General features: G+C 68.8%; 54 protein-coding genes, 1 pseudogene and 1 riboswitch (2 of these 56 cut by a window edge). Of the genes and pseudogenes, 25 read left to right on the top strand and 30 right to left on the bottom strand.

Annotated features, from left to right (window positions below):
- The 3 genes in view from ACQ5DX_RS16545 to ACQ5DX_RS16555 are tightly spaced (at most 48 nt apart) and all read left to right on the top strand, a layout consistent with a single transcriptional unit that may run on beyond the window.
- Nucleotides 1–270 carry the 3' portion of a hypothetical protein gene (locus tag ACQ5DX_RS16545; protein ID WP_430333620.1) on the top strand. Its footprint begins 75 nt before the window's first position, so 270 of the gene's 345 nt are visible here — the last part of the coding sequence; the start codon falls outside the window, past its left edge; it ends in the stop codon at nucleotides 268–270.
- The gene (locus ACQ5DX_RS16550; protein WP_430333621.1) at nucleotides 267–572 is read left to right on the top strand and encodes a YbaB/EbfC family nucleoid-associated protein; all 306 of its coding nucleotides are present in this window, start codon (nucleotides 267–269) and stop codon (nucleotides 570–572) included. The genes ACQ5DX_RS16545 and ACQ5DX_RS16550 overlap by 4 nt, the downstream gene beginning before the upstream one ends.
- A gap of 48 nt (nucleotides 573–620) precedes the next feature.
- On the top strand, nucleotides 621–1859 hold the full coding sequence (locus ACQ5DX_RS16555; protein ID WP_430333622.1) for a primosomal protein: 1239 nt from the start codon (nucleotides 621–623) through the stop codon (nucleotides 1857–1859).
- A gap of 1 nt (nucleotide 1860) precedes the next feature.
- Here the strand turns inward: ACQ5DX_RS16555 and ACQ5DX_RS16560 are convergent.
- Both ACQ5DX_RS16560 and ACQ5DX_RS16565 read right to left on the bottom strand, forming a co-directional pair.
- Nucleotides 1861–2948 (bottom strand): annotated as a pseudogene (locus ACQ5DX_RS16560) (adenosine deaminase).
- A 92-nt stretch (nucleotides 2949–3040) separates the two neighbouring features.
- Nucleotides 3041–3457 carry a cytidine deaminase gene (locus ACQ5DX_RS16565; protein ID WP_430333623.1) on the bottom strand — a complete coding sequence of 139 codons (417 nt, stop codon included), beginning with the start codon at nucleotides 3455–3457 and terminating at the stop codon, nucleotides 3041–3043.
- A gap of 253 nt (nucleotides 3458–3710) precedes the next feature.
- On the opposite strand from ACQ5DX_RS16565, the gene sdhC reads away from it, so the two are divergent.
- The 5 genes from sdhC to ACQ5DX_RS16590 all read left to right on the top strand — a co-directional run bounded on the left by sdhC (nucleotide 3711) and on the right by ACQ5DX_RS16590 (nucleotide 8620).
- Nucleotides 3711–4115, top strand: coding sequence for a succinate dehydrogenase, cytochrome b556 subunit (sdhC, locus tag ACQ5DX_RS16570; RefSeq protein WP_127914577.1), 405 nt, complete (start codon nucleotides 3711–3713; stop codon nucleotides 4113–4115).
- Between the two features lies 1 nt (nucleotide 4116).
- Nucleotides 4117–4560, top strand: coding sequence for a succinate dehydrogenase hydrophobic membrane anchor subunit (locus ACQ5DX_RS16575; RefSeq protein WP_430333624.1), 444 nt, complete (start codon nucleotides 4117–4119; stop codon nucleotides 4558–4560).
- Between the two features lie 15 nt (nucleotides 4561–4575).
- Nucleotides 4576–6327, top strand: a complete 1752-nt coding sequence (sdhA, locus tag ACQ5DX_RS16580) for a succinate dehydrogenase flavoprotein subunit (protein ID WP_430333625.1) — start codon at nucleotides 4576–4578, stop codon at nucleotides 6325–6327.
- Nucleotides 6327–7103, top strand: coding sequence for a succinate dehydrogenase iron-sulfur subunit (locus ACQ5DX_RS16585; RefSeq protein ID WP_127914580.1), 777 nt, complete (start codon nucleotides 6327–6329; stop codon nucleotides 7101–7103). Before sdhA ends, ACQ5DX_RS16585 begins: the two co-directional genes overlap by 1 nt.
- A 179-nt stretch (nucleotides 7104–7282) precedes the next feature.
- Entirely contained in the window at nucleotides 7283–8620 is a 1338-nt protein-coding gene (locus tag ACQ5DX_RS16590; protein ID WP_430333626.1) for a D-alanyl-D-alanine carboxypeptidase family protein, read from the top strand.
- A 15-nt stretch (nucleotides 8621–8635) separates the two neighbouring features.
- Here the strand turns inward: ACQ5DX_RS16590 and yhjD are convergent, their stop codons facing one another.
- From yhjD to ACQ5DX_RS16635, 9 genes are all read right to left on the bottom strand, one after another.
- Nucleotides 8636–9661 (bottom strand): inner membrane protein YhjD, encoded by a 1026-nt coding sequence (gene yhjD, locus ACQ5DX_RS16595; protein ID WP_430333627.1) that lies wholly within the window; start codon nucleotides 9659–9661, stop codon nucleotides 8636–8638.
- A gap of 7 nt (nucleotides 9662–9668) precedes the next feature.
- A complete protein-coding gene (gene trpS / locus ACQ5DX_RS16600; RefSeq protein ID WP_430333628.1) occupies nucleotides 9669–10724 on the bottom strand; it encodes a tryptophan--tRNA ligase in 1056 nt (351 codons plus the stop codon).
- 14 nt (nucleotides 10725–10738) lie between these two features.
- Nucleotides 10739–11179 carry a barstar family protein gene (locus ACQ5DX_RS16605; protein ID WP_430333629.1) on the bottom strand — a complete coding sequence of 147 codons (441 nt, stop codon included), beginning with the start codon at nucleotides 11177–11179 and terminating at the stop codon, nucleotides 10739–10741.
- Nucleotides 11179–11673, bottom strand: coding sequence for a ribonuclease domain-containing protein (locus ACQ5DX_RS16610; RefSeq protein ID WP_430333630.1), 495 nt, complete (start codon nucleotides 11671–11673; stop codon nucleotides 11179–11181). The genes ACQ5DX_RS16605 and ACQ5DX_RS16610 overlap by 1 nt, the downstream gene beginning before the upstream one ends.
- Nucleotides 11673–12476, bottom strand: coding sequence for an exodeoxyribonuclease III (locus ACQ5DX_RS16615; RefSeq protein ID WP_430333631.1), 804 nt, complete (start codon nucleotides 12474–12476; stop codon nucleotides 11673–11675). The genes ACQ5DX_RS16610 and ACQ5DX_RS16615 overlap by 1 nt, the downstream gene beginning before the upstream one ends.
- A 37-nt stretch (nucleotides 12477–12513) precedes the next feature.
- On the bottom strand, nucleotides 12514–13713 hold the full coding sequence (locus ACQ5DX_RS16620) for an MFS transporter (RefSeq protein WP_430333632.1): 1200 nt from the start codon (nucleotides 13711–13713) through the stop codon (nucleotides 12514–12516).
- 112 nt (nucleotides 13714–13825) lie between these two features.
- A complete protein-coding gene (locus ACQ5DX_RS16625) occupies nucleotides 13826–15043 on the bottom strand; it encodes an NADP-dependent isocitrate dehydrogenase (protein ID WP_430333633.1) in 1218 nt (405 codons plus the stop codon).
- A gap of 272 nt (nucleotides 15044–15315) precedes the next feature.
- Nucleotides 15316–16902 (bottom strand): histidine ammonia-lyase, encoded by a 1587-nt coding sequence (gene hutH, locus ACQ5DX_RS16630; RefSeq protein ID WP_430333634.1) that lies wholly within the window; start codon nucleotides 16900–16902, stop codon nucleotides 15316–15318.
- Nucleotides 16903–16956: 54 nt separating this feature from the next.
- Complete coding sequence (locus tag ACQ5DX_RS16635; RefSeq protein WP_430333635.1) at nucleotides 16957–18351, bottom strand: amino acid permease; 1395 nt, start codon at nucleotides 18349–18351, stop codon at nucleotides 16957–16959.
- Nucleotides 18352–18590: 239 nt separating this feature from the next.
- Nucleotides 18591–18706: riboswitch (SAM riboswitch) on the top strand.
- 148 nt (nucleotides 18707–18854) lie between these two features.
- Between ACQ5DX_RS16635 and ACQ5DX_RS16640 the strand changes: the two genes are divergently transcribed.
- The gene (locus ACQ5DX_RS16640) at nucleotides 18855–20156 is read left to right on the top strand and encodes a bifunctional o-acetylhomoserine/o-acetylserine sulfhydrylase (protein WP_430333636.1); all 1302 of its coding nucleotides are present in this window, start codon (nucleotides 18855–18857) and stop codon (nucleotides 20154–20156) included.
- A complete protein-coding gene (gene metX, locus ACQ5DX_RS16645; RefSeq protein WP_430333637.1) occupies nucleotides 20153–21301 on the top strand; it encodes a homoserine O-acetyltransferase MetX in 1149 nt (382 codons plus the stop codon). Before ACQ5DX_RS16640 ends, metX begins: the two co-directional genes overlap by 4 nt.
- A 45-nt stretch (nucleotides 21302–21346) precedes the next feature.
- Here metX and ACQ5DX_RS16650 read toward each other — a convergent pair whose 3' ends face one another.
- Both ACQ5DX_RS16650 and ACQ5DX_RS16655 read right to left on the bottom strand, forming a co-directional pair.
- A complete protein-coding gene (locus ACQ5DX_RS16650; protein ID WP_430335712.1) occupies nucleotides 21347–21592 on the bottom strand; it encodes a DUF3017 domain-containing protein in 246 nt (81 codons plus the stop codon).
- A 51-nt stretch (nucleotides 21593–21643) separates the two neighbouring features.
- Complete coding sequence (locus tag ACQ5DX_RS16655) at nucleotides 21644–22516, bottom strand: bifunctional methylenetetrahydrofolate dehydrogenase/methenyltetrahydrofolate cyclohydrolase (protein WP_430333638.1); 873 nt, start codon at nucleotides 22514–22516, stop codon at nucleotides 21644–21646.
- Nucleotides 22517–22547: 31 nt separating this feature from the next.
- Between ACQ5DX_RS16655 and ACQ5DX_RS16660 the strand changes: the two genes are divergently transcribed.
- Entirely contained in the window at nucleotides 22548–23054 is a 507-nt protein-coding gene (locus ACQ5DX_RS16660) for a GNAT family N-acetyltransferase (RefSeq protein ID WP_430333639.1), read from the top strand.
- A gap of 10 nt (nucleotides 23055–23064) precedes the next feature.
- Here ACQ5DX_RS16660 and ACQ5DX_RS16665 read toward each other — a convergent pair whose 3' ends face one another.
- Nucleotides 23065–23670 (bottom strand): pentapeptide repeat-containing protein, encoded by a 606-nt coding sequence (locus tag ACQ5DX_RS16665; protein WP_430333640.1) that lies wholly within the window; start codon nucleotides 23668–23670, stop codon nucleotides 23065–23067.
- 62 nt (nucleotides 23671–23732) lie between these two features.
- Between ACQ5DX_RS16665 and ACQ5DX_RS16670 the strand changes: the two genes are divergently transcribed.
- A complete protein-coding gene (locus tag ACQ5DX_RS16670) occupies nucleotides 23733–24197 on the top strand; it encodes a tRNA (cytidine(34)-2'-O)-methyltransferase (protein WP_430333641.1) in 465 nt (154 codons plus the stop codon).
- Between the two features lie 154 nt (nucleotides 24198–24351).
- Nucleotides 24352–25371, top strand: a complete 1020-nt coding sequence (locus ACQ5DX_RS16675; RefSeq protein ID WP_430333642.1) for an alpha/beta hydrolase — start codon at nucleotides 24352–24354, stop codon at nucleotides 25369–25371.
- A gap of 18 nt (nucleotides 25372–25389) precedes the next feature.
- On the opposite strand, the gene ACQ5DX_RS16680 is transcribed toward ACQ5DX_RS16675, so the two are convergent.
- A complete protein-coding gene (locus ACQ5DX_RS16680) occupies nucleotides 25390–26283 on the bottom strand; it encodes a LysR family transcriptional regulator (RefSeq protein WP_430333643.1) in 894 nt (297 codons plus the stop codon).
- Nucleotides 26284–26374: 91 nt separating this feature from the next.
- On the opposite strand from ACQ5DX_RS16680, the gene ACQ5DX_RS16685 reads away from it, so the two are divergent.
- Nucleotides 26375–27439, top strand: coding sequence for a TDT family transporter (locus ACQ5DX_RS16685; RefSeq protein WP_430333644.1), 1065 nt, complete (start codon nucleotides 26375–26377; stop codon nucleotides 27437–27439).
- A gap of 18 nt (nucleotides 27440–27457) precedes the next feature.
- Here ACQ5DX_RS16685 and ACQ5DX_RS16690 read toward each other — a convergent pair whose 3' ends face one another.
- The 9 genes from ACQ5DX_RS16690 to ACQ5DX_RS16730 form a co-directional block, all read right to left on the bottom strand.
- Entirely contained in the window at nucleotides 27458–27844 is a 387-nt protein-coding gene (locus ACQ5DX_RS16690) for a DUF302 domain-containing protein (RefSeq protein WP_430333645.1), read from the bottom strand.
- A 47-nt stretch (nucleotides 27845–27891) separates the two neighbouring features.
- Nucleotides 27892–28158, bottom strand: coding sequence for a metal-sensitive transcriptional regulator (locus ACQ5DX_RS16695; protein WP_081182665.1), 267 nt, complete (start codon nucleotides 28156–28158; stop codon nucleotides 27892–27894).
- Nucleotides 28159–28259: 101 nt separating this feature from the next.
- A complete protein-coding gene (locus ACQ5DX_RS16700) occupies nucleotides 28260–30425 on the bottom strand; it encodes an MMPL family transporter (protein ID WP_430333646.1) in 2166 nt (721 codons plus the stop codon).
- A gap of 121 nt (nucleotides 30426–30546) precedes the next feature.
- Nucleotides 30547–30855, bottom strand: a complete 309-nt coding sequence (locus ACQ5DX_RS16705; RefSeq protein WP_430333647.1) for a rhodanese-like domain-containing protein — start codon at nucleotides 30853–30855, stop codon at nucleotides 30547–30549.
- 26 nt (nucleotides 30856–30881) lie between these two features.
- Nucleotides 30882–32546 carry an FAD-dependent oxidoreductase gene (locus tag ACQ5DX_RS16710; RefSeq protein WP_430335713.1) on the bottom strand — a complete coding sequence of 555 codons (1665 nt, stop codon included), beginning with the start codon at nucleotides 32544–32546 and terminating at the stop codon, nucleotides 30882–30884.
- Nucleotides 32547–32610: 64 nt separating this feature from the next.
- On the bottom strand, nucleotides 32611–35895 hold the full coding sequence (locus ACQ5DX_RS16715; RefSeq protein WP_430335714.1) for an error-prone DNA polymerase: 3285 nt from the start codon (nucleotides 35893–35895) through the stop codon (nucleotides 32611–32613).
- A 106-nt stretch (nucleotides 35896–36001) separates the two neighbouring features.
- Nucleotides 36002–36595: a GDSL-type esterase/lipase family protein gene (locus ACQ5DX_RS16720; protein ID WP_430333648.1), complete on the bottom strand. Its 594-nt coding sequence runs from the start codon at nucleotides 36593–36595 to the stop codon at nucleotides 36002–36004.
- A 28-nt stretch (nucleotides 36596–36623) separates the two neighbouring features.
- Complete coding sequence (locus ACQ5DX_RS16725) at nucleotides 36624–37445, bottom strand: DUF4261 domain-containing protein (protein ID WP_430333649.1); 822 nt, start codon at nucleotides 37443–37445, stop codon at nucleotides 36624–36626.
- A gap of 108 nt (nucleotides 37446–37553) precedes the next feature.
- Nucleotides 37554–37982 carry a hypothetical protein gene (locus ACQ5DX_RS16730; RefSeq protein WP_430333650.1) on the bottom strand — a complete coding sequence of 143 codons (429 nt, stop codon included), beginning with the start codon at nucleotides 37980–37982 and terminating at the stop codon, nucleotides 37554–37556.
- 164 nt (nucleotides 37983–38146) lie between these two features.
- Between ACQ5DX_RS16730 and wrbA the strand changes: the two genes are divergently transcribed.
- The 11 genes from wrbA (at nucleotide 38147) to ACQ5DX_RS16785 (ending at nucleotide 51786) form a co-directional block, all read left to right on the top strand.
- Complete coding sequence (gene wrbA / locus ACQ5DX_RS16735) at nucleotides 38147–38761, top strand: NAD(P)H:quinone oxidoreductase (protein WP_430333651.1); 615 nt, start codon at nucleotides 38147–38149, stop codon at nucleotides 38759–38761.
- Nucleotides 38762–38801: 40 nt separating this feature from the next.
- Nucleotides 38802–39701 (top strand): MurR/RpiR family transcriptional regulator, encoded by a 900-nt coding sequence (locus tag ACQ5DX_RS16740; RefSeq protein ID WP_430333652.1) that lies wholly within the window; start codon nucleotides 38802–38804, stop codon nucleotides 39699–39701.
- A 128-nt stretch (nucleotides 39702–39829) separates the two neighbouring features.
- Nucleotides 39830–40963 (top strand): ABC transporter ATP-binding protein, encoded by a 1134-nt coding sequence (locus ACQ5DX_RS16745; RefSeq protein ID WP_430333653.1) that lies wholly within the window; start codon nucleotides 39830–39832, stop codon nucleotides 40961–40963.
- Nucleotides 40956–42314: an ABC transporter substrate-binding protein gene (locus ACQ5DX_RS16750; RefSeq protein ID WP_430333654.1), complete on the top strand. Its 1359-nt coding sequence runs from the start codon at nucleotides 40956–40958 to the stop codon at nucleotides 42312–42314. The genes ACQ5DX_RS16745 and ACQ5DX_RS16750 overlap by 8 nt, the downstream gene beginning before the upstream one ends.
- 20 nt (nucleotides 42315–42334) lie before the next feature.
- Nucleotides 42335–43090, top strand: coding sequence for a tyrosine-protein phosphatase (locus ACQ5DX_RS16755; protein ID WP_430333655.1), 756 nt, complete (start codon nucleotides 42335–42337; stop codon nucleotides 43088–43090).
- A 39-nt stretch (nucleotides 43091–43129) separates the two neighbouring features.
- Nucleotides 43130–44020 (top strand): phosphodiesterase, encoded by an 891-nt coding sequence (locus tag ACQ5DX_RS16760; RefSeq protein ID WP_430333656.1) that lies wholly within the window; start codon nucleotides 43130–43132, stop codon nucleotides 44018–44020.
- 30 nt (nucleotides 44021–44050) lie between these two features.
- The gene (locus tag ACQ5DX_RS16765; protein WP_430333657.1) at nucleotides 44051–45016 is read left to right on the top strand and encodes a carbohydrate ABC transporter permease; all 966 of its coding nucleotides are present in this window, start codon (nucleotides 44051–44053) and stop codon (nucleotides 45014–45016) included.
- 9 nt (nucleotides 45017–45025) lie between these two features.
- Nucleotides 45026–45910: a carbohydrate ABC transporter permease gene (locus ACQ5DX_RS16770; RefSeq protein ID WP_430333658.1), complete on the top strand. Its 885-nt coding sequence runs from the start codon at nucleotides 45026–45028 to the stop codon at nucleotides 45908–45910.
- 97 nt (nucleotides 45911–46007) lie between these two features.
- The gene (locus tag ACQ5DX_RS16775; protein WP_430333659.1) at nucleotides 46008–48128 is read left to right on the top strand and encodes an MMPL family transporter; all 2121 of its coding nucleotides are present in this window, start codon (nucleotides 46008–46010) and stop codon (nucleotides 48126–48128) included.
- A gap of 59 nt (nucleotides 48129–48187) precedes the next feature.
- Nucleotides 48188–50182, top strand: a complete 1995-nt coding sequence (locus tag ACQ5DX_RS16780) for an SDR family oxidoreductase (RefSeq protein WP_430333660.1) — start codon at nucleotides 48188–48190, stop codon at nucleotides 50180–50182.
- A gap of 128 nt (nucleotides 50183–50310) precedes the next feature.
- Nucleotides 50311–51786, top strand: coding sequence for a flavin-containing monooxygenase (locus ACQ5DX_RS16785; RefSeq protein ID WP_430333661.1), 1476 nt, complete (start codon nucleotides 50311–50313; stop codon nucleotides 51784–51786).
- 25 nt (nucleotides 51787–51811) lie between these two features.
- On the opposite strand, the gene ACQ5DX_RS16790 is transcribed toward ACQ5DX_RS16785, so the two are convergent.
- The 6 genes in view from ACQ5DX_RS16790 to ACQ5DX_RS16815 are tightly spaced (at most 36 nt apart) and all read right to left on the bottom strand, a layout consistent with a single transcriptional unit that may run on beyond the window.
- Nucleotides 51812–52729, bottom strand: coding sequence for a sucrase ferredoxin (locus ACQ5DX_RS16790; RefSeq protein WP_430333662.1), 918 nt, complete (start codon nucleotides 52727–52729; stop codon nucleotides 51812–51814).
- A 21-nt stretch (nucleotides 52730–52750) separates the two neighbouring features.
- Entirely contained in the window at nucleotides 52751–53326 is a 576-nt protein-coding gene (locus ACQ5DX_RS16795) for a YdeI/OmpD-associated family protein (protein ID WP_430333663.1), read from the bottom strand.
- A gap of 1 nt (nucleotide 53327) precedes the next feature.
- A complete protein-coding gene (locus tag ACQ5DX_RS16800; protein WP_430333664.1) occupies nucleotides 53328–53849 on the bottom strand; it encodes a hypothetical protein in 522 nt (173 codons plus the stop codon).
- Nucleotides 53850–53870: 21 nt separating this feature from the next.
- Nucleotides 53871–54638: an alpha/beta fold hydrolase gene (locus ACQ5DX_RS16805; RefSeq protein WP_430333665.1), complete on the bottom strand. Its 768-nt coding sequence runs from the start codon at nucleotides 54636–54638 to the stop codon at nucleotides 53871–53873.
- A gap of 2 nt (nucleotides 54639–54640) precedes the next feature.
- Nucleotides 54641–56785, bottom strand: a complete 2145-nt coding sequence (locus tag ACQ5DX_RS16810; protein WP_430333666.1) for a heavy metal translocating P-type ATPase — start codon at nucleotides 56783–56785, stop codon at nucleotides 54641–54643.
- Between the two features lie 36 nt (nucleotides 56786–56821).
- Nucleotides 56822–57184, bottom strand: partial view of a DNA polymerase Y family protein gene (locus ACQ5DX_RS16815; RefSeq protein WP_430333667.1) — the final stretch only. It continues 1194 nt past the right edge of the window; the window shows 363 of its 1557 coding nt (coding positions 1195–1557); the start codon falls outside the window, past its right edge; its stop codon occupies nucleotides 56822–56824.

Raw genomic sequence — 57184 nt, forward strand, 5'->3', positions numbered from 1 at the left:
GCCACCGAGACCGGGCTGCCGATGGACATCCACATCGACCGCGGCGAGCTGCGTTACGGCGGCGAACACCTGGCCCGGGAAATCCTGCGGCTGTGCCGCGAGGCAGGCCGCGAAGCCGGCGCGCGACGACGCGAGGACCTGGCGCGCGAGGGCATGCCGGGCCACGTGCTCGACCGGCTCGGGCTGCCGACCCGCGACGACGTCGCCGCGGCCGAACAGGCCGCGGCCGAGGACGTCGACGCACCTACGAGCTGGATGCGTCTCGTATGAGCGCGAATCCGATGGACGCGCTCGTGCAGCGCGCGACGACACAGCTGAACCGACTCGACGACGCCTTGGCGTCGCTGCACGCGATCCGCGCCGAAGCCGTGAGCCGGGACGGGCGGGTGCGGGTGGAGGTCGACGGCAACGGCAGCCCGACCGGACTGTGGCTCAGCGAATCGCTCCACGATCTCGACGCCCGGGTGCTGGCACGCACGATCACCGAGACCGCGCACCACGCCGCAGCGGCGGCAGCCGAGGAGCGAAACCGGATCACGACCGCGTTGTTCGACACATACGACGAGAGTTGACCGGTGTACGGCTATAACTTTGGCCCCGACGTGGCTAGGCTTCCGGCCATGGCTGGAGACATCGTCCCGATCGAACTCGGTCTGACCCGAGGAGACCTCGTCACGCTGTGGGCGCCGCGGTGGCGCGAAGGCGATGACGAGTGGGAGGCGTTCCTCGGCCACGAAGAGGACCTCTACGGCTTCCCCTCGGTCGCGGCGCTCGCCGCGTTCATCCGCACGGACGACGACAACGACCTGGTCGAGCACCCGGCCTGGCCCGTCTTCTCCAAGCTGGCCGCCCCGGAACTCGAGCCGGAGGAGAACTTCACGTTCGATCTGATCGGGGTCCCCGAACTCGTCGCCGGCGACCCGGAGGCGCTCACCCTCTCGGAGCTCGAGAGCACCTTCGAGATCGTGCGCAACATCGGTGAGGTCTGCGACCTCGAACCGGTGGTGAAGTTCTTCGAGAACCATCCCGAGATCGCCTACCTCCGCAGTGGCGTCGACGAGTTCGTCGGACGCGACGGCGAGGCGCTGTGGGACCGAATCGGCGGCGCCGTCGCCGAGGACTGGGACGCCGTCATCGACGCGATCGACTCCATCGTCGCGACGCCGGACGTCGACGCCGATGCGCTCTCGGTCGCCGAGGCCGAGATCCTCGCGGCCGAGGAGAACGTCGTCGATGCCGACGACGACGCCGAGGCCGACGAGGACTTCGAGGAGTACGACACCGAATCGGGCGAGGACGAGGACCAGGAGGAGACCTTCTGGACCGGCGTCGGGATCGACCCGATCAAGATCATCACGTCGGGCACCACGTACTACTCGCTGCGCTGCTACCTCGACGAGCACGCGGTGTTCCTCGGTCGCGGCGGAAAGATCTCGGTCTTCGGCTCCGAACGCGCACTCGCGCGCTACCTCGCCGACAACCACGACCACGACCTCGCCCGGGTCAGCACGTACGAGGAGGTGCAGAACGCGGCCGTCGACGGCTCCCTCGAGGTCGAGGTCACCGACGAGAACGTGTACGTCCTCCCCGGCCTGGCCGACGATCTCGCCGAGGGACCCGACGCCGTCGACGCCGACCAGCTGGAGTTGGCTGTCGAGTTGTTCACCGACGCAGCCGACTTCGCGAAGGACGATGCCACCGACGCCGCGCTGTCGTCGTCGACTCCCCTGGGCTGGTACGTCTCGTACATCCTCGAGCCCGACCCGGGCCGGATGACGCCGAGCCCGCCGTTCCAGGCGGAGGCCGAGACCTGGCGCGCGCTCGAGGCCGAGTTCGAGTCCCGCCTGCGTCCCGAGTAGATCAGCCGATCAACACCGCGTAGCCGGGCTTGATGACGTCGTCGATCAGCGCGAGTCGCTGATCGAAGGGGATGAACGCCGACTTCATCGCATTGATGGTGAAGCGTTCGAGGTCGCTCCAGCCGTATCCGAAGGTGTTGACGAGCGCCAGCATCTCGCGGCTCATCGAGGTGTCGCTCATCAGACGGTTGTCGGTGTTGACCGTCACCCGGAACCGCTCGCGGGCGAGCAGGTCGAAGGGATGCTCCTCGAGGTTCGCGACCGCACCGGTCTGCACGTTCGAACTCGGACACAGCTCGAGCGGAATCCGCTTGTCTCGTACGTAGTTCGCGAGCAGGCCCAAGGTGACGTCGCCGTCGGGTCCTACGGTGATGTCGTCGGTGATGCGCACCCCGTGGCCCAATCGGTCGGTGCCGCAGAAGGCGATGGCCTCGTGGATCGACGGCAACCCGAACGCCTCACCCGCATGGATCGTGAAATGCGCGTTGCAGTTCCGCATGTACTCGAACGCGTCGAGGTGCCGACTCGGCGGGTAGCCCGCCTCGGCGCCGGCGATGTCGAACCCGACGACGCCGCGCTCGCGGAACCGCACGGCGAGTTCGGCGATCTCGCGGGAACGGGCCGCGTGCCGCATCGCGGTGAGCAGACAGCCGACTCGGATCTCGTGACCGGCCCGGCGCGCCGCGTCCTCCCCCTCCCGGAACCCCTCGAGAACGTATTCGACTACCTCGTCGAGACTGAGTCCCCCTCGAGGTGCTGCTCGGGAGCGAAGCGCACCTCCGCGTAGACGACGCCGTCGGCCGCGAGGTCCTCGGCGCACTCGCGCGCGACCCGGCGCAGACCGGCGGGGGTCTGCATCACCGCGACCGTGTGCGCGAACGTCTCCAGATACCGCTCGAGGGATCCGCTGTCGGCGGCGTCACGGAACCAGCGGGCCAGCGCGTCGGGTTCCTCGGCGGGCAGGCCGGTGTACCCGCAGTCGGCAGCCAGTTCGGCGACGGTGGCCGGGCGGAGTCCCCCGTCGAGGTGATCGTGCAGCAGAACCTTCGGTGCCCGGCGGAGGTACTCGAGATCCAACGGCGCTGTCATGGGTCGACGGTAGCCGCGGAATCTGTCGAATGCGTGTCAGACGGGTTCCGGGTGTCGGAATCCGGAACGACGACCCGGTGTACGGACGGGCGTCATCTCCCGCCCTGGCCCCGGCGCAAACCGGCCGCCTCGTCGGGCCCGAAGGCGTCCGGCAACAACTCCCCCAGCGCCCGCACTCCGGTCCGCGTGTCGACGAGCAGATCGACGCCTCCGTGTTCGAGCAGCAACTGCCGGCAGCGCCCGCACGGCATCAGGATCTCGCCACTCGCGTCACAGCAGGTGAACGCCGTCAATCGGCCACCACCACCGGAAACGAAGTTACCGACGAGTACGCACTCGGCACACAGACTCAAACCGTATGAGACATTTTCCACATTGCATCCGGCCACGATTTGACCATGGTCTGTGAGTGCGGCCGCCCCCACGGGGTACCCGGAGTATGGCGCATAAGCCTGCCCCATGGCCCGACGAGCATTGTCGCGCAACAACTTCCAGTCGACCAGAGTCATAGGTCCCGATCCAACCACGCCACCTGAATTGATGCAGAGGATCGACATCGACGAACCCTGACAATATGGGAAGGCAAACCTAACAACCATTTTCGGGCGCGTACGAACCATCGAGGGAATTAGTTCCCGGATTCGCTTGGGTTTAGAGTTCACAGAAGTCGGTTTAGGTTCTCGTCGAGCCCGAGCTGCGGTATACCCGAAAAGCTGTGCAGGCTCGACGCACCCACCAAAGACGTTGGAGGCACAGCACTCGATGAGCAGCACGACTGAAGCCGCTCCCGCAAAGGAGCGCACCCGGTCGCTTTACCGGGGCGACCCCGGCATGTGGTCCTGGGTTCTACACCGGATCACCGGCGTCGCAACATTCTTCTTCCTTTTCGTCCACGTCCTGGACACCGCGCTGGTGCGCGTCAACCCGGACACCTACGACCGGGTCATCGAGACCTACAAGAACCCGGTCGTCGGACTCATGGAACTCGCGCTCGTGGCCATGGTGCTGTACCACGCACTCAACGGCCTGCGCGTGATGCTGGTCGACTTCTGGTCGAAGGGCCCGCAGTACCAGCGCCTCATGCTCTGGATCATCATTGCGATCTGGTTCGTGGTCATGATCCCGGGCGCCGGTCGCATCTTCTACAACATGTTTGCGGGGCACTGACATGACGACAGAAGCCAAGTCCCTCGGCAAGGCGTACGACCGCCCCGCCAGCCTGGACAACCCGCGCTCGCCGCGTCGTGCGGCGAAGAACAACTTCGAGCTCTACGCATGGCTGTTCATGCGTTTCTCGGGCCTGGCGCTGATCATCCTGGTCCTGGGCCACCTGTTCATCATGCTGATGCTCGACGACGGCGTGCACCGCATCAACTTCGCGTTCGTCGCGGGTCGCTGGTCCAGCCCGTTCTGGCAGTTCTGGGACCTCTCGATGCTCTGGCTCGCCCAGCTGCACGGCGGTAACGGTCTGCGCACGGTCATCGCGGACTACTCGCGTAAGGACTCCACCCGGTTCTGGCTCAACACGATCCTGGTCGTGTCGATGATCCTGATCATGGGTCTGGGCACCTACGTCATCTTCACCTTCGACCCCAACATCTCGGCGAGCTAGGGGAGCAGAGACTTCATGCAGGAACATCGTTATGACGTCGTCATCGTCGGTGCCGGCGGCGCCGGCATGCGCGCGGCCATCGAGGCCGGCCCCCGCGCCCGCACCGCGGTCCTGACCAAGCTGTACCCCACTCGTAGCCACACCGGTGCCGCCCAGGGCGGTATGTGCGCGGCTCTCGCCAACGTCGAGGAAGACAACTGGGAGTGGCACACCTTCGACACCGTCAAGGGCGGCGACTACCTCGCCGACCAGGACGCCGTCGAGATCATGGCCAAGGAAGCCATCGACGCGGTGCTCGACCTCGAGAAGATGGGTCTTCCGTTCAACCGCACCCCCGAGGGCAAGATCGACCAGCGTCGTTTCGGTGGTCACACCCGCGATCACGGTAAGGCCCCGGTTCGCCGCGCCTGCTACGCCGCCGACCGCACCGGCCACATGATCCTGCAGACGCTCTACCAGAACTGCGTCAAGCACGACGTCGAGTTCTTCAACGAGTTCTATGCGCTCGACATCGCGCTGACCGAGACCCCCGAGGGCCCCGTCGCCACCGGCGTCATCGCCTACGAGCTCGCGACCGGCGAGATCCACGTCTTCCACGCGAAGTCGATCGTGTTCGCCACCGGTGGCTCGGGCCGCATGTACAAGACGACGTCCAACGCGCACACCCTCACCGGTGACGGCATGGGCATCATCTTCCGCAAGGGCCTGCCGCTCGAGGACATGGAGTTCCACCAGTTCCATCCGACGGGACTGGCCGGACTGGGCATCCTCATCTCCGAGGCCGTCCGAGGCGAGGGCGGCATCCTCCGCAACGCCGACGGCGAGCGCTTCATGGAGCGCTACGCCCCCACCATCAAGGACCTCGCGCCGCGCGACATCGTCGCCCGCTCGATGGTGCTCGAGGTGCTCGAGGGTCGCGGCGCCGGTCCGAACAAGGACTACGTCTACATCGACGTCACGCACCTCGGCGAGGACGTGCTCGAGGAGAAGCTCCCCGACATCACCGAGTTCGCCCGCACCTACCTGGGCGTCGACCCGGTCACCGAGCTCGTGCCGGTCTACCCGACCTGCCACTACGTGATGGGCGGCATCCCCACCAAGATCAACGGTGAGGTGCTGCGCAACAACGAGGACCACGTTCCCGGCCTGTACGCCGCCGGCGAGTGCGCGTGCGTCTCGGTGCACGGCGCCAACCGCCTGGGCACCAACTCGCTGCTCGACATCAACGTCTTCGGTCGCCGCGCCGGCATCGCCGCCGCGGCGCACGCCGAGAACTCCGACTTCGTCGAGCTGCCCGAGAACCCGGCCGAGAAGGTCGAGAAGTGGCTCGAGGTCATCCTGTCCGACCACGGCCACGAGCGCGTCGCGGACATCCGCACCGAGCTGCAGCAGTCGATGGACAACAACGCGTCGGTGTTCCGCACCGAGGAGACCCTGACGCAGGCGCTCAAGGACATCCAGGGCTTCAAGGAGCGCTACAACCACATCACGGTCCAGGACAAGGGCAAGCGCTACAACAGCGACCTGCTCGAGGCCGTCGAGCTGGGCTTCCTGCTCGAGATGGCCGAGGTCACGGTCGTCGGTGCGCTCAACCGCAAGGAGTCGCGCGGCGGCCACGCCCGCGAGGACTACCCGGACCGCAACGACGCCGAGTACATGCAGCACACGATGGCGTACAAGGAGGGATCGGAGCTGATCTCGCCGATCCGTCTGGACTACAAGCCGGTTGTCCAGACCCGCTACGAGCCGATGGAGCGTAAGTACTGATGTCCGCACCTGTCATGGACAAGGACGCACCCGCGCTGCCGCCCGTTCCCGAGGGCGCCGTCATGGTCACCCTCAAGATCGCCCGGTTCAACCCGGAGGACGGCGAGGGTCAGCGCTGGGAGAGCTTCCAGGTTCCCACCCTGCCGACCGACCGTCTGCTGAACCTGCTGCTGTACGTGAAGGGCTACCTGGACGGCACGCTGACGTTCCGTCGCTCCTGCGCGCACGGCGTGTGTGGTTCGGACGCGATGCGCATCAACGGTGTCAACCGTCTGGCCTGCAAGGTCCTGATGCGCGACATGCTGCCCAAGGACGGCAAGCCGATCACGATCACCGTCGAGCCAATCAAGGGTCTGCCGGTCGAGAAGGATCTGCTGGTCAACATGGAGCCCTTCTTCGACGCGTTCCGCGCCGTGAAGCCGTTCCTCATCACGACCGGCAACGAGCCGACCCGCGAGCGCATCCAGTCGCAGGCGGACCGTGCCCGGTTCGACGACACCACCAAGTGCATCCTGTGCGCGTGCTGCACCACGTCGTGCCCGGTGTACTGGAGCGACGGCAGCTACTTCGGCCCGGCCGCGATCGTGAACGCACACCGCTTCATCTTCGACAGCCGTGACGAGGGCGCCGCCGAGCGTCTCGACATCCTGAACGACAAGGACGGCGTGTGGCGCTGCCGCACGACCTTCAACTGCACCGACGCGTGCCCCCGTGGCATCCAGGTGACGAAGGCGATCCAGGAAGTCAAGCGCGCGCTGCTGTTCGCCCGCAAGTGATGCTCGCGTAGCACTCACCGCACCACCGTTTTGCGCACTTGGCGCTGCTCCCGACCGGTTCGGGGCAGCGGCAAGTGCGCAAAACGCGTTTCAGGGGTGGGTCATCGGGTTCCGCAACGCACTCGTGACCGGCGTTACAGCGACACGCCGGGTCTGCTTCCCTACCCTGGACTTTCGTTATGACTGCACTTCCGAAGTCCGCGCGGCGGCGACTCCTCCTGACCGCCACGGCCTCCGCACTCGCTCTCGGTGCGGGGGTGGCCCCGGCGGCGGCTCTCCCGATGCCGGCGCAGTTCGCGCCGGCGGCGGACGTGGGCCCCGCGCCCACCACCACTCCCCCGTTCAGCACACCGAACACCGACGAATGCCCGCAGCGGCAGGCCCCGCCGCCCGCGATCGACCTGTCCGAGGCACCGCGCCCGGGTGAGCAGGCGCCGGCCCCGGTCCCGGTGCCCGACGATCCCGTCGGCGGTGCGGCTCTCGGCAACTGCGGAATCGTCACCGCACCCGGAACCCCGCCGCTGCCGGCCGACATCTCGGCCCACGGGTGGGTGCTGTCCGACCTCGACTCCGGTCAGATCCTCGCCGCGAAGGACCCGCACGGACGCTACCGGCCCGCCAGCACCATCAAGATCCTGCTGTCGCTGGTCGCGCTCGACGAACTCGACCTGAACCACACCGTCACCGCCACCCCGGATGACGCGGCGATGGAGGGCAGCTCCGTCGGTCTCGGCGCCGGCGGCACGTACACCAACCTGCAGCTGATGCAGGGCCTCGTGATGCGGTCGGGCAACGACGCCGCCCACGCGCTCGCTGCGCAACTCGGCGGCGACGAGGCCACCGTCGCGAAGATGAACGCCAAGGCGCACTCCCTGGGCGCGCTGGACACCCGGACGGCGTCGGTGTCGGGCCTCGACGGGCCGGGCATGTCGACGTCGCCGTACGACCTGGCGCTGTTCTTCCGGGCGGCGATGCAGAACCCGACGTTCGCGCAGCTGATCTCGACCGAGACGGTGCAGTTCCCGGGGCATCCCGCAGACCCGACGAAGCCCGACGACAAGCCCGTCGAGCCCCACCCGATCTACAACGACAACCAGCTGCTCGCCAACTATCCGGGCGCGCTCGGCGGCAAGACCGGCTACACCGACGACGCCCGGCAGACGTTCGTCGGCGGTGCCGACCACGACGGGCGGCGCCTCGCGGTGACGCTCATGGCCGCCGACGTGCTGCCGATCCGCCCGTGGGAGCAGGTGTCCCGCCTGCTCGACTACGGCTACAGCCTGGACCGCACCGCCGAAGTGGGCACGCTGGTCGACCCGGTCGCCGCGTCGGACACGCCCGCCGTGGAGGTCGCCGGACCGGCCACGCACGGCCCGGGCGGGATGGATCTGGCGTCGGGTTCGGACCTGCCGAACAAGGACATCGCCGGCCGCGTCGCGGTCGGGCTCGTCGGGTTCTGTGTGGTCGTCGGGCTGCTCGTGTGGGCGCGCGCACTGACCCGCCGCCGACGTCGCTGATCCCCGGCGGGGTCGTCAGTCGCCGCGCCGCCGCCACAGGCCGGCGAGTCCGATGGCGGCGAGCGCCCCGGCCCCGGTGAACGCGAGCGCCTCGCGCACCGTCGGCCCCTCACGCAACTGCACGCGCGGCCGAATGACGGCCGAATCAGGCGGCGGCACAAAGGCATTCGCGAGGTTGTCTCGCGCCGTCGCGGCCCACGCGGTCGCGAACAGGATGAGTCGCGCGGCGAGGTTACTGAAGACCAGCAGACCGATGATCGGCCCGAACGCGACACCGGCCGGCCCGTGGGTGACGGCGGTCAGATAGATCGCACCCACCTGCCGGAAGAGTTCGAACACGATCGCAGCCCCGAACGCCGCACGGACCGCGCTGCGCAGCGTGACCGGTTCCCGGGGCAGCCTCGCGATCACCCACGTGAGCAGGGCCCACGTCGCGAGCACACTGATCGTCACCGACGCGATCCGCAGCGCCACCCCGATCCCGGTGACGTCCTGCAGGCCGAGCCGCTGGACGACCCACTGCGCGACCGGACCGTTGCTGAGCGCGGACAGGCCGAACGTCACGAGCATGGCCAGTCCGAGGCCGAGGAGTGAGACGAGGTCGCGGAGCTTGGTGGTGACGAAGCCGTCGCTGTCGTGCTTGTGCTCCCACATGGCGGTGAGCGCATCGCGCAGGTTCGCCATCCAGCCGAGCCCGGCGTAGGCGGCGACGAGCAGACCCAGCACACCGACCCCGGCACGGGAGTCGATCGCGGAATCGATGAGGCCGTTGACGGTCTCGCCGAGGCCGCCGGGCATGTTGTTGCTGACCTGCTGCTGGATCTCGGTGATCCAATCGGGGCGACCGGCGAGCACGAAGCCCGCGATGGCGAAGGCCACCATCAGGATCGGCACGATCGCGAGCATCGTGAAGTACGCGATCCCCGCGGCGTAGTGGTCGCCCTTCTGCTGCTGATAGCGACCGCCCGCGCGGACGAGGTGATCCAGCCACGGCCGCGCCGCACGCTGCTTGTCGAGGAAGCTGGGTGCGGCGTCGGCCATCTACGAACTACCCCCTAGTGGTCAGGAAACCCACCTTCTCATAGACCTGACCCAGTGTCCGGGCAGCGACTTCCCGCGCGCGGTCGGCACCGGCCGCGAGGATGCGGTCCAGTTCGGTGCGATCGGAGAGGTAGGCGTCGACCTTCTCGCGCAGCGGGGTGACGAACTCGGTGAGCACCTCGGCGGTGTCGGCCTTGAGGTCGCCGTAGCCGCGGCCCTCGTAGCCCGCGACGAGATCCTCGACGCTCTTGCCGGACAGCGCCGACTGGATGGTGAGCAGGTTGCTGACGCCGGGCTTGTTCGCCGGGTCGAACCGGATCTCGCGCTCGTTGTCGGTGACCGCGGACTTGATCTTCTTGGCCGAGACCTTGGGATCGTCGAGCAGGTTGATCAGGCCGGCCGGGGTGGGGCCGGACTTGCTCATCTTCGACGTCGGGTCCTGCAGGTCGTAGATCTTGGCGGTGCCCTTGATGATCTGGGCCTCGGGGATCACGAACGTCTTGCCGAAACGCGTGTTGAAGCGGCCGGCCAGGTCGCGCGCGAGCTCGAGGTGCTGACGCTGATCCTCGCCCACCGGGACGCGCTGCGGGCGGTAGAGCAGGATGTCGGCCGCCATCAGCACCGGGTAGGTGAACAGGCCGACGCTGGCGTGCTCGCTGCCCTGACGGGCGGACTTGTCCTTGAACTGCGTCATGCGGCTGGCCTCACCGAAGCCGGTGATGCAGTTGAGCACCCAGGCCAGCTCGGCATGCTCGGGCACCTGGCTCTGCACGAACAGCGTCGCCCGCTCCGGATCGATACCGACGGCCAGCAACTGAGCGACGGCCCGCAGGGTGCGCTGCCGCAGCTCCTTCGGGTCCTGCGGCACCGTGATCGCGTGCAGGTCCGGGATGAAGTAGAAGGCGTCGAAGTCGTCCTGCAGGGGCACCCACTGCTGCAGCGCACCGAGGAAATTGCCGAGGTGGAACGAATCGGCGGTGGGCTGGATACCCGACAGGACGCGCGGCTTCGCCGGCGAAGAGGCTGCTGGGTTCGTCGCGGTATTTTCTGCAGTGCTCGACATAATCCTCGATACTTTCACGCGCCGGGATCGGCGATGCGAGGCAGGTGCACGCCGACCGCTGCGAACCGGTCGACGACAGTGTCGTCGCGTCCGGGTCGGACCTGCAACACGATTGCCGCCGCCGTGTGACCGACGGCCGCCGTGAACCACGACAGCTCCGCCGGCTGCTCGGCCAGCAGGACGTCGGCGTCCAGCACCAGCACCACGGCGTCGTCGCCGACCGTGTCACCGATCTCGCCGAAGCACTCGTCGAAAGCGTCCCTGTTGCGGCCGAAGTAGTACGGGAACTGCAGCGCGGCCGCGAACTCGTCGAACAGCGCCGCGACGGTCGGCATCCGGCGCCCCCGCACGTGCCGCACCGGACGGACGCCGCGCAGGTCCTCCTCGATGCCCGCCGCCCGAGTCGGAGCTGCGACCAGCAGCGACAGCCCGCTCGGGAACGTCGGTGTCGGCATCAGCGCATCCTCACGAACGTCTCGTAGTGGTCGTCGGTGTACCACGCGGATCCGTCGCTTCCGGTGATGATGCGCTCCGCGTCGCGTCCGCGTCCGTTCTGTTTCCGGTTGACGTCCCACTCCTGGTAGCGAACCTTCTGCCCGCCGCTCGACGCGGGCAGACGTCCCTCGTGGTTTCCGAACGTCCGGCCGCCCTCGGTGCCGGGAGCGTCGGAGGGCGGCCACCGGCCGGCGTCGATCGCGGCGAGCGTGGCCCAGGCCGTCTGCGGCACCGCGCCGGCCTGCTGCGCGACGGTGGTGGTCGCGTTCGCGGTGGTCTTGCCGGTGGTGGTCTTCGCCGGCGCAGTGCTGGTGACCGAGCTCGACGACGCCACGGACGACGACGCGGGGGCGGTGTCGTCACTGCCGTTCTGCGTCCCGACGAACACCGCCACGGCGAGACCCGCGAGGGCCACCAGCAGCGCGACGATCGGGTTCTTCCGGGGCGCCGCCATCAGCGGAACTGCACGGTGACGGGCGCGTGGTCCGACCAGCGCTCGGCGTACGTCGCGGCCCGCTCGACCCGGGCCTCCTTCGCCCGCGCCGCCAGACCGGGGGTGGTCAGGTGGTAGTCGATACGCCATCCCGCGTCGGTGTCGAAGGCCTTGCCGCGGTACGACCACCACGAGTACGGGCCGTCGACGTCCGGGTGCAGCCCGCGCACGACGTCGACCCACCCGCCGTCGGTGAGCAGGGCGTCGACCCATGCGCGCTCCCCCGGCAGGAAGCCGGACTTCTTGACGTTGCCCTTCCAGTTCTTGATGTCCCGCTCGGTGTGGGCGATGTTCCAGTCGCCGCACACGAGCACGTCGCGTCCGGCCGCGGCTGCCGCCTCGGCGCTGCGCGTCAGGTGCGCGGCGAACGACGCCATGAACCGTTCCTTCTGCTCCTGCTTCGGGGTCTCGGCCTCACCGGTCGGCAGATAGAGGCTGCCGACGGTCAGCGCATCGAAGTCGGCCTCGATGTAGCGGCCCGCGTCGGCGAACTCGTCGTCGCCGAACCCGATGCGCATGGCGTCGGCCGGACGACGTGACAGCACGGCCACGCCGTTGCGGCCCTTCGCGGACGGCTCGGCCGACGCGACATGCCAACCGGCGTCGAAGGCAGGGGCGAGCGTCTCCCGCAGCTGCTCGTCCGACGCACGCGTCTCCTGCAGGCACACGACATCCGCCTGCGATCCCGTGAGCCACTCGAGCAGACCCTTCTTGGCCGCAGCTCGGACGCCGTTGACATTGACCGTGGTGATGATGTGGGGCACGCCCAGAACCGTAGCCGACGCCGCGGACAGCGCCGTCTCAGCGGCGAGCGGTCACGACCGCGACCGCGAGCACGGCGAGCCCGGCGGCGGCCAGCCCCGCCCCCACGAGGGCGGGCGCGGTGTAGCCGAAGCCGGCCGCGATCACGACGCCGCCGATCCAGGCACCGAACGCGTTCGCGATGTTGAGTGCGGAGTGGTTGAGCGCGGCCGCGAGGGTCTGCGCGTCGGCGGCGACGTCCATCAGCCTGGTCTGCAGGCCCGGCACGAGCGCCGATCCTGCGGTCGCGACGAGGAACAGCACGATCATGGCCGTGTAGGGGTTGTGGGCGGCGAGCGCGAACACCGCCAGGAACACCACGAGCACGCCCATCATGGCGAACAGGCCGCGGGTGAGCGCTCGGTCCGCGAGCACGCCACCGACGACGTTGCCGGCGACCATGCCGAGTCCGTAGATCATGAGTGCGAGCGGCACCAGCGACATCGGCAGTCCGGCGACCTCGGTCATCGTCGAGGCGACGTAGGTGTAGACCGCGAACATCCCGCCGAAGCCCACCATGCCGACGACGAGCGTCAGCCACACCTGCCCGCGCCACAGGGCCCCCAGCTCGGTGCGCGGGTCGGTGGTCCGCAGGGTGTGCAGTGACGGAACCCACGCGGTGATCGCGACCACGGTGACGGCTCCGATGGTGGCGACCAGGGCGAAGGCGCTGCGCCAGCCGAGGTTCTGGCCGAGCCACGCGGCGACGGGCACCCCGACGACGTTGGCGACCGCGAGCCCCGACATCACCGTCGCCACCGCCTTCGCCCGCTGCCCGCGCTCGGCGAGGTGTGCCGCGACGAGCGACGCGACGCCGAAGTAGGCGCCGTGCGGAAGTCCCGCGACGAAGCGCGCCACCATCAGCCCGCCGTAGTTCGGCGCGACGATCGCCGCCGCGTTGCCCACCGTGAACGCGACCATGAGCGCGATCAGCAGCGTCTTGCGCGGCATCCGGGCGGTCAGCGCCGCGATCAGCGGCGCACCCACCACCACGCCCAGCGCGTACGCGGTGATGACGTGCCCGGCCGTCGGTTCCGGGACACCCAGCCCGTCCGCGATCTGGGGCAGCAGCCCCATCGCCACGAACTCGGTGGTGCCGATGCCGAAGCCGCCCATCGCGAGCGCGAGCATCGCCCGGCGCCGCCCGAGGGGCGTGAGAGGTGTGCTCGAGGACGCGGGTGCGATCGCCGAGATGGTCAAGAAACGAGGGCCTTCCGACACGGGGGACAACAGACGATCGAGGCTAGCGACCAAATGGAAACGGGACGTTCCCACGAGGGGAACGTCCCGTTTCGGCGTCGGGCTTACGCGATCAGGCGCGCGCCTTCTGCAGGTTCTCGTCGAGGGTCGCCAGGAACTCCTCGGTGGTCTGCCAGGCCTGGTCCGGGCCCACCAGCAGTGCGAGGTCCTTGGTCATCTGGCCGTTCTCGACGGTCTTGATGACGACGTCCTCGAGCTGCTGCGCGAACTCGATCAGCTCCGGCGTGTTGTCCAGCTTGCCGCGGTGCTCGAGGCCCCGGGTCCAGGCGAAGATCGACGCGATCGGGTTCGTCGACGTCGGCTTGCCCTGCTGGTGCTGACGGTAGTGGCGCGTGACGGTGCCGTGTGCGGCCTCCGCCTCGACCGTGCGGCCGTCCGGGGTCATCAGCACGGAGGTCATCAGGCCCAGCGAGCCGTAGCCCTGCGCGACGGTGTCGGACTGAACGTCGCCGTCGTAGTTCTTGCAGGCCCAGACGTAGCCACCCTCCCACTTGAGGGACGAAGCGACCATGTCGTCGATGAGGCGGTGCTCGTAGGTCAGGCCCGCGGCGTCGAACTCGGCCTTGAACTCGTCCTCGTAGATCCGCTGGAACTCGTCCTTGAACATGCCGTCGTAGGCCTTCAGGATCGTGTTCTTGGTGGAGAGGTACACCGGGTAGTTCTGCTGCAGGCCGTAGGACAGCGAGGCCCGCGCGAAGTCCTGGATGGACTTCTTGTAGTTGTACATGCCCATGACGACGCCGCCGTCCTCGGGAATGCGGCACACCTCGTGCTGGATCGGCTCGGAGCCGTCCTCGGGGGTGTAGGTGATGGTGACAGTGCCGGCGCCCGGGACCTTGAAGTCGGTGGCGCGGTACTGGTCACCGAACGCGTGACGTCCGACGATCACCGGCTTGGTCCAACCGGGGACCAGACGCGGGACGTTGGAGATCAGGATCGGCGCACGGAAGATGGTGCCGCCCAGGATGTTACGGATGGTGCCGTTCGGGGAACGCCACATCTTCTTGAGGCCGAACTCCTCGACCCGAGCCTCGTCCGGGGTGATCGTCGCGCACTTGACGCCGACGCCGTGCTTCTTGATCGCTTCTGCAGCGTCGATCGTCACCTGGTCGTCGGTGGCATCGCGATGCTCGATCCCCAGGTCGTAGTACTCGAGATCCACATCCAGGTACGGATGGATCAGCTTGTCTTTGATGAACTGCCAGATGATGCGGGTCATCTCGTCGCCGTCGAGTTCGACGACCTTGCCTTCGACCTTGATCTTGGACATGGGGGCTTCGCGTCCTCCTAGGAAGTTTCCCTGGTTCCGTTCCCTGGGTATCGGGGGTGCGCGGACCACTTTGTGAGTGAGCCCGCCAACGGTTCAATTATCAAACGTATCCGGTTCGGATCGTCCGTGTCAGGCCGACCCAAACATGACGAGCGTACTGCTATCCGTAGCGAAGGCAACCACTGGCCCGAAAACCGCACACCCTACCGTCCAGTAACCAGGGGTCCCCGGAGGGTCGCCGCGACGGTACGCGGCGACCCTCCGTCAGCCGATCAGCCCAGGTCGCCCACGACGGCCTCGGCGCTGTCGAGCAGCGCGCCCGACGCGGCCAGCTGCACCGCCGCCTCGATCTCGGGGGCCAGGTAGCGGTCGGTGCCGGGGCCCTCGACGTGCTCACGGAGCGTGGCGCGCACGGCACCGGTCGCCGGGGACGGCTGCAGCGGCGCCCGCAGGTCGAGACCGCGCGCCGCGGTGAGCGCCTCGATGGCCAGCACCCGGGTGAGTCCGTCGATCGCGCGACGCAGCTTGCGCGCTCCCGACCAGCCCATCGAGACGTGGTCCTCCTGCATCGCCGACGAGGGGATCGAATCCACGCTCGACGGCGCCGCGAGACGCTTCAGCTCGGAGACGATCGCCGCCTGCGTGTACTGGGCGATCATGTGCCCGCTGTCGACACCCGGGTCGTCGGCGAGGAACGGCGGCAGTCCGTGGTTGCGGGCCTTGTCCAGGAACCGGTCCGTGCGGCGCTCGCTCATGCTCGCCACGTCGGCGACGACGATCGCCAGGAAGTCCAGCACGTACGCCACGGGCGCACCGTGGAAGTTGCCGTTCGACTCGACCCGACCGTCGAGGGTGACGACCGGGTTGTCGACGGCACTCGCCAGCTCGTACGAAGCGATCCGCTCCGCATGGGCGAGGGTGTCGCGGGCACCGCCGGCGACCTGCGGCGCGCACCGCAGCGAGTAGGCGTCCTGGACGACCGTGCAGTCCGGGTTCGCGTGGCTGGCGACGATCTCCGAGCCGGCGAGGAGCCGGGTCATGTTCGCGGCCGCCACCGCCTGCCCGGGCTGCGGGCGCAGCGCCTGAAGGTCGGCGGCGAAGACCTTGTCGGTTCCGAGCAGGCCCTCGACGCTCATCGCCGCGGTGATGTCGGCGAGCGAGAGCAGCTTGTGCAGGTCGTGGCAGGCGAGCACCAGCTGGCCCAGCATGCCGTCGGTGCCGTTGATGAGGGCCAGGCCCTCCTTCTCCTCCAGCTCGACCGACTCGATCCCGGCGGCGGCGAGCGCGTCGGCCGCGGGCATGAGCTCGCCGTCCGCGTTCCGCACGGTGCCTTCCCCGATGACGGCGAGCGCGACGTGCGCCAGCGGCGCGAGGTCGCCGGAGCAGCCGAGGCTGCCGTACTCGTGGACCACGGGGGTGATCCCGGACGACAGCAGCGCCGCGTAGACCTGCGCCACCTCGGGGCGAACGCCGGTGCGGCCGGTCGCCAGCGTGGACAGGCGCAGCAGCATCAGCGCGCGAACCACCTCGCGCTCCACCTCGGGACCGGACCCGGCGGCGTGCGAGCGGATCAGGCTGCGCTGCAACTGCGCCCGCAACTCCAGCGGGATGTGCCGGGTGGCCAGCGCACCGAATCCGGTGGACACTCCGTAGACCGGCTTGGGGTCCTCGGCCAGTGCGCGGATGCGGGCGCGGCTCTCGCCGATCGCCGACAGCGCGTCCTCGGACAGTTGCACCGTGGCCCCGAATCGTGCGACGCGCACGACTTCCTCGGGCGTCACCGCGCCGACACCGACAACGACAGGTGCGATCTCTTTCGCTGCCTGGTCCGCGGTCCGCGGGAGGGTGTTCGTGGTCATACCTTTATTCTCCGTTTCAAGGGTAAGAAGTCGTGCTCTAAGTAGTCGTCGGTGTCAGACGGGGTCGACGAGGATCTCGTCCTCGGGCGCGGGCTCCTCGGGTCGGACCCAGCGGCGGTAGGCCAGGGCGAGCAGCACCAGCCACACCGCACCGACCACGATCGCCACGCGGGTGTCGGCGTCGAAGGCGAGTAGCGCGATCACGAAGCCCAGGAAGCCGATCGCGACCAGCTGCCCGTACGGCCAGAACGGCACCGGGAACTTCAGGGCGGCGGCCTCGTCCGCGCTCATCCGCTTCCGCGAGCGGTACTGAGCGAGCAGGATCATCAGCCAGACGAAGATCGTCGCGAAGGTCGCGATCGACGCGATGACGAGGAAGACCCGGTCCGGCATCAGGTAGTTGAGCAGGACCCCGACCAACAGCGCGGCGACCATGATGACCACCGTCATCCACGGGACACCGTTGCGGGAGACCCGACCCATCACCGCGGGCGCCTGGCCTCGCTGCGCCATCCCGTACATCATGCGTCCGGCACCGAAGATGTCGCTGTTGATCGCCGACAGGGCGGCCGTGATGACGACGACGTTGAGCACCGTCGCGGCCGGACCGATGCCGAGCCCCTGGAAGATCTGCACGAAGGGGCTGCCGTCGGCCCCGATGCTCTGCCACGGGGTGATCGCCATGATCACGGCCAGCGTGAGCACGTAGAAGACGATGATCCGGATGGGCACAGTGTTGATCGCTCGTGGAATCGTGCGCTGCGGATCCTCGGCCTCACCGGCCGTGATGCCGATGATCTCGGTACCGCCGAACGCGAACATCACGATCGCGAAGCAGCCGAGGAACCCGCCGATCCCGGTGGCGAAGAACCCTCCCTGGCTCCACAGGTTCGACACTCCCTCACTGGTGTCGTGGAGACCGAACCCGAAGACAAGGACCGCGATACCACCGGCGATCATCGCCACGATCGCCACGATCTTGACGATCGTGAACCAGAACTCCACTTCGCCGAAGACCTTGACGCTGAGCAGGTTGATCGCACCGATGAAGAAGATGACCGACAACACCCAGATCCACCGTGGGACATCCGGGAACCAGAAGCCCATGTAGACGCCGAAGGCCGTCACGTCCGCCAGGCAGACCACGATCATCTCGAACGTGTAGGTCCAGCCGGTGGCGAAGCCCGCGAGCGGGCCCAGGTGCTTGCTCGCGTACTCACCGAACGAACCCGATACCGGGTTGCTCACCGCCATCTCGCCGAGCGCACGGAGCACGATGTAGATCACCGCACCGCCGATCAGATACGCCAGCAGGACGGCCGGCCCTGCCCGGTTGATCGCCTCCGCCGAGCCGTAGAAGAGCCCGGTTCCGATGGCGGATCCGAGGGCGATGAAGCGGATGTGGCGCGCTGTGAGACCTCGGGTCAGCGCCGAGGCGGTGTCTTTCACAATGAAACTCCCTGGAAGGTGGCATTGTCAGCAGGCGCGTCGTCGACTCGAGGCCCGCGGGTTTTGTGCGACTTTTGTGCACTGCGTCACAACCTGCGCGACATGTCTAGTCCTGTCTATACATGTTCGTCAAGTGCGGGTTTGCCTTGTCCGTTTCGACGTCCGCTTCGACATCCGTTTCGACGGACCTGCCCGCCCTCCTTCCAACCGTGCGGTCGATACCGCTACTATCGGCGGAAGGTCATGAGTGTCAGCGTCAAGCCCCGGCTCGCTGGCCGGCAACCCTCCAACCGCGGTGGGGTGCCCCGGGTGATGACCAGGTTGACCGACGCAAGTCGGGAAACAAGCGCGGGTCCGCTGGGACGGACCCACTGACCGGGCCATGCCCCACCGGAGGTTCACCATGTGTTGTTGTCTCGAGTAGCCGGTCTCCACGCGCGCATTCCATGCTGCGCCCATCCCCCTGCTGACAGCCCTCTCCCGAACCTGGAGTAGAACGACTCATGACCGAAATCACGGATCCCTCGGCGACCTGGAGCTTCGAGACAAAGCAGATCCACGCGGGTCAGCTGCCCGACGGCACCACCAATGCGCGCGCGCTGCCGATCTACCAGACCACGTCGTACACGTTCGACAGCACCGATCACGCGGCGGCGCTGTTCGGCCTGGCGGAGCCCGGTAACATCTACACGCGGATCATGAACCCGACGCAGGACGCCGTCGAGCAGCGGATCGCCGCGCTCGAGGGTGGCGTCGCGGCGCTGCTGCTCGCGTCCGGTCAGGCCGCCGAGACGTTCTCGATCCTCAACCTCGCCGAGGCCGGCGACCACATCGTGTCGAGCCCGCGCCTGTACGGCGGCACGTACAACCTGTTCCACTACTCGCTGCGCAAGCTGGGCATCGAGGTCTCGTTCGTCGAGAATCCCGACGACATCGAGCAGTGGCGTGCCGCGATCCGCCCGAACACCAAGGCGTTCTACGGCGAGTCGATCTCCAACCCGCTGGGCGACGTGCTCGACATCCCGGGCATCTCGAAGGTCGCGCACGAGAACGGCGTCCCGCTCATCGTCGACAACACGGTCGCGACGCCGTACCTGATCCGTCCACTCGAGCACGGCGCCGACATCGTCGTCCACTCGGCTACCAAGTACCTCGGCGGCCACGGCACCGCGGTCGCGGGCGTGATCGTCGACGGCGGCACCTTCGACTGGACGCAGGGCCGGCACACGAACTTCACGACGGCCGATCCCAGCTACCACGGCGTCGTGTACGCCGACCTGGGCGCCCCGGCGTTCGCGCTCAAGGCCCGCGTGCAGCTGCTGCGCGACCTCGGTGCCGCGATCTCGCCGTTCAACGCGTTCCTGATCTCGCAGGGCATCGAGACGCTGAGCCTGCGCATGGAGCGCCACGTCGCGAACGCGAAGTCCGTCGCCGAGTACCTCGAGGCTCGCCCCGACGTGAAGTCCGTGTCGTACGCCGGGCTGAAGTCCTCGCCGTGGCACGAGCGCGGGAATACGCTGGCGCCCCGCGGCACCGGCGCGATCGTCGCGTTCGAGCTCGCCGGCGGCATCGAGGCGGGCAAGAAGTTCGTCAACGCGCTCACGCTGCACAGCCACGTCGCCAACATCGGTGACGTCCGTTCGCTGGTGATCCACCCGGCCTCGACCACCCACTCGCAGCTGACCCCCGAGGAGCAGCTCGCGTCGGGTGTCACACCGGGTCTGGTGCGCCTCGCCGTCGGTATCGAAGGCATCGACGACATCATCGCCGACCTCGAAGCCGGGTTCGCGGCGGCGGCATCTTGACCGTCAGCTCCGTTCGCAACGCCCGTCCGGCGGGATTTCCTCCGCCGGACGGGCAGTTGGGCTTTGTCCACATCGGCTCGATCGAACTCGAGAACGGTGCGGTGCTGCCCGATGTCACCCTCGCCGTCCAGCGATGGGGTGAGCTCTCCCCCAACCGGGACAACGTGGTCCTCCTCGAACACGCCCTCACTGGTGATTCTCACGTCACCGGTCCGGCCGACGACGAGCACCCGTCCCCCGGATGGTGGGACGGCATGGTCGGCCCCGGCGCGCCGATCGACACCGACGAGTGGTGCGTGCTTGCGACCAACGTGCTCGGCGGCTGCCGCGGCACGACGGGCCCCGGTTCGCACGCGGCCGACGGCTCGGTGTGGGGATCCCGTTTCCCCGACATCTCCATCCGCGACCAGGTGACAGCCGAGGTCGCGCTCGCGGATGTGCTGGGCATCGAACGCTTTGCGGCCGTCGTCGGGGGGTCGATGGGCGGAATGCGGGCGCTCGAGTGGATCATCGGGTATCCCGACCGGGTCGACGCGGCCCTGATCCTCGCGGCCTGCGCGCGCGCGACCGCCGACCAGATCGGTACCCAGACCACGCAGATCCAGATCATCGCGAACGACCCCGACTGGCAGGGCGGCGACTACCACGGCACCGGGCGCATCCCGCGCGCTGGACTGGGGCTCGCCCGCCGGATCGCGCACCTGTCGTACCGCACCGAGAACGAACTGGACTCGCGCTTCGCGAACAACAACCAGGCCGGCGAGAACCCTTGGGCCGGTGGACGTTACGCAGTGCAGAGCTACCTCGACCATCAGGCCGACAAGCTGGTCGCGCGCTTCGATCCGGGCACGTACGTGCTCCTCACCGAGGCCTTGAACCGGCACGACGTGGGCCGCGGCCGCGGCGGTGTCGAGGCCGCCCTCGCGTCGACCGACGTCCCGGTGATCGTCGGCGGTGTCGACTCGGATCGCCTTTACCCACTGCGGCTGCAGCAGGAACTCGCAGACGGGCTTCCCGGCTGTGACCGGCTGCGCGTGCTCGAGTCGAAGGACGGTCACGACGGCTTCCTCACCGAGGCCGACGCGGTGACCGAACTGCTGAAGGAGACCCTGGAGCTGGCGCGCGCCGCTCGTCGGGACCGGTAGTCCACACACCTCGAAGATCGGTGCGCTCACCGCGCACCCTGTGGATCAGTCGGTGCCGAGCGGATCGATCGATGCCGCCAGCGCGATGATCGCCGCGCCGACAACGGTCATGGCCGCGACGTCGAATCCCTTGCCGCGCACCGCGAGCAGTCCCACCCGATCGGGTGACACCACGGCGCGCAGCACCGCCGCCAGCAGCATGGCACCCCCGAGGATGAGAGCACCACGCCGCCAGCGATCGGCCAACACCAGCACGAAGGCGGCCGCCACCACGAGGAGGACGGCCACCATCGGCAGGTTCCGGCGAAGGAACTGCGTCACGCGCTGGGACACCAGGCGAGCCTAGCTACGGTCTGTCCCGGCGACACCGGCGAGCTGCTCGGCCCGCTCGACGACGTTGGTGAGCAGGAACGCGCGGGTGAGCGGTCCGACACCGCCCGGGTTCGGCGAGACGAACCCGGCGACCTCGCGGACGTCGTCGGCGACGTCGCCCCGCAGGCCGTCGGCGGTGCGGCTGACACCCACATCGAGGACCGCGGCACCGGGCTTGACCATGTCGGCGGTGATGAGACCGGCGACGCCTGCGGCGGCGACGACGATGTCGGCGCGGCGCACCTCGGCGGCGAGATCCTTTGTGCCGGTGTGGCACAGCGTGACCGTCGCATTCTCTGAGCGGCGGGTGAGCAGCAGCCCGATGGGGCGGCCGATCGTGACGCCGCGGCCGACGACCGTGACGTGGACGCCGTCGATCGGCACCTCGTAGCGGCGCAGCAGGTGCACGACACCACGCGGGGTGCACGGCAGCGTCGCTTCCTTGCCGAGGACGAGGCGGCCCAGGTTCACCGGGTGCAGGCCGTCGGCGTCCTTGTCGGGGTCGATGCGCTCGAGGGCGGCGTTCTCGTCGAGGTGCTTGGGCAGCGGGAGCTGGACGATGTAGCCGGTGCACTCGGGGTTCGCGTTGAGCTCGTCGATCGTGGCCTCGAGCTCAGCCTGGGTGATGTCGGCGGGCAGGTCACGGCGGATCGAGGTGATACCGAGCTTGGCGCAGTCGTTGTGCTTGCCACGCACATAGGATGCGGAACCGGGGTCGTCGCCGACGAGGATCGTCCCGAGTCCGGGCGTGATGCCCTTCTCCTTCAGGGCTGCCACCCTGACCTCGAGGTCCTTGAAAATCTCGTCGCGGGTTGCTTTGCCATCCAGGATCGTTGCAGTCACGGCGACCATTGTTCCAGGCTAGGGTCGCTGCGTGACACCGGCTCCGGAACTTCGTGGTCCACGCGTCGTGCTGACCGTGGTCCGGCCCGCACAGCACGGGCGGCTGCGCGAGATCCATCGGCTGCCCGAGGTCAGCCGGTGGTGGAAGGACCCCGACAACGGCTGGCCCTCCCCCGAGCCCGGAACGGTCGCGTACGCCGTGCTCGAAGGTGACCGCGTCGTGGGATTCGCGCAGTGGTACCAGGAGTCGGATCCGGAGTTCCGGCACGCCGGGCTCGACCTGTTCCTCGACCCGTCCGTCCACGGCCGCGGGTTGGGCACCGAAGTGGTCCGGGTGCTGTGCAGCCATCTCGTCGATGACCTCGGCTTCCATCGGATCGTCATCGACCCGGAGGCCACGAATGCCGCGGCGATCGCGTGCTATCGAAAGGTCGGCTTCCGCGAGGTCGGCGTCATGCGCGAGTACTGCTGCGGCGCCGACGGCGTGTGGCGGGACGGGCTGCTGATGGATCTGTTGGCCCGCGAACTGGTCTGCTGACCGGGACCGCTCACCACGGTTCGACGACGAGCCCCCGTGCTGTCGCGTAGGCCACGGCCTGCGTGAGCTCCACCTGGGTGCCGTCGAGGGTCGCGGCGGTCCACAGCCCGGGATCGATGTGGGCGCCGCGCAGGTCGGCCCCCTCCAGCCGCAGCCCTTCGACCCGGGCACCGAGGAGGTCGACCGAGCGCAGGATCGCGCCCCGCATGTCGGCCTGCACGAGGTTGGCCTCCCGGAAGCCGGAGTCGGTGAAGTCGATGCCGCGCAGGTCGGCGCCGGCCATGGACACCAGCGTGAAGTCCACCTCGTCGATCAGCAGCGGCCGCAACTGACAGTCGACGAACACCGAGCCGAGCAGGCTGGATGCTCGAAAACTGCTGTGCCACAGGATGGTCCGGGTGAATGTGCACGACCGGAAGGCGCTCGAGAAGTGGTGCGAGTCGGTGAGGTCGGTGCCGGTGAAGTCGCACTCCGTGAACACGGAGAACTCGGTGCGCAGCTCGCTCAGGTCGGCGTCCCGGAACGAGCACTTGGTGTAGCGCTGACGGCTCCAGGTCTGCTGTGGCAGGCGCGCGTCGGAGAAGTCTTCTCCGACAAATTCCACGAGTTCGGCCATGTGCCCCATGCTGCCCCCGAACACCGACAATTACGACCGATCCGGGTTGGTACATTCCCGTGGTGTTCCGAGTGATGTTCCACGAGCCCCGCATCCCACCCAACACCGGCAACGCGATCCGCATGGTCGCCGGAACCGGGTGCGAACTGCATCTCGTCGGACCGCTCGGCTTCGACCTGTCCGAGCCCAAGCTGCGCCGCGCGGGACTCGACTACCACGACCTTGCGTCGGTGACCGTGCACGAGAATCTCGAGGCGGCCTGGGCTGCGCTGCAGCCGGAGCGGGTGTTCGCGTTCACGGCGCACGCGTCCACGTCATACGCCGACATCTCCTATCAGGCGGGCGACGTCCTGCTGTTCGGCCCCGAACCCACCGGCCTGTCGCAGGAGGTGCTCGAGGACCCGCACGTGACCGCGCAGGTGCGCATCCCGATGGTCCCGGGCCGACGGTCGCTGAACCTGTCGAACGCCGCCGCCGTCGTCACGTACGAGGCATGGCGGCAGCACGGTTTCGCCGGGGGCGTGTGACACCAGTCGGACAGTTGACCTGATCCGGTGTACGAGATCTTTGTCACACACGCTAGAGTGCCCTCGAAAACTGGATGATCAGGGGAAATACGTGTGACAGCGCGTTGCGGGCATGTCGGGCACCAGACCCCTCCGGGACCGTGAAGGATCACCTATGCGTACTGGAGCTTTTCGCCACGCGCGGAACGCGTGCGTTGCAGCGCTGTCTGTGGCGGTGCTCGCCACCGCCGGGCTCGTCGTGGGGGCACCCGCGGCGGGTGCGGAACCGGTGTCGCACCTGACCCGGGTGGACCGCGACGGGTCACGCGCGGTCACTGCACAGGTCTACTCCGCCTCGATGGACCGGGTCGTCCCGGTCCGGGTGCTGCTGCCCGCGGACACGTCCGCTCCCCGGCCGACGTTGTATCTGCTCAACGGTGCCGGCGGCGGCAAGACCGACGCGACCTGGCAGGCGAACACCGACGTCACCGAGTTCTTCGCGGACAAGTCCGTCAACGTGGTGACGCCGATGGACGGCGCCGCCAGCTACTACACCGACTGGGAACGCGACGACCCGGTTCTGGGACGCAACAAGTGGCAGACGTTCCTGACGCGCGAACTTCCGCCGATCATCGACGCCGAGTTCGGCGGTAATGGAACCAATTCGATCGCCGCCATCTCCATGACCGCGACGTCCGTGCTCAATCTGGCCATCGCGGCTCCCGGCCTGTACAAGGCCGTCGGCTCCTACAGCGGCTGCGCCGAAACGAGCAGCCCGATGGGCGCCGCGTTCGTGGACCTGGTGGTGCGGACGGCGGACGGCGCCGATCCGCAGAACATGTGGGGCCCGGTCGGTGGCCCCGGCTGGATCGCGAACGATCCTGTGGTCAACGCCGAGAAGCTGCGTGGGACAACGCTGTACGTCTCCTCCGGTTCGGGCCTGCCCGGACGGTACGACCACCTCGACGCGCCCGGTGTCGACGGGGACCTGAAGGACTTCGCTCGTCAGGTGGTCGTCGGGGGCGTCATCGAGGCCGCCACCAACGTGTGCACCCGCAACCTCGCGAACCGCCTGAGCCAGCTGGACATCCCGGCGACCTTCGACTTCGCCCCCACCGGCTCCCACTCGTGGCTCTACTGGCAGGACGATCTGCACAGGTCCTGGCCGCTGCTGGCCACCGCGATGGAGATCTGAGCGCGAGTGCTCGGCTCGTCAGCCGGCGGCGCGGGCGATCTCGAGGAAGTCGCGGGCGGCGCCGCGCAATCCGCGGCCCTCGTCCCACACCGCGAGCAGGCGGCGCGGCAGGCGCAGCCCCTCGACCTCGACGGACGCGAGACGACCGTCGTTCAGGTCGGCCTCGACGGCGAGCGACGACACCACCGCCGGCGCGTTGCCCGCGACGACGGCGGCCTTCACCGCGGTGCACGACGTCAGCTCGAGCAGCGGCTCGACGCAGCCGGGGACCGCGTGTTCGAGGGTGGTGCGGGTACCGGAGCCGGATTCACGCTGGATCAACGGTGTCGCCGCGAGTTCGGTCACGGCGATCGGCGCCCGGCGGATCCATTTGTGGCCGGGCGGGACGATGACGACGAGTTCGTCGCGGGCGACCTCGACGGAGCGCAGCCCGTTCGGGACCTCCGGTCCCTCGACGAAACCGAGGTCGGCCTCCCCTGCCCGAACCTGGGCCACGACCTCGGTGGAGTTCAACAGCCGCACCGACGTCACGACGCTGGGGTTCTTCCGCCGCATCGTGACGGTCCATCCGGGCACTAGGTACTCGGCGATGGTCATGCTCGCGGCGACGGTCAGGTTGGCGTCCCGTTCGCCGCGCAGGGCCGCGACCCCGGATGCGAGTTCCTCGGCGGAGTCGAGGATCGCCGACGCCCATTCGAGGACGAGCGCGCCCTCGGCGGTGGGCTGGACACCACCCGCGCCGCGATCGAAGACGCGGAGCCCGAGCTGACGTTCCGCGGAGCGCACTCGCGCACTGACGGCCTGCTGACTGAGACCGTGTTCGCGTCCGGCGGCGCCCATGCTCCCGAGTCGCCCCACCGCGACCAGCACATCCAGCGCGGCGAGTTCGGGAACACGGTTCGAAAGCGGCATACCTCCAAGGCTAGCCCCACAAACGCTGTTTGTATCTCATCTACTCCAAGGCTTCTACCGGGAACAACGCCGAAACATCAGAGTTAGTCTCATGCTCACAATTCCGCGTCTGGCCCACTTGACCCCCAATTGGTTCGCCATCGTGATGGGGACGGGAATCATCGCCGTCGCCACGTCGTCGCTTCCGGTGAATCTCCCCGGCCGACGCGGGATCGCAATCACGTTCTGGCTGCTGGCCACGGTCCTGCTGGCCGTGCTGGTGACCGCGTTCGTCGTCCACTGGGTCCGGCACACCGAACACGCCCGCGACTACGCCCGTAGCGCCACGATGTTCCCCTTCTACGGTGCGCTGCCGATGGCCGTGCTCACCGTGGGCGCCGGCACCGCGGCGGTCGGGTCGACCGTCATCTCGCCGGGTATCGCATTCGGGATCGCCGGCACGTTGTGGGCGATCGGCACCGCCGCCGGACTCGTGACGTGCGCCGTGATGGGGATGCGTCTGCGGGTGGTCGCCGATCGCGGCACCCCGACTCCGGCCTGGCTGATGCCTGTGGTGCCGCCGATGGTGTCGGCCGCGACGGGCGCCGCGCTGGTGAACCACCTGCCCGCGGGATGGCCCCGGGTCGCGATGTTGGCGGGCTGCTACGCGCTGTTCACCCTGGCGCTGGTCTTCGCGCTGGTGATTGCCATGCTGGTCGGACGCGAGTTCGGTGAGCGCGGACTACCGCCGCTGCAGGCCCTGCCGACCATGTGGATTCCGCTCGGCATCGTGGGTCAGTCGGTGGCCGCCGCGAACCTCCTCGGCACCGCGGCCGAGCACGCCGTCGATCACGGCGTCGCCGACACCCTGCATGTGTTCGGGCTGGCGTACGGACTGCTGATGGGGACCGTGATGATCGTCGCGCTCACCGCGGTGAGCCTCGTGACGGCGCGGGCCTTCCGTCAGGGTCTGACCTTCACCATGAGCTGGTGGAGCTTCACGTTCCCGGTGGGCGCGTGCGCGGTCGGGATGGGTGCCTTCGGCGTGGCCGGCGACTTCGACATCCCGCGCGCGCTGTCGGCCGGACTGCTGTGCGCCCTGGTCGTCGCCTGGTGTGTGGTGGCCGTGCACACCGCACATCGGGTTCGGACCAGGGCGCTGCCCGCTCCGGCCTGAGCCGGTCGGGGCTACCGCTCAGGCGAGGGCGTCGATCGCCGTCTGCAGCCGGGTGGTGGCCTCGGCGGCGACGGCCTCGAGCTCCGGCTCCCCGGTCACCTCGACCATGAGCGCCGGGTTCATGGCCTCGACGATCACGTCGTCGCCGTCGGCGCGGACGACCACGTTGCAGGGCAGCAGCAGACCGATCTGACGGTCGACCCCGACCGCGCGGTGCGCGAGCTGCGGGTTGCAGGCGCCGAGGATGAGGTACGGCTCCATCTCGGCACCGATCTTCGCCTTCAGCGTCGCCTGCATGTCGATCTCGGTGAGGACACCGAAACCCTGCTCCTGCAGCGCCGCCCGCGTCTTGGCGACGGCGTCGTCGAACTCGGTGTTCAAGCGTGTCGAGATTCCCAGTTCCATCACTGACTCCTCACGGTTGTCGGTTCGGTTCCCGGTCAGGCCCGGTGTCACGCCAGTGCCAGGAACAACTTCTCCAGCTCGGCCTCGGTGAGCGGCTCGGACGCCTTGCCGTCGCCGGCCAGGCATTCGCGCAGCCCGGTCGCGACAATCTTGAATCCCGCCCGGTCGAGCGCCCGGGACACCGCCGCCAACTGTGTGACGACGTCCTTGCACTCGCGGCCGTTCTCGATCATCGAGATGACTCCGGCCAACTGTCCCTGCGCGCGGCGCAGGCGGTTGAGCACCTGGGCGATGCTCTCTTCGTCTCCGGTCATGGGACCTCCTCGTTTCCTCTCCAGATTACCCGCAGGGGTATCCGTACCCGGTGGGCTGTGACCGAGTCGATCGGTCACAGCCCACCCGGATCGACCGGCAATCACCCGTGGGAGAACTTGATGTTCGGCAGGGCCTTACGCAGCCAGTTCGGCGACCACCAGGCGGCGTTGCCGGTCAGCCGCAGCAGCACCGGCAGCAGCACCAGGCGAATCAGGACGGCGTCGAGCAGGACCGCGATGCCGAGCAGGATGCCCATCTCCTTCGGCGGCAGCGGTTCGGCCAGCGCGAAGCTGAAGAACACGCCGACCATGACCGCCGCGGCCGCGAAGATCACCCGACCCGAGTGCGCCATGCCCGAGATCTGGGCGCCGCGCGCATCACCGGTCGTCTCGTACTGCTCCTTGACGGTCGACAGCAGGAACACCGTGTAGTCCATCGCGATCGCGAAGATCATCGCGAAGAAGAACACCGGACCCCAGCCGTCCAGGAAGCCCTGCGGGGTGAAGCCGAGCAGGTCGGACAGGTGCCCGTCCTGGAAGATCAGCTTCGACGCACCGAACGCCGCACCGGTCGAGAGCAGGCTCACCACCGTGCCGATCAGCGAGACCAGCGGGGCCTGCAGTGCCACGAGCAGCAGCAGGAAGCCCAGCACCAGGATCACGCCGATCACCAGCGGCAGGTAGTCGTTCAACGCCTGCTGCAGGTCCAGGTTCTCCGCCGGCGCACCGCCGACGAGCGCGCTGTCGGGCAGGTCGGCGCGCAGCGTGTCGAGCGTGCCGCCGAGCGCGGGATCCGACGGATCGACGGTCGGCAGCGCCTGCATCATCACCAGGTCGGAGCCGTCCATCGCCGGCATCGCGGGAGTCACCGCGGCCACCCCGTCGACGGACGACGCGGCTTCCGCGGCCGCCTGCGCATCGGACGCGGGGACGACGATCTGCAGCGCACCCGGCGCACCGATGCCCATCTGCTCCTGTACCAGTTCGTAGCCCTGACGCACGGCCGCGTCCTCGGGGACGACCTGGATCGACGGCATCGCGACCTTCAGCCCGGTGATGGGGATCGCCAGTCCGACGAGGATCGCGACGGCAGCGACCGCGAACGGCCACGGGTGCCGGTCCAGCAGCTTGCCCCACTTGGTGAACAGCGGCGAGCCGTCGGTCTGGTTCTGCTGCTTCTTGGCGTACGGCAGCGAACCGGCATTGACCTTGCGGCCCAGCTTGCCCAGGACCGCCGGCAGCAGCGTGAGCGTCGCGGCGAGGACGAACAGCACCGCGAGCATGATGCCGACCGCCATGGTCCGCACTGCGGGTGCGGGCACGAGCAGCACCGCCGACAGGCTCACCAGCACCGTCAGGCCGGACAGCAGCACGGCCTTGCCGGCGGTGTCCATCGTCTCGGCGACCGCCAGGCGCGCGTCGGCGTGCTTGCGCAGCGCGTCACGGAAGCGGACGACGAGGAACAGTGCGTAGTCGATGCCGAGGGCGAGCGCGAACATCATCGCGAAGTTCATGGCCCACACCGAGATCGGCGTGATCTCGTTGAGCAGCACCAGCCCGCCGGCCGACGCCACCAGGCCTGCGAGGGTCAGCAGCAGCGGCAGTCCCGCGGCGACGAGGGAGCCGAACGCGAGCACCATGATGCCGAGCGTGACCGGCCACGACATCATCTCGGCCTTGATCATCGCCTCGTGGTTGGCCTTGTTGAAGTCGCTCCACAGCGCCGACGCACCGGTCGGGTAGACCTCGATGCCGTCGCCGGACAGCGCCTTCAGGTCACCGCCCAGGTCGTCGACCGCGCGCACCATCTCGTCGGTGTTCGCGTTCGCGCCGGCGACCAGGATGCCGGTGTGCCCGTCGGGGCTGATCGTCATGCCGGGCTGCGGCGGGATCACCTCGCCGATGCGGGCGTCCGCGGTGAGCACCGAGGTGGCCTCGCCCAGCACCTGCTGCACGGCCGGGTCGCCCAGCGGCTTGTCGTCCGAGTGGACGACGACCTGGACGGCTGACGACGCGTTGCCGCCGAAGTGCTCCTGCGCGAGTTCGCGCACCTGGACCGACTCGGAGCCGTTCGCCTGCCAGCCGGCGCCGGCCAGCGAGCTGAACACCGACGGCGCGGCGGCGCCGAGAGCGACGACCAGGACGAGCCAGGCGGTGATCACCCATTTGAAGTTGTCGGCCATCGCGGCACCGAGCCGGGCGAGCGGTCCGCCGACGGATTCGGTGGTCGGCGGCAGAGAGTCCTGCCGCTGTCCGGTGGTGGTCATGGGAGATGCCTTTCGGTGTGGTGGGTGTTCGGTCGCGGTGCGTGAAATACGGGTGGGGGTATATGAGTGGCCCGAAGAAACCCGGTCGAGTACGCGAGACCTCGACCGGGTTCGGGTGGTACTAGTTGCCGGACTCGACGGTCCGGCCGGACTGCATCCAGGCCATGGTGCCGCCGGCGACGTTCACGGCGTCGATGCCGCGGGCCGCGAGGTACTCGGTGGCCTGACCGCTGCGGCCACCGACCGCGCAGATCATGTAGACGGTGACGTCGGCGGGAACCTCGTCCACGCGCGCGACGAACTCGCTCAGCGGGATCGAGACGGCGCCCGGGACCCGCGCCTCGGCGAACTCTTCCAGCTCACGGACGTCGATGAGGGGGGCGCCGGCGGCCAGCACCGATTCGAGTTCGGTCACGTCGATTTCACGCATGGGGTTCCTTCCGGATGTTCTGGTTTTCAGGAGGCTCGAGAACCGACGGGCGCGCTCGCGCGCTGCCCTGCGTCCCACGTCTTGTAGCCGCCGTCGAGGTTGACCGCGGGGCGGCCCAGCTGTCCGAGCAGTCGCACCGCGGTGTGGCCACGCTGACCCACCTGGCAGTGCACGATCAGGTCGCCGGCCGGCAGTTCGCCGACCCGGTCCCTGAGCTCGTCGAGCGAGACGTTCACGGCGCCCGGGATGGCGCCGGCCGCGAACTCGTCGGCGGTGCGGACGTCGACGAGCGACGCGCCACCGGCGACCAGGGTATCGAGTTCGTGCCACTGGACGGTGCGGGTGGCGCCGGTGCGCATGTTGTCGGCGATGTAGCCGAGCATGTTCACCGGATCCTTGGCCGAACCGAACTGCGGCGCGTAGGCCAGTTCGAGGTCGGCGAGTTCCGACGCGGTGATGCCGCCCGCCATCGCGGTGGCGATGACGTCGATGCGCTTGTCGACACCCTCGCCGCCCACGGCCTGGGCGCCGAGGATCGCGTCGGTCTCGGGGTCGACGAGCAGCTTGATCGCCATCGGCCGCGCGCCCGGGTAGTACCCGGCGTGCGACTGAGGATGGGTGTGAATGACGCTGTACGCCCGACCAGCCGCGCGCAGTCGCTTCTCGTTCCAGCCGGTCGCGGTGACGATGAGCCCGAAGACCCCGACCACAGCGGTTCCCGTGGACGACTTCGCGCGCACCGGACGACCGGCGATGACGTCGGCCACCAGCCGACCCTGCCGGTTGGCCGGGTTGGCGAGAGGGATCATCGCGACGCCTCCGCCGACAGCGTCACGCTTCTCGACGGCGTCGCCGACCGCGAAGACGTGCTGGACCGAGGTGCGCATCCGGTCGTCGACCACAACGCCCCCGCGCTCACCGAGCGTCAACCCGGCCATCTTCGCGAGCGTGGTCTCGGGGCGGACGCCGATCGCCATGACGACCACGTCGGCCGGGACCGTGCGGCCGTCCGCCAGGTCGGCGGTGGTCTCGTCGATACGGGTCAGCTGGGTGCCGAGTTCGAGGCGCACCCCGTTCTCGCGCATGCGGTCGGCGACCGGGGCCGCCATCTCGGGATCGAGCGGCGCGAGTACCTGGTCGGCGAGTTCGACGACGGTGACGTCGAGGTTCCGGTGGCGCAGGTTCTCGGCCAGTTCGACGCCGATGAAGCCGGCACCGACGATGACGGCGCTGGGCGTCGAGGACATCTGCGCCGACTCGATCCGTTCCACCAGCTGGTCGACGTCCTCGACGTCGCGCAGGATCAGGGCGCGTTCGACGCCGGGCAGCGGCGGCACGATGGGGCTCGCGCCGGTGCTCAGCACCAGTTCGTCGTAGCTCTCCACGTAGGTGTCACCGGATCCGAGGTCGTGGACGGTGACGGTGCGCGCGGCGGGGTCGATCGCGACGACCTCGCTGCGGACGCGGACGTCGAGCCGGAAGCGGGCGCCGAGGCTCTCCGGCGTCTGCAGCAGCAGCTCGTCACGGTCCTCGATGACACCGCCGGCGTAGTAGGGCAGACCGCAGTTCGCGAACGACACGTGCGCGCCGCGCTCGAACACGATGATCTCTGCCGACTCGTCCAGACGACGCATGCGGGTGGCGGCGGACATTCCGCCGGCGACACCTCCGACGATGACAACCTTCACGATCTACCTCCTCGTTGTTGCCGACGACTATACCCCAGGGGGTATCCGAACCAGTGTGAAGCCGCTCTCAGCGGAAGTCCCGCGACCTGGTCGTCATCCGCAGGTCCATGAGTTGGAGACGGTCCGCGACGACGGTCACCGCGCCCTCCGCGTTCTGCACCCGCCCACGCACCAGGAGGGCCGGGGCGCTGGTGGCGAGCTTGCGGTACTTCGCCCACAGACCAACCGAGCACACGACGTTGACCATTCCGGTTTCGTCCTCGAGGTTGAGGAAGGTCACCCCGGCCGCGGTGGCGGGCCGCTGCCGGTGCGTCACCGCTCCCCCGACCAGCACCCGGTCCCCGTCCGGCACATCCAGCAGCCGCGACGCCGGGAGCACCCCCAACGCGTCGAGCTGCGGGCGCAGAAATTCCGTCGGATAGCTGTCCGGCGAGATCCCGGTGGCCCACACGTCGGCGGCGGCGAGTTCGAGGTCGCTCATGCCGGGCAGGGTGGGCGCGCACGTCGAGGCACCCGTGCCCGGCAGCCGATCCGGGCGCTCGCCGGCAGCGGCACCGGCCGCCCACAGCGCCTCGCGCCGGGACAACCCGAAGCACCCCAGCGCTCCGGACGTCGCGAGGGACTCGACCTGCGTGGTGGTCAGCTCGATCCGTCCGGTCAGGTCCAGGATCGACGTGAATCGGCCGTCCTCCGCGCGCGCCGCGGCGATGCGTTCGGCCAGTTCGGTGCCGATGCTCCGCACGTCCCCCAGCCCCAACCGCACCTCGGTGCCGCGCGCCTCGAGCGTGGCGTGCGCGAGGCTCGCGTTGACGTCGGCGCCGTGTACCCGCACCCCGTGCCGGCGAGCGTCGGCGACGAGGGACTGCGGCGAGTAGAAGCCCATCGGCTGCGCCCGCAGCAGCCCGGCGCAGAAGGCCGCCGGGTGGTGCAGCTTGAACCACGACGAGTAGAAGACCAGCGACGCGAACGACTGCGAATGGCTTTCGGGGAAACCGAAGTTCGCGAAAGCGTAGAGCTTCTCGTAGATCCGGTCGGCCACCTCACCGGTGATGCCGTGCAACTCGCGCATGCCGTCGTAGAGCCGTCCGCGCAGCCGCTCCATCTTCTCGGGCGACCGCTTGGAGCCCATCGCACGCCGCAACTGGTCGGCCTCGGCGGCGCTGAACCCGGCGGCGTCGACGGCCATCTGCATGAGTTGCTCCTGGAACAGCGGCACCCCCAGCGTGCGTCTCAGTGCCTTCTCCAGACAGGGGTGGTCGTAGGTGACGGGTTCGCGGCCGTTGCGGCGGCGGATGTACGGGTGCACCGAGCCGCCCTGGATCGGGCCGGGCCGGATCAGCGCGACCTCGACGACGAGGTCGTAGAAGTTGCGGGGCTTCAGGCGCGGCAGCGTCGCCATCTGGGCGCGCGACTCCACCTGGAACACGCCCACCGAGTCGGCCCGTTGCAGCATCTCGTAGACCGCCCGCTCGGACAGGTCGAGTTGTGCCAGGTCCACGTCGATGCCCTTGTGTTCGGCCACCAGGTCGATCATGTAGTGCAGGGCCGAGAGCATGCCGAGCCCCAGCAGGTCGAACTTCACCAATCCCACTGCGGCACAGTCGTCCTTGTCCCACTGCAGGACGCTGCGGTTCTCCATGCGCGCCCACTCGACCGGGCACACGTCGGCGATGGGCCGGTCGCAGATCACCATGCCGCCGGAGTGGATGCCGAGGTGACGGGGGAAGCCCTCGATCTGCGCGGCCAGTTCCAGCACGGGCGGCGGGATGTCGGTGCCGGTCTCGTTGCCGACGCCGCTCCAGCGGCTGACCTGTTTACTCCACGCGTCCTGCTGCCCCTGCGAGAATCCGAGCGCCCGAGCCATGTCCCGCACCGACGACTTGCCGCGGTAGGTGATGACGTTGGCGACCTGCGCGGCGTACTCGCGGCCGTACTTGGCGTAGACGTGCTGGATGGCCTCCTCTCGCCGGTCGGATTCGATGTCGACGTCGATGTCGGGCGGACCGTCCCGTTCAGGCGAGAGGAACCGCTCGAACAGCAACTCGTTGCGCACCGGGTCGACGTTGGTGATGCCGATCGCGTAGCAGACCGCCGAGTTCGCGGCCGATCCTCTTCCCTGGCAGAGGATGTCGTTGTTCTTGCAGAACGAGACGATGTCGTGGACCACCAGGAAGTAGCCGGGGAAGGTCAAACGCTCGATGATCCCGAGTTCGTGTTCGATCTGCGCGTACGCGGCCGGGGTGGACGACGGCGGGCCGTAGCGCCGACGCGCCCCCTGCATGGTCAGCTCACGCAGCCAACTCGCCTCGGTGTGACCGTCCGGGACGTCGAACGGCGGCAGCCTCGGCGCGATGAGCCGGAGGTCGAACGCGCACTCGAGCCCCAACTCCGCGGCCCCCGCGACGGCCTGCGGGTAGCGCGCGAACAGCCGCGCCATCTCGGCCCCGGAGCGCAGGTGCGCACCCCCGGTGGGCGCGAGCCAGCCCGCAGCCTCGTCCAGGCTCTGCCGGGCCCGCACGGCGGCCATCGCCATGGCGAGGCGGCGGCGGGACGGACCGGCGAAATGCGCCGCGGTGGAGGCGATCACGGAAAGCCCCTGCCGCTCCGCGAGTTCCGCGAGCCGCGTGTTGACCTCGTCGTCCTCGGGCAGCCCCCGATGGGTGAGTTCAACGGTGACGCGGTGGGCACCGAACCGGTCGACGAGGTCGTGCAGCGCCGCCTCGGCGGCGTCGGGGCCGCCCGCGGCGAGCGCGCTGCGCACGTGCCCCTTGCGGCAGCCGGTGAGGATCTGCCAATGCCCACCGGCCGCCTCGGTGAGTGCGTCGTAGTCGTAGCGGGGCTTGCCCTTCTCCCCGCCGGCCAGGTGCGCGGCCGCGATCTGCCGGGACAGTCGCCGGTAGCCCTCCTGCCCGCGGGCCAGCACCAGCAGGTGTGTGCCGTCGGGGTCGGGGGTGCCGGTGCGCGGCGCGGCATCGAGCGACAGTTCGGCGCCGAACACCGTCCGCATGCCCAGTTCCTTGGCGGCCTCCGCGAACCGGACCACGCCGTACATCCCGTCGTGGTCGGTGAGCGCGATCGCGTCCAGGCCGAGTCGCACCGCCTCCTCCACCAGCTCCTCGGGCGGGCTGGCGCCGTCGAGGAAGCTGAAGGCCGAGTGGGTGTGCAGTTCGGCGTACGGGACGGTGGCGCCGACCGGCCGTGAGGCCCCCTCGTCCAGGTAGGCACCGCGTTTCCGGGACCACGCCGGGCTGTCGCCGCCGTCGCCCGGGAACTGACCGTCATGCCGCCCCGGGCGCCCGGACAGCACCCGTTCCATCTCCGCCCACGTCGGCGGACCGTTGCCCCAACCCATCCTGCAGCCTTCCCGCAGGCGCACGGCCTGCGTACGCGGGAAGATGCGGAGGGGAAGGCGCATCTTTCGAACTCATGTTCGATGATGCCACGGCCGCCCGGCAGGATCAACGCGGCGTGAGCCACCGCTCCCACGTCGGACGCACCAGGGTCGCCATCGCCCGGTAGCCGCCGCTGTCCGGGTGCGCGCCGTCGCCGTCACGAACCTGTTGCATCCACACCGCGTCGGTGACCAAAGCATCGAAGACGCTCACGTATTCCACGCCGCCTGACCCACAGACCTCGGCGAACCGCCGATCCAGCCGGGCCGTGCGCTCGTTCTGTTCCGCATCGTCGATCGGCGGCGACCCGACCACCAGCACCCGCCAACCGCGCTGCGCGACCTCCCGCAGGATCACCTCGAGATTCTCGACCGACACGTCCGGATCGACGCGAGGCGCACCGTCCTCGGCGGTCGTGTCGTTGACACCGAACGAGAACACCACCCGGCCGTCGCAGCTCTCCGGCAGTCGCGGAGCGCACTCGGCAAGCCAGCGGGCGCGGATGTCGCTCGACGTCTGACGTCGCACCCCGAGGTTGTACGCCGTCAGCGCCACCCCGTCGGAGCCTGACGCGAGCCGCCCCGTCCAACCCAGGAACTCGGAATCCCCTACTCCCGCAACGAAGGAGTCTCCGACGAAGCACACCCGCACGTCATCCATGCGCACGATGATGTCACGGGCGACACGATCAGCGTCGGCGGCGGAACCAACCCCGCTTGGGCGGGTTCCGGTCGGCATCGAACTTCAGGCGGAGAACGGTGCGATCGGGATCGAAGGCGCTCGGGGCGTGATCGACGACGATCTCGGCGACTTCGGTGGATCCGATCGTGTCGCCGTCGCCGATGACGGGCCCCTGTTCGACGAGGTACGAGGCGATGCCGGTGAGGCGGTCGAAGGTGTCAGCGGCGGACTCGGGGGTCTCCGGGATCTCGACGTCCGGGAGGTCGAGCATGTCGAGACCTCGTGTGTGACCGGTCATCACGCCGTCCGGGCGCTCACCGACGTTGATCGCGACCCACGCCAGCAACGGCGGCTCGGGCAGCGTGTCCTTCATGAGGTCACGGAACAGCGCGGGCAGGATGACATGATCCGCGCTGCCGAAGTACACGGCTCGGACGGCGTCGGTGAGCGCGATGATCGACGCGATGACGCGGGACAACAGAACGGTGTCCGCGATCGCGTCCGTGTGTGTCGCCCCTGGACGCAGGACGGTGACGATCGTGTGCGCGGTGTAGTCCACCGGCGCCGGCACCGTGTTCGGCCACAACCGGCTGTGCTGGGCGATGTCGGCGACGTCGTCACCCACCCGGGCAGGAACGGTGAGCAGCGCGATCATGCTGTCGCCCAGGTCGAGACGCAACGGCCCATCACGATCGTCGGGCTCGTCCTCACCGACGACAAGACCGGAGAAGTCGACATCCGGCCAGTCCCGCTTCAGCTGCGCGACCAGAGCTTCCGCGGTGACCTCGGCGTCGAGTCGATCCTGGAACAGCATTGCGAGCGCGGGCATGACTCCCCCTGAGAATTGTGCGCCAACATGTCGGCCACCCGACCGGGCGCCGCGCGTCAGACCCTATCCTCGGCGCAGGTATCCCCAGTTCCCGAGTCGGTCCGTCACTCAGTCCCACACGAGGGAGAGCACCCGGTATCCGTCGGGGACGGCTGGCACGTCGCAGAAATCGGCAACGTCGTAGACCAGGCCTTCCCACACCGGCTCCGCCTGCAGGCTCTCCACGTCGAGGCGGGTATCGACGTCCTCCCCCGCCAGCGTCGTGCAGATGGCGACGGCCTCGGCCGCAAGTCCCTCGTAGTCGTCCTCGAACATCTCTTCGTGCAGTTGGATACGCACCCACGCGACCGCAGGGTCCGCGGCCAGCTGGGCGAGGCGTCGAGCGATCTCGGCGAGGTCCGGACGCCCGTACCCGTACTGATTCGGGGCGATCGAGTCCTCGACTTCGTTCCCGTGGAAGAACTCCCGGAGCGTGAGCAACGGGTACCGGTCGTCTCCGACGGCACACCGTTCCAGGACGTACTCGCGCGAGATCATGGGTGGACGGTACCCGTGGCGACGAAGCCCACGCGGACATCACTCACCACCCTCACGATCACCGCCCACCGCGCACAGCGGACCGGATGTGGCCGAACCCGTGCGCTCGGCCCGGATGCGCGGTCTCATGGAATCGGGGGCCGACGCACCGAAGGGACGTCCCGATGACCAAGCTGTCCGTCATCTACTACTCGGCGACCGGCCACGGCACCGCGATGGCCCAACACGTATCCGACGCCGCACAGTCTGCGGGCGCGGAGGTCCAGGTGCGTCACATCGCCGAGACCCGCGACCCCGAGACGTTCGCCGGCAACCCGGCGTGGACCGCGAATTACCTCGCCACCAAGGATCTTCCGGCGGCCACCGGCGACGACATCGTATGGGCCGACGCGGTGATCTTCGGGTCCCCCACCCGATTCGGCAGCACCGCGAGCCCCTTCCAGACCTTCGTCGACTCCCTCGGCGGCCTGTGGATGCGTGGCCAGCTCGCCGACAAGGTCTATGCGGCCTTCACCTCGAGCCAGACCCTGCACGGCGGCCAGGAGACCACCTTGACCTCGCTGTACACCTCGCTCATGCACTGGGGCGGCATCCTCGTTCCGCCCGGGTACACCGACCCGGTGAAGTTCGCGGACGGAAACCCGTACGGCGTCAGCAAGGTGACCGGACCGGACAACCAGAACCCTCTGGACGACACGACGATCGCCGCTCTGGTGCACCTCGCTACCCGGGTAGTGACGATCGCCGGGAAGCTGTCCGGCACGACGACGCCTGCCTGAGTGCGCCCACGAGTTCACCCGCGTGTGTTATCCAGACGCCATGAGCGCCTCCTCTACCCAACCGCCGATCGGCACGACGACCGCCACCATCCGCGCCCTGTCCGCGAGCCTGGCACCGAGCGAGCGGCGGGTGGCCGACGTGTGCGTGGAGCGTGCGCGCGAGGTGGCGTGGTGGTCGGCGGCGGATCTCGCCGCGGCGGCATCGACGTCCACCGCCACGGTCGTGCGCGCCTGCCAGAACCTGGGCTTCTCCGGATTCCAGCACCTCCGGATGCTGCTGCTGCGCGACCTGGGCGCGGAGACCTCGACGGCCGCGGATGCGACGTCGCCACCCGGCGGCGTCGGCATTCTGCGAACGATCGTCGCCGAGGTCGGCACGGACCTGGCCGGCGGCCTGGCACCGCTGTCCGAGGACGCCTTCGACGACGCGGTCCGCGTGCTCGCGAACGCACGGCGGATCCTGGTGGTCGCGAACGGGGGATCCTCGACGGCCGCAACGGCGTTCGCGGTCCGGTTCCTGCTGCGCGGCCGGGCCGCGGAGGCGCCGACGGACACGGTCCTCCAGGTCCTCACCGCGCGCACCCTGTCCCGCGACGACGTGTGCGTCGCGATCAGCGACTCCGGCATGAACGCGTACACGATCGACGCCACCCGGGCCGCGCGCGACGCGGGCGCACACGTCGTCGGCGTCACCGCGCACGGCCGCTCGGCGCTGGTCGAACTGGCGAACACCGCATTGGTGGTCGGCAGCGGGTCCGGACCGTACGCGGCACACGGGGTGTCGGCGACGATCATCCAGATGACCTTCCTGCTGGGCCTGCAGGTCGCAGTGTCGGAGGTGGACGGCGCAACGATGGATTCCACCGAACGGGACGTGGAACATCTTGTCGCCCTGATGAATCCGACACCCGAATCCATCGAGACCGGGGAACGCAACTAGCCCTCCAACGCTCACGGCTCGTTGGACGACCATTCAGTGCTCGTTCACCTTCGGCTGGCTGACTACTCCATGTAATGAGAATTCCGAATCGATCCGATTCGGGTAATCACGTTTCATCGGAGAGGGTCATGGGCAGTATTCGAATCGAGGGCCTGGGCAGGACCTTCGGCGGCGTGACCGCGGTCGACGACATCTCGATGGAGATCCGCGACGGCGACTTCCTGGTTCTCCTCGGCCCCTCGGGTTGCGGCAAGACGACGCTCCTGCGGATGATCGCCGGGCTCCTCGAGCCGACCAGCGGCCGCATCGTCCTCGACGGCGAGGACATCACCTCCGCACCGGCACGCAAGCGTGACGTCGCGATGGTCTTCCAGAACTACGCGCTCTATCCGCACCTGTCGGTGGCGCGCAATCTCGGGTTCCCCCTTCGGGTTCGGAAGGTCGCGAAGGACGAGGCTGCGGTCCGCGTCGACGAGGTCGCACACCAGCTCGACATCGCGCACCTGCTCGACCGCAAGCCAAAGGAGCTGTCGGGCGGCCAGCGTCAGCGCGTCGCGGTCGGACGCGCGATCGTCCGCAATCCCAAGGCATTCCTGATGGACGAGCCGCTGTCGAACCTGGACGCCAAGCTGCGGACCGCCACCCGGCGCGAGCTCACCGACCTCCACCGGCGACTCGGTGCGACGTTCGTGTACGTCACCCACGACCAGGTCGAGGCGATGACGATGGCGACCCGGATCGCGCTGCTCAACGGCGGATCCGTCGAGCAGATCGGCACGCCCGAGGAGGTCTACGACCGGCCCGCCTCAGTCTTCGTCGCCGGCTTCCTCGGCAGCCCGGCGATGAACCTCCTCGACGCGACGGTGCTGAGTACGCACGGCGCCGTCCGCGCGGAGGCTCCCGGGGTGCGCGCCGACCTGTTCTCCGGCACGACCGACGATCTCGACGTGGTGCTCGGCATCCGCCCCGAGCACCTGCGGGTCGGCAATCGTTCCGATGCCGTGTCCCTCACCGCCACGGTCGAATCGATCGAGAACCTCGGCAGCGAGGAGATCGCGTACTGCACCGTCGGCGACGCCGGCGTCTGCGTCCGCTCCCCGCGGCCGATCTCGATGCACGTCGGCCAGACCCTTCCCCTCACCACCGATCCCGCGCACGTGCACCTGTTCGACCGCGCCAGCGGCCGACGACTCGAGTGGATCGATGCCCCTCAGCACTCCGACTACCCCGTTTCTTCCGCTAGGAGCCTGACCCATGCGTAGACGCACCACCGGCCTGGCGCTGCTGTCGCTGGCCACCGCCCTCACCGTGGCCGGATGCGCCACCGGCACCGCCGCGTCGAACTCGGCCTCGGGCGGCCTCGTCCCCGAGCTCGACCCGAACCAGAACGTCCAGATCACGTTCGAGTCCTACAACCTCACCCAGGCCGGCCCCTGGACCGACACCATCAACGGACTGATCGCCGACTTCGAGGCCGAGCATCCCAACATCGACGTCAAAGCCCAACCGCCCCAAGGCACGTCGGCCGCCGGCAGCGGCACCGCGAGCAGCGTGCAGACCCAGCTGCTGGCCGGCAATCCGCCGGACGTGGCGCAGCTGACGTTCGACACCCTCGACTTCGCCGTCAACGAACTCGGCGCCAAGTCCCTCGACTCGCTGGTCGGCACCGACGCCGTCCAGGAGCACCTCGCCGGGGCGCACCCGTACCACCCGCGCGCGGCGACCCTCGGCGACTGGGAAGGCGAAACGTACGGCATGCCGTACGTCTTCTCGACGCCGGTCCTCTTCTACAACGCAAGCGTGTTCCAGAAGGCCGGACTGCCGGCCGACACCGACCTGTCGACGTGGCCCAAGGTCGCGGAGGCCGCGAAGAAGATCACCGCGACGACCGGTAAGCCGTCGCTCACGATCTCGTGCGCGGTCAAGGGCGGCAACTGGTGCATGCAGGGCCTGTTCCGCTCGGCCGGCGGCAACGTGCTCTCCGAGGACCGCAGCACCGTCGAGTTCGCGAGCGACGAATCGCTCCAGGCGGTGCAGATGCTCCGCGACCTGTACGACCAGGGCGTGCTGGCCAACCAGGATTCCGCGGGCCAGATGGAGAGCTTCATGAAGGGCGACACCGCGATCCAGCTGCAGTCGTCGGCGATCCAGGGCATGCTGCTGGGCGCATCGAAGGCCGCCGGCTGGGAACTGCGGGCCGCGGCGATGCCCGCGTTCGAGGGCCGCGAGGCGGTGCCCACCAACTCGGGCTCGGCGCTGTTCGTCTTCGCGCAGGACCCGGCGAAGCAACGCGCCTCGTGGGAGCTGATCAAGTTCCTGACCAGCGACCACGCCTACACCCAGATCTCGTCGAAGATCGGCTATCTGCCGCTGCGCACCTCGCTCACCACCGATCCGGCCGGACTGAAGTCGTGGGCCGACGGCAACCCCCTCCTCGCCCCCAACCTCGGCCAGCTCGACCGGCTCGAGCCGTGGCAGTCGTACCCCGGCAACAGCTACGTCCAGATCGACGACATCCTCGCCACCGCCATCGAGGAGTCCGTCTTCTACGGCAAGAACCCCGCCGCCACCCTGTCCGCCGCCCAGCAGCGGGCCCAGGACCTCCTCCCCTGACCGACGAAAGCGATCGACCGATGACGACCATTCTGCCGCCGCACACCACCACTCGCCGGCTCGTCCTGCCCGGCACCCACAACCTGCGCGACGTCGGCGGTTACACCGCGGGCACTCGAACCACCCGGTGGCGCAAGTTGCTGCGCTCCGACGCCCTGCACACCATCGAGCAGGACGGACGCGACACCCTCGCCGAGATCGGGCTCGGCCTCGTGATCGATCTGCGCGAGAACGACGAGATCGCCGCGGCGCCCAACGCCCTCGACGGGATCGGACACCGCGAGGTGCACCTGCCGGTCTACGACGGCAGGATCGATCACACCCCGACGGCCGCGACGTTCGATCTCGGCACCCTGTACCAGCGGATGCTGACCGACAACGGCTCGCGGCTCACCGAGGCCGTCCGGCTGATCGCCGTGTCGGGCGACGAACCGGTACTCGTGCACTGCACGGCCGGCAAGGACCGCACCGGACTCGTGATCGCGCTGGCCCTCTCCGCGGTGGGCGTCGGCGCACGCGACGTCATCGCCGACTACTCGCTCTCCGAGACGATGCTGCACGGCGACTGGGTGGACGCGATGGTCGCCTCGTTCCGGGAGCGGCAGCTGCCCGAGGGCTTCGACATCGAGGGCATCGTCGCGGCAAGCCCCGCGGCCGTGATGCGCGCGACGCTCGCCCGGATCGACGCCGACCACGGCGGCGTCCGGCCCTACCTGCTCGACCACGGCATGTCCGAGGCCGAACTCACCGACCTGCACGCCGCCCTGCTGGGCTGACGTGCCGCGATATCCGACAACGAATTTCGAGGGAAGATCATGAGCGAATACGGACAGCCCGACCACTACATCCTCCACGTGAGCGACACCCACTTCGTCGCGGACGGCGAGTTGCTCCACGGCACGGTCGACAGCGACGCCAACCTGGGCCGCCTGTTCGACCGCCTCGATCGCGCCGGTCAGCGCCCCGAGGCGATCGTGTTCACCGGCGACCTCGCCGACGCCGGCAAACCGCAGGCCTACACCCGACTGCGCGACCTGGTCGAGCCGGCGGCGGAGAAGCTGGGCGCCAAGGTGATCTGGGTGATGGGCAACCACGACAGCCGGCCCGAGTTCCGCGCCGGACTGCTCGGCACCGAGCCCACCCAGGAGTCGGTGGACATGGTCCACGACATCGACGGTCTGCGGATCATCGCCCTCGACAGCACCGTCCCGGGCCACCACCACGGCGAGATCACCGACGAGCAGATCGACTGGCTCCGTGACGTTCTCGCCACGCCGGCGCCGCACGGCACGCTGCTCACGCTGCACCACCCGCCGGTGCCGAGCCCGCTGGAGCTGCTCGAGTCCGTCGAGCTCCGCGACCAGAGCCGGCTCGAGGATGTGCTGCGCGGCACCGACGTCCGCGGCATCCTCGGCGGCCACCTGCACTACTCGACCACGTGCACCTTCGCCGGTATCCCGGTGTCGGTCGCCTCGGCCACCTGCTACACCCAGGACCTGTTCGCCTCCGGTGGCGGCATGCGCGGCCAGGACAGCGGCCAGTCGTTCAACCTGGTGCACGTGTACTCCGATCGGGTCCTGCACACCGTCGTGCCGGTCGAGGAGGGCCCGACGCTGTACGAGGTGACGCTGGAGCAGCTGCGCTACTTCCAGACGCTGTCCCCCGAGGAGCAGCTCGAGGCCATGGCGCAGTCGACGAGCCACTGACACCCTCCCGAAACCGATTGCGAGAATTCGATGTTCGTCGAAGTTCCGGCGAGCGCCGAGCCGCAGACCGCCGCTTCGCCCCTGCCCGTGCGGGCCGGGGCGGGGTGGCGGTCGCGTGTGTCGCGCCGTGCCGTCCCCTACCTGTTTCTACTGCCGGCCGTGGTGCTGCTCGTCCTGTGGACCTACAAGCCGCTCGTCGAGACCTTCCAGCTCTCGTTCTACAAGTGGAACATGATCCCGACCAGCCCCAAGAAGCCGGTCGGACTCGACAACTACACCGCCGTGCTGTCGCTGCCGGAACTTCACCAGGCCCTGTGGAACACGGTGGCGTACATCGCCGCGTTCATGGTGTTCTCGCTGATGCTCCCGCTCGCGATCGCGCTGCTGTGCACCCGGGTGAGCGGACGCGCCCGCACCTTCTACCAGGCACTGATCTTCGTGCCGTTCCTCGTGACACCGGTAGCGAGCAGCGCGATCTGGCGCTGGCTGTTCAACCCCGACAACGGCATGATCCCGCGTATCTCGGCGAGCATGGGCCACGACCTCGGCAACGTGTTCCGTGATCCGAAGATGGCACTGATCGGCGTCGTGGTGATCGTCGGCTGGCAGATGCTCGGCTTCGGCGTCCTCGTCATCTCGGCGGGCATGGCCGGGATCAGCCCGGACTACGGCCACGCGGCCGCGCTCGACGGGGCCACCCCGTCGACCATCACCCGGCGGATCACGCTGCCGCTGCTCTCCCCCACGCTGGTCTTCCTGGCCCTGATGACGATCCTGCTCAGCGCCCAATGGACGTACCCGGTGATCGACGTCCTCACCCAGGGCGGTCCCAGCGGGTCGACGACCAACATCTACTACCTGTTGTACGAGTTCGGTTTCCGCAACTTCGACGCCGGCCTCTCGGCTGCCGCGGGCATGCTGTTCTTCCTCGGCTTCGGCGTGATCGCGTTCGTGTTCGTGCGACTGTCCGAGCGACTGAGCTTCTACGACAACTAGGAAACCCTCATGGCCTTCGTCATTCTCGATCCGCCCAAGGCCGGCGCGGCACCGCCCGCACCGGCGGAAGTCTCAGCGCCACAGCACAAGAGCGTCCGCCGCGTGGCAGTCGGTCACGTCGTCCTCGTCGCCCTCGCGGTGTTCAGCATCTTTCCCGTGTACTGGATGTTCGCGACGGCGCTGCGCCGGCCGGAGGACTCCCTGTCCGGCAGTCCCGTACCGTGGCCGCTCAGCACCGAGAACTTCCGGTACGTCTTCGACACCATTCCGATGCTGTCGATGCTCGTCAACACGTTCTCGATGGCATTCGTCGTCGCCGTCAGCCAGTTGTTCGTGGCGCTGCTCGCGTCGTACGGGTTCGCACGCTGGAACTTCGTCGGCAAGCAACTGCTGTTCCTGCTGTTCGTCGGGTCGTGGCTGGTTCCGTTCCAGGTCACGATGATCCCCAACTATCTGCTGATCTCGCAGATGGGACTGCTCGACTCCATCGCCGGCGTGGTGATCCCGAACCTGTGTTCGGCCTTCGGCGTGATGCTGCTGCGTCAGCACATGGAGGCGTTCCCGCGCGAGTTGCTCGACGCGAGCGAGATGGACGGGCAGGGGGCGTGGGCGTCGCTGTGGAAGGTGATCGTCCCCAACATGCGCCCTGCGCTCGCAGCGCTGGGCATCATGCTGTTCATCTCGGCGTGGAACGAGTACCTGTGGCCGTCGCTGATCCTGCGCAACTCGGATGCCCTGGTGCAGATCGGTATCCGCAGTTTCCTCGGCGCCGAGGGCAACAACTGGGGCGCGGTGATGGCGGCGGCCGGCATCGCGTGCCTGCCGATCTTCCTCATCTACATCTTCCTGCAACGGCACGTGGTGGACGCGTTCGTCCGGTCCGGACTGAAGTGACCGGCCACTGCTGAACCGACCGGGTAGTCGCTAGAGTCGCGGGGCCGCATCCGATCGGGTGCGGCCTCGCCGCACCCGGATTCGGAGAAGCACGAGCATGACACGCTGGGCCTCGATCGTCGTTTCGCGCAAATGGTGGGTGCTCTCGGTCGTACTGATCGCGGCGATCGCGGCCGGTGTCTGGGGTACCGGGGTGTTCTCGAAACTGAGCCAGGGCGGCTACATCGATCCGTCCAGCGAGTCGGCCGAGGTGTCCCGGATCGTCGAGGACAACTTCGGTCGGCAGGATCCCGACATCGTCGTGATCTACACGGTGCCCGACGGCAAGACGCTCGCCGATCTGGAGCTGGCCGTCACCGCGACGCTGGACCGCTTCCGTGCCGAGGTGCCGACGGAGTCGGTGACGTCGTACTGGTCCGCGGCGCCACCGGCGAAGCAGTTGCTGCTGTCGAAGGACGGCACCAAGGCGGCCGCGACCGTCGTGCTCTCCCCCGACTCGAACGTCAATGTCCAGAACTTCGCGGACCTGCTGCCCAAGCTCGAAATCGACGGCGTGGACTCCCAGTTCGCGGGCGGATCCGTGGTCGGGGTGTCGCTGAGCAATCGCCTGCAGGCGGACCTGGTGCGCGCCGAGGCGATCGCACTGCCTGTGACACTCGTGTTGCTGGTCTTCGTCTTCGGCGGTCTGGTGGCCGCGGCGGTACCGGTGTTCGTGGGTGGGCTCGCGGTGCTCAGTTCGCTCGGCATCCTGCGTCTGCTCACCGAGGTCACCGAGGTCAGTTCGTTCGCCCTCAACGTCGCATCGCTGATCGGCCTGGGCCTGGCGATCGACTACGGCCTGTTCATCGTCAGCCGGTTCCGTGAGGAACTCGCGTCCGGCGCCGAGCCCGCCGACGCCGCCCGTCGCACGGTGCTCACGGCCGGGCGCACCGTCATGTTCTCCGGCCTGCTGCTGGTCTGCGCGTTCGCGGGCATGCTCGTGTTCCCGCAGGCGGTGATCCGCTCCCTCGGCTTCGGCGCGATCGCGGCCGTGACCGGCGCGGCCGTGCTGTCGCTCACGGTGGTGCCCGCACTGCTGGCGATCCTCGGGCACCGCATCGACGCGCTGTCGTGGCGCAAGGGCGCGGCCCGGCGCGGCGAGGAACGCGCCCGCCGTTTCTGGGGCGGCGTCGTGACCAAGGTGATGCGCCGCCCGGCGGTCGTCGCGGTCGGCATCATCGCCGGACTGCTGGTGCTGGCGGCGCCGCTGATGAAGGCGACCCTCGGCGAGATCACCTACACCGCACTGCCCGCCGACGATCCGGCGCGCATCGCGACCGAGGCACTGGCCACCGAGTTCCCGTCGACCGGCGAGGGCGCGACCCTGATCCTGCGGGGCCCGGACGGTGCGGCGGCGTCGCCAGGAGATCTCGCCAAGGTCGTCGCGGCCGCCAAGCAGGTCGACGGGATCGGGCAGGCGGTCGTGCTCGCCACCGAGAACGACGTGACCGCGATCCAGGCGCTGTACGCGCAGGGCGTCGAGGGCGCCGCGGCGGGAGACGCCGTGAAGGGACTGCGCGCGATCGACGCGCCCGCAGGCACCGAGTTACTCGTCGGCGGCGGCCGCGCGACGGTCGACGACGGCAACGCCGCGATCGTGCGCTGGCTGCCCGCGATGCTCGCGATCATGGTGGGCTCGACACTGGTGCTGATGTTCCTCGCATTCGGATCGGTGGTGCTGCCGATCAAAGCCGTCGCGATGGCCGGGCTGAGCCTCGCCGCGACGTTCGGGGTGCTCACCTGGGTGTTCCAGGAGGGGCACGGGGCCGACCTCCTGGACGTCACGCCCTCGCCGCTCGAGGCGACGTTCGTGGTGCTGATCCTCGCGGTGGTGTTCGGCCTGTCCACCGACTACGAGGTGTTCCTGATGTCGCGCATGGTCGAGGCCCGGGCTGCGGGCGCCACCACCGAGGAGGCCGTGCGGATCGGTGCCGAACGCACCGGACGGGTGGTCACCGCCGCCGCGATGCTGCTGATCGTCGTGACCGGCGCGTTCACGGTGTCGGGGTTGTCGATCATGCGGTTCCTCGGCGTCGGCATGATCCTCGCGCTGATCATCGACGCCACCGTGGTGCGGATGCTGTTGGTGCCCTCGCTCGTCAAGCTGATGGGCGAAGCGAACTGGTGGGCGCCGGCCTGGATGCGACGCGTGCACGAACGCGTCGGCCTCGGACACTGAGGACGCCGGGCACGCGTCAACCCCTGGCACCTCTTCTTACTTCGGAGTAAGTTCCGGGTATGGCCACGTACATCGTCACGGGCGGCACGGGGTTTCTCGGCAGGCACACGATCGAGCGGCTGCTCGAACGCGATCCCGCCGGACAGGTCCATGTCCTGGTCAGACCCGGTTCGGTGGCGAAGCTCGAACGCATGACGAGCCGGTGGACGGGCGGGGACCGGGTCCGGGCGCTGGTCGGCGATCTCACCGAGCCGGATCTCGGGCTCGAGGCCCCACCGCCGGCCGCAGACCACGTCCTGCACCTGGGCGCGATCTACGACCTGACGGCCGGCGAGGAACAAGCGTCGACGAACATCGACGGCACCCGGGCGGTGATCGCGCTGGCCGCGCGACTGGACGCGACCCTGCACCACGTCTCGTCCATCGCCGTGGCGGGCGATCATCGCGGCCGCTTCACCGAGGACGACTTCGACCTGGGCCAGCACTTTCCGACGCCGTACCACCGCACCAAGTTCGAGGCCGAGCGCCTGGTACGCACGTCGGACGTGCGGTGTCGGATCTACCGCCCGGCCGCGGTGGTCGGCAGTTCGGTCACCGGCGAGATGGACAAGATCGACGGCCCCTACTACTTCTTCCCCGCACTCGCCACGCTCGCGCGACTGCCGTCCGCGCTGCCGGTCGCGGTCCCGAAACTCGGCTACACCAACGTCGTTCCGGTGGATTTCGTCGCAGCCGCGACGGTCGAACTGATGCTGCGGCCGGGCCTCGACGGGCGCACCTTTCACCTCGTGTCCCCCGATCCGCAACCGGTTCGACAGATCTACGCGGCGCTCGCGAAAGCCGCGCACGCCCCGACCCCGGTGGCCGACCTGCCCGCGGTGGTCGCCCGCCCGCTGCTGGCGCCGCCGGCCCAGGTGCGACAGGTCCGCGACGTCACGCTGCGCCGGATGGGCATACCGCCGGTCATGCTCTCCCAGCTGACCCTGCCGACCCGGTTCACGAGCGAGCGCACGCAGGAAGCGTTGCGCGACAGCGGAATATCGGCGCCACCGTTCCCGTCGTACGCGGCGAAGCTGTGGACGTACTGGCGCGAGCACCTCGACCCGGATCGGGCCCGCCGCGACGACCCGGCCGGCCCGCTGGTGAACCGGCACGTCGTCATCACCGGGGCGTCGTCCGGGATCGGACGCGCGACCGCGATCGCCACCGCTGCGAAGGGCGCGACGGTTCTGCTGCTCGCCCGCCGCGCCGACGAACTCGACGACGTGGTGTCCCGGATCCGTGCGGCCGGCGGTTCCGCGTACGCGTACCCGTGCGACATCACCGACAGCGAGGCCGTCGAACATACCGTCAAAGCCATTCTGGCCGAGCATGATCACGTCGACATGCTCGTGAACAATGCAGGCCGGTCCATCCGGCGCGGGCTGTACCGGTCGACGGACCGCCTGCACGACTTCGAACGGACGATGGCGGTCAACTACTTCGGCGCGGTGCGGATGGTGCTCGCGCTGCTGCCGCACATGCGCGAGCGGCGGTTCGGCCACATCGTCGACATCAGCACCGCCGGCGTCCAGGCCCGCACCCCGCGGTTCGCAGCGTACGTAGCGAGCAAGTCCGCACTGGACGCCTTCGCGGATGTCGCCGCGGCGGAGACCCTGTCGGACGGCATCACGTTCACCACCATCCACATGCCGCTCGTGCAGACACCGATGATCGCACCGACCGGTCACTACAACATGGGGATCGCCGCCAGCCCCGAGAAGGCCGCGGCGATGGTGGTCCGCGCGCTGGTCGACAAGCCCAAGCGCATCGACGTCCCCACCGGCACCGTCGCCGAGTTCGGGGCGATCTTCGCGCCACGCCTCAAGGATCGCGCGCTCTCCGAGCTGTACCACGCGTTCCCCGATTCACCGGCGGCCCGCGGCGAGGCGGGCCCCGAGCCCGAGCCGACAGCCTCGACGCCGTCGCCCGCACCGCGACCGACCGGTCCGACTGCGGCGGCGGCGCGGTTCGCGCGGCATCTCGGCCGACTGATTCCGGGCACGCACTGGTGACGCGAAGACGCTGGTAAACCCGCGTTCCCACCCCTCGTGATCGCACAGAATTTCGATTGCGCGGTTGGCCAAACCCTCTTTCGCTGTGCTAAGCAGGATAGGGGACCAACGAAAATAGGGAGAAAACTTTGACGCCAAGGATCGCGATTTTGGGAGCCGGTCCGAGTGGCCTCGCACAGCTGAGGGCATTCGAGTCTGCACGGAAATCAGGTCTTGGGTCGATGCCCGAAATTGTTTGTTACGAAAAGCAGAGCGACCTGGGCGGCATGTGGAACTACACGTGGCGCACGGGGCTCGATCAACATGGTGAACCGGTGCACGGGAGCATGTACCGCTTCCTGTGGTCCAACGGACCCAAGGAGTGCCTCGAGTTCGCCGATTATTCTTTCGAGGAACATTTCGGCCGACCGATTCCGTCGTATCCGCCGCGGGCCGTGCTGCACGACTACATCATGGGCCGGGTCGACCAGGACGACGTGCGCAAGTACATCCGGTTCGACACCGCCGTCCGGTGGGTCGAGTACGTGCCGCCCACGGACGAGGGCGCTGCGGGACAGTTCGCGGTAACCGTCGCCGACCACCGCGAGGATGTCCTGAGAACCGAACTGTTCGACCACGTGGTGGTCGCAACCGGACATTTCTCGACGCCCAACGTGCCGCATTTCGCCGGCATCGAGGACTTTCCGGGCCGCGTCCTGCACGCCCACGACTTCCGTGACGCGCGAGAATTCACAGGTAAGCGACTTCTGCTCGTCGGCAGCAGCTACTCGGCGGAGGACATCGGCACGCAGTGCTTCAAGTACGGCGCCGCCGAGGTCACGTTCAGCTACCGCTCGAACCCGTTGGGCCACGACTGGCCGGAGGGCTTCTCCGAGGTGCCGCTGCTGACCGAGATCGACGGCCACACCGTGCGATTCCAGGACGGCAGCACGCGTGAGGTGGACGCGATCGTCCTGTGCACCGGCTACCGCCACCACTTCCCGTTCCTGCCCGACGAACTGGCGCTCAAGACGAACAACCGCCTCTACCCGCGGGGCATCTACAAGGGCGTCGTGTCGCAGACGAATCCGCAGTTGTTCTTCCTGGGCATGCAGGACCAGTACTTCACGTTCAATATGTTCGACGCGCAGGCGTGGTACGTGCGTGACGTAATTCTGGGCTCCATCGAATTGCCGGACCACGAAACCCGCGGGCGCGATATCGACCACTGGCGCGAACGCGAGGAAAACCTGGCAACGGCCGTCGAGGAGATCGATTTCCAGGCCGCCTATATTCGCGACCTGGTGGATCGAACCGACTACCCCGAATTCCACGTCGAAAAGCAGGGCGACCTCTTCAAACAGTGGAAGAAGGACAAGAAGAACGACATCATGGGCTACCGAAACTGCAGTTACGTTTCGACGCTCACCGAGACGGTGGCCCCGCCGTTGCACGATGAATGGATGAATATCCTCGACGATTCCGCGGAATCGTTCCTGAACAATGATTTCGGAACCGCCGATTCCGGGGCGCCGCGCAAGGTGACGCCGATCGGCCCGCGCTTCTCGCGCCCGCACCCGACGAGGGCAGGGCGTCCGGAGCAATCCTCCGAACTCTCGGGCTGACCCACCCCCGTCGACGCGGGGTGGGTCACGAACTCCCTGCCGGGACCCCGGCAGGGAGTTCGTGCATGTCCACCGCCACCACCGGGCGTACCGGCTTGGCCTCGGCCCCGCAGCTCGCCGGACGCGCCGGAAGGTCCCGCTGCTCGGTGACGACCCGCCACCGCCGCCCGTCGCGGTGCATCACGACGGGGTCGTCACCGCGCTCGTCCACCGTGAGATCGTCCACCCCGGCGGCGACGTCCTGGCGCACCAGAACCTCCGCGGCCTGTCCGCGCGGCGCCCAGTAACTGCGACCGCGCAATCCCGGCAGGTACACCTCGCCCGCCGCGGCCGCCCGCACCGCGAGCGCGCTCTCCTCCGGAGTCAGCCGACCGTACGTGTGGCCGCTGGGCAGCAGGATCATCGACGGCGCGAAGCGGTGGCCGCCCGTGTGCGAGCACTCCCACATCGCGTCGCCGAACTCCGCGGCCAGCGCTGCCGCGACCGGGCGGCCCAGCACAGCGCAGCACTGATCGCGCTTGCCGTGCGCACACACCAGCACGACAGGCTCGCTGACGCGGTCGCCCAGCCCCGGCGCGGGACCGGCGACCAGGCTCAGGTCGAGGTCCAGCAGGTCGGCGACCTCCCCGATCACGAGCCGCTCGCACCACGCGTTGTCCGGATCCGAGTTCGCCAGCAGCACCGTCCGCCGGTCCCCGGACTGTTCGTTGCGCCCGGGCCGACGGATGAACATCACCCGGACACCGGCCGCGTCGGCGCGCCGGGACAGTTCCCCGGCGAGTTCGCTCCCGAGCGCCGTCCCGTCGAGCACATCACGGCCCCACGCGCCCAGGTACTCGATGCACAGCCAACCGGTGACGTGCGCCGCGGTGCCGGCAAGCGGTTCGTCCGCGGACAGCACGGAACACGAGAATGGGCCGGCCTGGGGAACAGATTCGCTCACCCCGCCATTGTGTACCGGCGCTCAGTCGTAGAACCTGCGGCCCTCGGCGAACTGCTCGACGAACGTGGCGATCCGCCTGGCCCGTGTTTCGGCTCGCTTGGCGTCCTGGATGCGGTAGAGCGCCGCGAACCGGTTTCGGCTGTCGAGGGTCGCGAAGAACGCCTCCGCGGTCGGGTTCGCGGCGAGCGCATCAGCGAAGTCCTGCGGCACCTGAGCGTTCTTGGGTCCCTCGTACGCGCGTTCCCAGCGGCCGTCGGACTTCGCCGCCTCCACCGCAGCGAGCCCCGCGGGCTCCATCAGCCCACGCGCGATAAGTGCCTCGACGGCCTCCCGGTTCCGCTTGGACCACGGGCTGCGCGACCGGCGGGGCGTGAAGCGCTGCAGCCGGAAGTCGTCGTCCAACCGGCGGGCCTGGCTGTCGATCCAGCCGAAGCACAGCGCCACCTCCACCGCCTCGGCGTACGTCACCGACGTGTGCGCGGAGTCCTTCCGGGCGATCTTCACCAACACACCTGGGGCGGTCGTGTGGTTGTCGCGCAACCAGTCTCGCAGCGCGGCCTGGTCGGCGAAGTGCAGGGCCGGTAGTTCCTCGGCCACCTCAGCGTCCGCTCCACGCCCGGACGAAGCCGCGCGCCAGGTAGGCGAAGGTGCCCAGCCCGAGCACCCATTTCGTGGTGCTGACCGCCGTCGTGGCGCGGATGGTGCCGTCGGTGATCCGGTCGCGGTGGTCGAGCAGGTACAGGCCCGCGACGTTCTCGATGTAATCGCCCGCGGCCGCGACCACCGGAGCAGCGAGCAGCACGCGTTTCGTCGTCGGCGACAGCGACGTAAGTTCGTCGAGGCGCCGAACCCCGGTCCGCAACGCCACCGCGTAGATGGTCGGGTGGATGAAGTCCGGGTAGAAGTGACTGCGATAGCGCTCGGTCTCCGCGGCGTCCATCCCATCGAGGACCGCGGTGTAGGCGCGCGCCGACGGCGCCGTCTGCGTCTTCAGCAGCTTCGACCCCACGGGGCCGAGCAGACGCAGAATATTGGCCTGCGACACCACGAAGACGGCCGACCAGGCGATCAGCTTGCCGTTTGCGCGAAGTGAACCACCTCGAAAACCCATGTCCCGCATGATGCCACGCGGGACATGGATTCAGGGCGTCATCAGGAACGGCAACACGGCGGATTCGAAGCCACGGAAACGGTCACGATGGATGCTGTGCCCGCACGCGAACGACACCACCTCGCAGTCCCCGATCGCGGCGACCGCGGCCTCGAGCAGCACCGGATCCACCATGCCGGTCGGGCCTCCGCGCAGTATCAGGGTCTTGGCCTCGATGTCGGCGAGGCGCTGCCACCACAGCGGGTTCGGCTCGTGGAACTGGGTGAGCGCCGACGCCGTCATCGACCGGTCGAATGCCCACACCGCGCGCGGGCTGCGCAGCATACTGGTGGTGGCGTGCCACAGCTCCACGAGCGACGGCAACCGGCCGCCGAAGTTCGGGATCGGGTCGCCGGGGCGCAGCGGCAGCGGCGCCTCCTCGAGCACGAGGCGGCGCACCAATTCCGGGCGTTCCTGCGCGACCAGCGACACCGCGTGCCCGCCAAGCGAGTGGCCCACCAGGTCGACGCGGTCGAACCCGAGGTCCTCGCACAGGCCGAGGATGTCGTCACCGAACTCGCCGAACAGGTACGACTCGGCGCGGGCGCTGCGGCCGTGCCCGCGCAGGTCCACCGCCAGCACCCGTCGGCCCTGCGCCGTCACCGATCGCGCGAAGCGGTCCCACGTGCGGTTGTCGCCGCCCATGCCGTGCACCAGGATCACCGGAACCGAATGCGCCACAACCGAACCGGAGGAACCGCTGTCGCGGTAGGCGATCGTGTGACCGCTGCGGCCGACTGTCGTCTCGGTAGGTTGCACGATCACCGAGCGTAGTCGGGCTCCCGCTCGGGAACCGATCGGGTCAGCCGCTGCGGGGTCAGGTTCAGCCGGCGCAGCAACTGTGCGTTGGCCGCCACCACGACCGTCGACGCCGACATAAGGATCGCGCCCACCTCCATCGGCAGCACGAATCCGACGGGCGCCAGCACGCCCGCCGCGAGTGGCACCGAGAGCACGTTGTAGCCCGCCGCCCAGGCGAGGTTCTGCACCATCTTCCGATACGTCGCGTGCGACAACTCGATCACCGAGACCACGGCGCGGGGATCGTCGCTGACCAGCACGACCCCGGCGGATGCGATCGCGACGTCGGTGCCGGCGCCGATCGCGATGCCGACGTCGGCCTGCGCGAGCGCGGGCGCGTCGTTGACGCCGTCGCCCACCATCGCGACCGTGCGCCCCGACGCCTGCAGTTCCTTGACCTTCGCCCCCTTGTCCTGCGGCAGGACGCCGGCGATCACATCGTCGATGCCGAGGTCGTCGCCGACCGCCCGCGCGACGGCGTAGGCGTCGCCGGTCAGCATCACGACCTGCACGCCTCGCGCGTGCAGTGCCGCGATCGCGTCCCGGGATTCGGGGCGGATCTCGTCGGCGAGCCCGAGCGCGCCGATCACCCGGCTGTCGCGCAGGACGTGCAGCACCGTCGAACCCTGCGCCGCCCACTCCTCCGACACCGGCAGCGCCGACGCCCGGTGGCTGTCGAGCATGCCCGGCCCGCCGACGCTGATCTCCGATCCGTCGACGGTCGCGGTCACACCGACCCCGTTGCGGGCCTCGAACGCGGTGGCCTGCGGGATTCGCAGCCCCCGATGGTCGGCGGCCGCGACGATCGCACGTCCCAGCGGATGCTCGCTGTCGCGCTCGACGGCGGCCGCGAGTGCGACGAGGGTGTCCTCACCCACGCCCGGCACGGCGCCGGCCGCGACGAGGGCCGGCTCACCCTTGGTGAGGGTGCCGGTCTTGTCGAACAGCACGGTGTCGACGGTGCGCATCGCCTCGAGCGCACGCCGGTCGGTGATCAGCACACCGGCACGGGCGGCCCGTTCGGTGGCGATCGACACGACGAGCGGGATCGCCAGGCCCAGCGCGTGCGGGCACGCGATGACCAGGACCGTGATGGTCCGGGTGATGGCGTCCTCCGGGGTGCCGAAGATCGACCACACGGTCAGCGTGATCACCGCCGCGACGAGGGCGAACCAGAACAGCATCGCGGCGGCCCGATCGGCCAGCACCTGTGCGCGGGACGACGAACTCTGGGCCTCCGCGACCAGCCGCTGGATCCCGGCCAGTGCGGTGTCGTTGCCGACCGCAGTGATCTCGACGCGCAGCGCCGAGTCGGTCGAGACGGTGCCGGCCACCACCGGGTCCCCGAGCTCGCGGCGCACAGTGCTCGACTCGCCCGTGATCATCGATTCGTCGAGGTCACCGACACCTTCGACGATCCGGCCGTCGGCCGGAATGCGTCCGCCCGGACGAACCATGACGATGTTTCCCGGTGCCAGAGCGGACGTCGGGACGGTGGTGACGGAGCCGTCGTCGCCGATACGCTCGGCCTCGTCGGGCAGCAGCGCCACAAGCGAGTCCAGCGCGCTCGACGCCTGCCCCAGCGACCGCATCTCGATCCAGTGCCCGAGCAGCATGATGACAATCAGGAGCGCCAGTTCCCACCAGAAGTCGAGGTCGTGGCCGAGCACACCGAGACTCGAACCCCACGAGGAGACGAACGCGACGGTGATCGCGAGCGAGATGAGCAGCATCATGCCGGGCTGCCGGGCCCGGATCTCGCTCACCGCGCCGGCGAGGAACGGACGCCCGCCCCACACGAACATGACGGTGCCCAACAGCGGCGAAATCCATTCCACCGCAGCGTTGTCCGGCAACGTGTAGCCGACCAGGTCGGCGAACATCATGTTGGCGCCGACCACCGGGATCGACAGAACCAGCATCGTCCAGAAGAGCCGGCGGAACTGGGCGACGTGATCGCCGTGTCCCGCATGTCCCCCGTGACCGGTATGACCGGCACGACCCGAATGGCCGGAGTGGCCGGAATGGTCGCCGGAGTGCTCACCCGTGTGGTCGGGAGCGTCCGCCACGTGATGATCGTGAACTGCTTCGCCGTGTGGGTCCATACCTGAAGAACGTATACCCCCTATGGGTATACGAGGTTATTCGTAAATGCCTTCCACCCCCCACCTGCCCTCCTCGCAGATCAGAAGCAATGCCCGCGACTCGGCGAGCAGCACCTGCGCACGCGCCGCGTCGCGCGCCGCCGAGGTGTCCCACCACCGCTCGTCCACCGGCCACGGCCCCGCCCAGCCCTGCACGTCCCATTCCCGACTCCCCCACCGCAATCTCGCGGGCGCGGCGGTGAACTCCCCCCGCTCGGTGACATCCACCGCGCCGCCCGAGCGGTCCCGCAGCGTCACCGCGGGAACGTTCGGCAGCACCGTCGACGGCGCCGGTTCGGGCAGCCGCCCCGGCCACGGCGCCGCCGGGTCCGCGCCCGGAACTAGCTCGTCTCCCAAGGG

Origin of the sequence: Rhodococcus sp. ACT016 (genome assembly GCF_050477185.1) — a bacterium.
Classification (GTDB): Bacteria; Actinomycetota; Actinomycetes; order Mycobacteriales; family Mycobacteriaceae; genus Prescottella.

Coding starts and splice junctions, on each gene's coding strand:
- ACQ5DX_RS16550 (WP_430333621.1), top strand. CDS start 267: ATGAGCGCGAATCCGATGGACGCGCTCGTGCAGCGCGCGACGACACAG.
- ACQ5DX_RS16555 (WP_430333622.1), top strand. CDS start 621: ATGGCTGGAGACATCGTCCCGATCGAACTCGGTCTGACCCGAGGAGAC.
- ACQ5DX_RS16565 (WP_430333623.1), bottom strand. CDS start 3,457: ATGACTCTGGTCGACTGGAAGTTGTTGCGCGACAATGCTCGTCGGGCC.
- sdhC (WP_127914577.1), top strand. CDS start 3,711: ATGAGCAGCACGACTGAAGCCGCTCCCGCAAAGGAGCGCACCCGGTCG.
- ACQ5DX_RS16575 (WP_430333624.1), top strand. CDS start 4,117: ATGACGACAGAAGCCAAGTCCCTCGGCAAGGCGTACGACCGCCCCGCC.
- sdhA (WP_430333625.1), top strand. CDS start 4,576: ATGCAGGAACATCGTTATGACGTCGTCATCGTCGGTGCCGGCGGCGCC.
- ACQ5DX_RS16585 (WP_127914580.1), top strand. CDS start 6,327: ATGTCCGCACCTGTCATGGACAAGGACGCACCCGCGCTGCCGCCCGTT.
- ACQ5DX_RS16590 (WP_430333626.1), top strand. CDS start 7,283: ATGACTGCACTTCCGAAGTCCGCGCGGCGGCGACTCCTCCTGACCGCC.
- yhjD (WP_430333627.1), bottom strand. CDS start 9,661: ATGGCCGACGCCGCACCCAGCTTCCTCGACAAGCAGCGTGCGGCGCGG.
- trpS (WP_430333628.1), bottom strand. CDS start 10,724: ATGTCGAGCACTGCAGAAAATACCGCGACGAACCCAGCAGCCTCTTCG.
- ACQ5DX_RS16605 (WP_430333629.1), bottom strand. CDS start 11,179: ATGCCGACACCGACGTTCCCGAGCGGGCTGTCGCTGCTGGTCGCAGCT.
- ACQ5DX_RS16610 (WP_430333630.1), bottom strand. CDS start 11,673: ATGGCGGCGCCCCGGAAGAACCCGATCGTCGCGCTGCTGGTGGCCCTC.
- ACQ5DX_RS16625 (WP_430333633.1), bottom strand. CDS start 15,043: ATGTCCAAGATCAAGGTCGAAGGCAAGGTCGTCGAACTCGACGGCGAC.
- hutH (WP_430333634.1), bottom strand. CDS start 16,902: ATGACCACGAACACCCTCCCGCGGACCGCGGACCAGGCAGCGAAAGAG.
- ACQ5DX_RS16640 (WP_430333636.1), top strand. CDS start 18,855: ATGACCGAAATCACGGATCCCTCGGCGACCTGGAGCTTCGAGACAAAG.
- ACQ5DX_RS16650 (WP_430335712.1), bottom strand. CDS start 21,592: ATGGTGGCCGTCCTCCTCGTGGTGGCGGCCGCCTTCGTGCTGGTGTTG.
- ACQ5DX_RS16665 (WP_430333640.1), bottom strand. CDS start 23,670: ATGGCCGAACTCGTGGAATTTGTCGGAGAAGACTTCTCCGACGCGCGC.
- ACQ5DX_RS16675 (WP_430333642.1), top strand. CDS start 24,352: ATGCGTACTGGAGCTTTTCGCCACGCGCGGAACGCGTGCGTTGCAGCG.
- ACQ5DX_RS16680 (WP_430333643.1), bottom strand. CDS start 26,283: ATGCCGCTTTCGAACCGTGTTCCCGAACTCGCCGCGCTGGATGTGCTG.
- ACQ5DX_RS16685 (WP_430333644.1), top strand. CDS start 26,375: ATGCTCACAATTCCGCGTCTGGCCCACTTGACCCCCAATTGGTTCGCC.
- ACQ5DX_RS16690 (WP_430333645.1), bottom strand. CDS start 27,844: ATGGAACTGGGAATCTCGACACGCTTGAACACCGAGTTCGACGACGCC.
- ACQ5DX_RS16695 (WP_081182665.1), bottom strand. CDS start 28,158: ATGACCGGAGACGAAGAGAGCATCGCCCAGGTGCTCAACCGCCTGCGC.
- ACQ5DX_RS16700 (WP_430333646.1), bottom strand. CDS start 30,425: ATGACCACCACCGGACAGCGGCAGGACTCTCTGCCGCCGACCACCGAA.
- ACQ5DX_RS16705 (WP_430333647.1), bottom strand. CDS start 30,855: ATGCGTGAAATCGACGTGACCGAACTCGAATCGGTGCTGGCCGCCGGC.
- ACQ5DX_RS16715 (WP_430335714.1), bottom strand. CDS start 35,895: ATGGGTTGGGGCAACGGTCCGCCGACGTGGGCGGAGATGGAACGGGTG.
- ACQ5DX_RS16720 (WP_430333648.1), bottom strand. CDS start 36,595: ATGGATGACGTGCGGGTGTGCTTCGTCGGAGACTCCTTCGTTGCGGGA.
- ACQ5DX_RS16725 (WP_430333649.1), bottom strand. CDS start 37,445: ATGCCCGCGCTCGCAATGCTGTTCCAGGATCGACTCGACGCCGAGGTC.
- ACQ5DX_RS16730 (WP_430333650.1), bottom strand. CDS start 37,982: ATGATCTCGCGCGAGTACGTCCTGGAACGGTGTGCCGTCGGAGACGAC.
- wrbA (WP_430333651.1), top strand. CDS start 38,147: ATGACCAAGCTGTCCGTCATCTACTACTCGGCGACCGGCCACGGCACC.
- ACQ5DX_RS16740 (WP_430333652.1), top strand. CDS start 38,802: ATGAGCGCCTCCTCTACCCAACCGCCGATCGGCACGACGACCGCCACC.
- ACQ5DX_RS16745 (WP_430333653.1), top strand. CDS start 39,830: ATGGGCAGTATTCGAATCGAGGGCCTGGGCAGGACCTTCGGCGGCGTG.
- ACQ5DX_RS16750 (WP_430333654.1), top strand. CDS start 40,956: ATGCGTAGACGCACCACCGGCCTGGCGCTGCTGTCGCTGGCCACCGCC.
- ACQ5DX_RS16755 (WP_430333655.1), top strand. CDS start 42,335: ATGACGACCATTCTGCCGCCGCACACCACCACTCGCCGGCTCGTCCTG.
- ACQ5DX_RS16760 (WP_430333656.1), top strand. CDS start 43,130: ATGAGCGAATACGGACAGCCCGACCACTACATCCTCCACGTGAGCGAC.
- ACQ5DX_RS16765 (WP_430333657.1), top strand. CDS start 44,051: ATGTTCGTCGAAGTTCCGGCGAGCGCCGAGCCGCAGACCGCCGCTTCG.
- ACQ5DX_RS16770 (WP_430333658.1), top strand. CDS start 45,026: ATGGCCTTCGTCATTCTCGATCCGCCCAAGGCCGGCGCGGCACCGCCC.
- ACQ5DX_RS16775 (WP_430333659.1), top strand. CDS start 46,008: ATGACACGCTGGGCCTCGATCGTCGTTTCGCGCAAATGGTGGGTGCTC.
- ACQ5DX_RS16780 (WP_430333660.1), top strand. CDS start 48,188: ATGGCCACGTACATCGTCACGGGCGGCACGGGGTTTCTCGGCAGGCAC.
- ACQ5DX_RS16800 (WP_430333664.1), bottom strand. CDS start 53,849: ATGCGGGACATGGGTTTTCGAGGTGGTTCACTTCGCGCAAACGGCAAG.
- ACQ5DX_RS16810 (WP_430333666.1), bottom strand. CDS start 56,785: ATGGACCCACACGGCGAAGCAGTTCACGATCATCACGTGGCGGACGCT.